This window comes from Bradyrhizobium sp. USDA 4486 (assembly GCF_054057995.1).
The window spans coordinates 507198-564868 of record NZ_JBSRZV010000001.1 but is presented as its reverse complement, the minus strand read 5'-3'; the positions used below and the strand labels follow the sequence as shown (position 1 = coordinate 564868).

The window sequence follows — 57671 nt, the reverse complement described above, 5'->3', positions numbered from 1 at the left end:
CCGGGAGGAGCTTCAGAAAGCAGTCGACAAGGTGGGCAACTCCGCAGCTACGGTTCGCAAGGAGTTAGGCAGAGAGGCAGATGCGCAATGAGGACCGCGAGTGGCTGCTTTTCTACATCGACATCGCTATAGTCGTTTGCATGTCCGGCCTTGTGATAAACCTGCGCTCACATGGTCGCGGGGCTGTTCTTTGATTGATCCTAACCCTCCCACAAGTTGCGCCTGTAACCGTACCGAAGGCCACAAAGCGTCGCACACGTCGCAGGTCATAGCCCAATCACCCACACGGAAAATCCAATAAGTAGGGTGAGGAAGACCACGCCGGCTATGACGACCTTTGCCATCACTCCACCCACCCACCGAACACCCTCGGGCTTCGCCGCCTCCTTGACGACCATAAACTGTCCGCCCGTCTTATTGCGCTTGCTAGCCGTTTTCGTCAGCGGATTACTGCCAGTCGGTATGTTAACAGCCATCTTGTTCTCCGTGCCGCACAATCCGCGGAGCCATCCGTAGTTCCTAACGGGAACGTCTGGCCCGGCTTCCGAGTTGTTGGATGTCAACTGAGGAGGACGAGATGGGATTTGGTAGAGGTGCTTTGCTTTGGCTTCTCGGCGTTCCGCTGCCGATCATTCTGCTTCTGGCGCTTTTCTGGCATCACTAGAGCGGAGGTATCCCTAGATATCGCTGAGGCCCTCGGTTCGCTGGGGGCCTTTGGTTTGGAACGAGCCAACTTCTTTGGATGTCTGCATGAACCCGATGGGCACGTTCAATCCCAACCAGCGGCGAACAACGATTTGGATCCCGACTGGGCCGCGCGCAGATTCCAGGTGGCCGAGGCGCGGACTTCGCCGCGCCCTTCGACTAGCTTGGGCAACGAAAAAAAGCCGGCGGTTAGCTCTTGTCTTATGCCCTATTTCTTTAAGGCGTCAGCTGCATTCCGCGCCGCATCTTTCACATCTCCCGCGGCGTTGTGGGCAGATCCCTTGGCCTTATCGATCTTGCCTTCGGCTTCCATTTCCTTATCGCCAGTAATCTTACCAGCACCTTCTTTGATGGCGCCCTTTTGCTTTGTCCGCAGCGCCCTTAACATGTTCGCGGTCCATGATGGTGCTCCCTTGCTGTTCGAATGATCATCCAACGAAAGGGTTGTGCGGCGGTTCCTTGAGAGCGAGCACCGATCACGCAGGCGCAGCGCGATGATAAGTAGGAGCACCCTTCGATAAGTCAGGCTTGCTCTGAGGAGAGTCTGTAAACCTCGCCCGGCTTAAGGTTGATCTCCTCGAACATCCCTCGCTGCTTTTCGGAAATCACCACTGGAAGTATCTGCGCTCTCCAGCCCTTCGGAACAGCCGCGAGAACCAGCGTTATCGCCTGACTTGGCTTAGCCAGGGCAAGCCAAACCTCAGTCGTTGCCCCCGTGTCAGAGGTAACCTCGACGATAGTAAAGGCGTGGCCGAATGACTCTGCCATGGGGGTCAACGCCCCTTACTGTTGCTCGGCTCAGTGGCATCACTCGGGCGGCTTCAATCCCGGCGATTGTAGCCACTCGCTCATGTGCGAGCCCGTGTCACATTGCCGGGCCTTCCGGATGATTTGCTCGCGTGCAGGTCCGTGCGGAAGCAGCTTCGCTTCTTCGCGCAAACGCTTGGCCTCTTCGGCAAGGCGCTCTTCCAACGATTGAGTCTGCTTGAAACGACGCCGTTTGAGCATGGCGCTGCTCCCTGTTCGAGTGGGGCGGGAGCGCTACCGGCGTTCTCATCACAGATAAAAGCCACGGTCCGAGCTGTGATGTCCGAAGTGTGCGCCCGCCCCCCGCAAGATAGCCAGCCTTATCTTTCGTTCCGGCACCGGAACTTTGGACGAATGGCTCAAAAGGCTCAAAAGATGTGAACGGCTAAGCCTTCTCCAATGTGCGCCAACTAGCCTTGGGGACGAATGTCCGGGGCGGGCCATTAGCGCCGTTTGGTAGGTTGGGCGGCTGTTTCCGGTCTAGCCCAACGAGCCGATAACAGAGGACGCCGTTCGAAGCTCGCCTTCGCGCCAGAAGACGACATCGAAACAGACCGCCAACTGAACCGCTTTACCCATCCGTCTTGTTCTCGTCGGGATGCAACGTGGTCCTCTCTGTTTCAAGATCTTTGACAACTTCAGCCATGGGGGCCAGCGCTAGCTCATCGTCTATCAGGAACTGAACTCGCCTAAGCGCAGCAAGTTCTTTGTCGATACTGATGCACCTATCGCACATCAGGGCGCCGATCTGCCTCCGGCAGTTGGCGCTCTAGCCAATCGGCAATGACCTTGTACTCTCTTTGCATCTTTTCGAGTTCTTCTCTCGTTTCTTTGTGCTGTGTAAGCGCAGCCTGCTCTCGGCAAGTCCGCTCTAGCGCGCGGTACATACGATGAGGCATTGTGACTTCCCCGTCACGCAGGATGCCGCAAGTAACACCTCATTCCGGGCCTGGGAAATTACCCATGTGAATTATCCGGAATTTTACGGGCGGCCGTTTGGGCCTCTCGTGGGAAAGGCTCTTGTGTTTTCCTCCCCAGGAACGTGTCGGGCACAGCAAGTCGAATGAGGATCTCTGTACCGCGGCAATCTGGGTAGGAAGTCGCCTTCCATCCTGATCGCCGCGTGGAGTTGCCCCCGTTAGACCGGACACTCGGCTGGTTCGAGAGATGCAATGTACTCCCGCGGTGAGCGGTAGCCAGCCGGGAATGCCGAAGTTCTGAGTTGTAATCCTCCATCCAGTGGTCGATCCGCAGCAGCGCGGTGCGCGCGTCGGGGGATCGGGTTGACGCGAACATAGTCGCGCTTGAAGGTCTTCACGAACGCCTCGGCCATGCCGTTGCTCTCGGGGCTTTCGACCGGCGTGAAGCAAGGCTCGAGGTTCAAGGCCGCGGCAATCTCAAGGGTGCGATAGGCGGCGAAGATCGAGCCATTGTCGCTCAGCCATTGCACCTTGCGTGGAGCGCGCATGTCACCGAACCGCCGTTCGACACAGTGGACCATCATGTCCCGGATAATCTCGCCGGAGATCCCGGCCGTTGTCGCCACCCAGCTGATGACCTCGCGGTCATGGCTGTCCCGGGCAAAGGCAACCCGTACGATCTCGCCATTCCAGCAGGTGAACTCCAGCGCGTCCGAACACCAACGCACGTTGGAGTGGCTTGTCATGATCGTTCCAGCATGGGCCCGCGGGATGCGGCGCCCTGTATGCCGGGCCAGCAACAAGCCGCCCTTCTTCATCAGCCGGTAGACGCGCTTGGCGTTGACGGGATCGTGGCCGGCGGATCGCCGCGCGCGCTTGAGGAGCGCGGCGATCCGCCGGTAGCCATAGCTCGGGCGGGCGTCCACCAGGCGCCGGATATCAGACGTGAGCTCCACATCCCCGGCGCGGATCTGGGGCCCGCGCTTCGGACGCTTGCCATCAACTCGCTCAACCAGGTTGGAGCGGGCCACCCCGAGGGTCTCTGCGATCCGTTTCACGGGGTATCCTCCGGCGCTTGCGATCGCGACAGCAAGGTCGGTTTTTTTACCCGTGCAAGATCAAGAGCCTCCTTGAGGATCTCGACCTCCATGGTCTTGCGGCCCAGCAGGCGTTCGAGGTCTCTAACCCGCTCCTCCAACCGCCGGACCTCGGATGCGGCGACCACATCCTCATCTGCCCGAACCGCTTCCTTGCCCCCTTCGCTCATCAGCCGTCTCCATCGGAAGACCAGGCTCGGGGAGAGCCCATGGCGACGGGCAACATAGCTGATCGACATGCCCGGTTGCAGCGTCTCATTGACGACCAAGAGCTTCTGCTCCGTCGTAAACCGTCGCCGGCGGGCAACGCCGGTGATGACTTCCACCTTCGAAAACGTCTCGGACATAGGCGTATGCCTAGGACTATGCCTAGCTCCTCCGGCTAACGCCGGTGTCCGGTCAAAACAGGGAGCAGTTCACCGCGCGACAGATCTCCTCGGGTTGCTCGCTTAGTGTGAAAAAGACAAGCACACTGCGCCCGCCCTCAGTTAGCGGGGGATAGACGCGCTGATGTGCTCAAGACTTCGAGCTAATGCAGATGGTGTGCACCAACCTGCCTGCCACGTCCTTCACTTCCAGCCGCCATTCTTGGCCCGGCCGGAACTTACCGTCGATGTCGTTTAAAAGCGCACCCGCGTAGCGGGTCGCCTCTCGCCAGGCCGCCTCGTCGTCTGGCAATTCCTCGCCCTCATAATCGGCGTGGGGTGCGACGTCCTGAACGTTAAAGTAGTATAGTGGCATGCCCAGCAAGAATGCGCGAGCTTCAGCATGGTTCCTGTAGCCTTGCCCACTCCCTCGGGCAGCCCGATGGGTAGAGTCCGCACACGACCTAAACTAGAGCGCTGCCCCGGCTCGGCAATTGCAAGTCAGGATCAGCTGTTTCATAAATGCAATCCTGGAGTGAGCACAATCAAGTTTGCAGCCAAATAAGGAAGAGGAGGCAACGGTGAGTGAAAGAGGGGCGAGGGCAAGCAGATTTGTTGTTCGAATGGGAGGCACTGGTTGGATGGTTTACGATCGAGAGCGCAGGGGGCCTGCGCTGATCGGGACCGATTGGGCGGCTAACCTGACGAAGGAGCAGGCAGAACGAGCATACCGAACTTTGTCCCGATCAGTTGGAGAGCCGGAAGGGCCGCTCACTTAGTCTGTTCAACGTCACCACCTTCGTGCCTTTGCTAATAGATCTTCCCCTGGCCTCACTGACGTAAGTTCCGCTCTCGCGCAGCTCGAAGCAGGGTGCTCGACAACAAAGGCCGCAGCGAAGTCGATCGCTGCGGCCCGCGCAAGGTCAAAGAACCGGGTGAAACGATCTACGTGAACTATGGAGCCAGCCCCGGTTTGCCGAATCTTCCCGGCGCCGTTAGTTCCCGCGACAACAAATGTGAATCCGAAATGGCAATAGTTAGGAAGCGGCGCGGTTCGCGTTCGTGGTAGCGTATGTCGTGTCGCGTCTTTGCCCCCCATTGGCGTGGCGCACGCCGCGGGCCTGTTCCAGAGCAGAGCCTGCGGCTTTTTTGTGGGCACTTTTGGCCCGCCTATGCATTTTGCGCCCATGGAAGGCATCACTGCCAGATACCTCCGCGAAGCGAAGGCTTGCTTTGATGAGGCAGAGAAAGCCACTCGCACTGCCGACAAGCAGGCATGGCTAAAGCTGGCTGAAGAGTGGATGGCGATGGTGGAGAAAGCACAAAGGCAGACCTCGTACGAGCAGTAAGCGCCGCCGGCCGTATTCGATTCCGAGTGTTGAATTGATTTGCCCGCGTCCTGATTGGCCCTAAGCTAGTTCCTGAGGGGGAACGCGCCATGAAGGACATGCTCGAACACCTCGCCACGTTGCGCGAGCAGATCGTAAAATGCGAGCAGTTGAGAGATACGGCCAAGTCGCAGATCAAGCGAGCGGCGTTCGAGCGGGTGGTCTTTCACTACAAGGTCCTCGCCGCAGAGCTCGAAAGAGCGATCGAGCAAGTAAAGGCCGAGAATGAGTAAGGCCGCTGGGTCTGGCGCACATCGTCGAATGTATAGTTTGTAACACAAGTGATGGACGCGAACCGCATCGAGGGCCACGGTGCTCCTGATGCATCCTCGATCCGAGTCATATCGGTCGCTTGAGGCCCTCTGCCGCCATCAGGCAGCCGTCACAACTACCCCGGCGGCCAAGCTGAAGCTGTTCGAAATGGCTCGCGAATGCAAGGTCTTGGCGGATTGGTTGGATCGCCAATGGCCTGAGCCATAAGTTCAGCAACCACACACACGCAGCTACGAGGTTACGCGTCACGGTGCACTCCAAGGTAAACCTGTGACTGGCTACTCGGGCATCATACTGCGCTCGTGGGTCTGGAAAAGCCTAGGTCGACCGGCTCGTGACGGAGAACGCCCCAACGGCGGGTTACGTCACGATCTCGGAATTAGGCCATTCAGCGGCTCACTGCGAAAGTTGTTTCCGGATGCGGTCGCGGTGCGCTAGGTGACAGACCTGAAGTTCGCAGTAGTTGTCCAACAAAGCGAATGCCAAGCCTGTGTGGTGACCGGCCCGCGCTAGGCCGTGTACCTATAAACCCGGCGGCCGTCATGTGACTGGTGACTACGCCCGCTTTTGCTCCTGCAGCGACCAAGTTTGGCGGCGGCGCGGTATGTCGCGATGGGCCAGGAGCCGTTCCATGCTGACCTGCATGACCACAGGTCCCTCATTTCACCAGTTCGTCGAGCATCGCCTTCGCCTGCTTCAAATCCAACGTGTCAAAGCCCTCACTGAAGCACCCGTAGACCGGAGCGAGAAGGTCTCTGGCTTCTTCGCGCTTTCCTTGATCGCGCCACAGCCGCGCCATGCTCATCGCGGAACGGAGTTCCCAGGACCTTGCGTGCTGATGGCGCGCCACTGCGAGCGCGCGGTCAAAAAAAACTTCCGCTTTTACCGGATCTGGTTTCGGCAACAATAGTGCGATTTCTCCGGCAGTGCGGTTGATCTCGGCCTCGCACCACGTTTCCTTGGTTTCTTCCACCGATGCCAGTGCCTCGTCGATGCAAGTCCAGCTGTCCTCGAATTTTCCGACCTCTGCGTAGCTCTTTGCCAGGAATGATAGAAAGAGCGGCATCCACACTGTTGCTCCCGTTGATCGCCATGCGGCCATACCGGACGTGATCATTTGAATTGCATCTAAGTGTTTGCCGATCAAGGCAAACAGCCAGCCCCGCCGGAGGACCCCGCCCGCTTTCCAGAACGACGCACGTTTTTCGTCGGCTACAGCAACTAGTTCTTCGATTAGCTTGTTCGCCGTAGCGTGATCTCCACAATACATGTGGATAAACGACACGTGGAAGAGCGCAAACATGAGCGTAGTGGCGTGACCGATTTCGCGCGCCTCCTTGAGCGCTTGGTCAGCGTCCGCGAGCGCCGCCTCCGGATGACCAAGCAACCACAATGCCCACGAACGCCACGGCAAAATGACCACTCGCACGTCCTGACCAAAGCGCGCGGCCAGCGCGCGATGGACGGCGGGGTCGTACAGTGCGATAGCCGAATCCAGATGCGCGCGCGCTTGCACGAAATTTCCTGCGCCAAGTAACGACATGCCCACCAAGCGGTGCCCAATCATCAGCGGCACTGTTTCGCTTCGTATTTCTGCGAGCGCCAAGAAATGGGACGCAAGCTCGCGCATCACGTCGCCCCTGAATGAGATAAAGCTCGCGACCCAGGAGCCGTAGAGTACGGAGAACAGCAGCAGTGGGTCTTCGGGAGACTCTCCGAGCGCTTCAGCTTGTTCGATTAGCGCACGTGCCCGCTCCACGGTCACCCTGGTTTCAGACGCTGCATACCCCTTGAGATGGAGAAGTGGGGTTATGAGAGCGACCTGAAACTCGATTTGTTCGCGGCGCAGGGCTGGCGTTCCAGGCAAGCTCGCAATCTGGTCAAGTGCCCGGGTGAGCTGCGCCACGGCCTCCTCCAGCGCCGAACGCTCCAGCGAGAGCTGTCCCGCCTTGCCCCACAGGCCCGCGGCCTTTTCGATCTGCCCGGCCTCGGTGCAGTGACGCGCAAGTAGTTCCGGCTGGCTCTCGGCCGTCTCCGCGAATTGATTTTCAAGGCTTTGGGCGATGCGGGCGTGAAGCGTGCGTCTCGGCTCGCGTAGCAACGTGCCGTAGGCCGCGTCTTGCACTAGGGCATGCTTGAACAGGTAGCTCGCATCCGGCGGCACGCCGCGCCGGAATAGTAGTCCGGCTTCAACGAGACGGTCGAGCGCCCGTCTTAACTCCGCCTCTGGCCTGCTCGCAATTGCGGCCAGCATGGGATAGGAGAACTCCCGCCCGATTGCCGCTCCAACCTGCGCCACCTCCTTGGCGGGGCCGAGCCGGTCGAGCCGAGCCATAAGCGATGCATACAGGCTTGCCGGGACAGCGGCGGCCGTGGACGGAACCTCAGCGGCGGTCCGCCGCGCTTCGCCTTCGCTCTCCGCCTCGAGAACCGCCCTTGTCATCTCCTCCACAAACAGAGGAATGCCGTCGGTGCGCTCAACGATGTTCTCCCGGATGCCGGGCGGCAGCGGCGCGCTACCAATGAGACCATGGATCATGGCCACAACGTCGCGCTCCGTTAGCCGATTGAGCATCAGAGCCGAGACGTGAGGCCGTCCGAGCCACGGCGCATCGAACTCCGGCCGGAACGTCACGATCAGCAGCACGGGAAGGGTCGCAATCACGTCCACAACCCGACCAAACGCTTCCAAGCTTGTGGGGTCGGTCCAATGCGCATCCTCGAAAATCATCAGCACTGGATTCCGGCGGGTCAGCGCCTCCAATTGTGAGATCAGCGCTTCCAGTGTTTTTTGCCTGCGCTGCTGCGGCGTCAACTCGAGTACGGTATACCGTCCATCATTCAAGAGCGACAGCATCCCGGCAAAAAGCGCTGCATCCTGGGCTGAGGTGGAGGTCTGCACAAGCAAGGCATCGAGCTTATCGAGTCTCGCTTGCAAATCGTCGTGATGCGCGAATCCAGCAGCACGCTCCATCTGGCCGATAATCGGGTAGAGGGCGCTATGCGTGTGCTGGGGCGAACAGAAGTACCGCAAACGGGTGTGCGGTTCGGCGGCGAGGCCGTCCAGGAGCGCGGCCGTGAGCCGCGATTTTCCGATGCCCGCCTCGCCCGAGAGCAGCACCACCTGGCCTTCGCCAGTCTTTGCAGTGCTCCACCTCCGAAGCAGCAATTCGAGCTCTTCTTGGCGGCCGATAAGTTCAGTGAGCCCGCCTGCGTGTAGAGCCTCGAAGCGGCCTTCGATCAAAGAAGGCCGCAGTGCTACCCAGGCTCTGATGCTGCTCGGGATGCCCTTGAGTTCTTGGGGTCCAAGGTCCTTTAGGTCAAACAGATTGCCCAGGAGCCTTCGCGTGCTCTCAGCGATGAGCACCGCGTTGGGCTCAGCCACGCCTTGCAGACGTGCGGCAATGTTGGGTGTTTCCCCGACGATGCCTCGCTCCTGTGCCTCCCCTGATCCGATCAGATCGCCAACCACGACAAGCCCCGTCGCAATACCAACGCGCGCTTGCAGCGTAACGGACAATTTGAGCGCTCCAACTGCCGCAATCGCCTCCAGTGCTGCGCGCACAGCTCGCTCAGCGTCATCTTCGTGCGCCTGCGGATAGCCAAAGTAAACGAGCACCCCGTCGCCCATGTATTTCGCGACGAAGCCACCAAAGCGCCTGACGGTGTCAGCGACGCATCTCTGATAGGCCGATATGATCTCGCGTAGGTCCTCCGGGTCCATACGTGCGGAGAGCGTCGTCGAACCGACGAGGTCCGAGAACACTACAGTGACGTGGCGGCGCTCGGCGGTGTCCTCGGCAGCTTTGTCGGTCGCCAGAGGCCCATCGGATAGTGGCGCTGGTGCATCCGCTTCGACCCGCAAGTTGGCGATGGCATTGAGCAGCTTACGACGATGGCCGACAATTGCGACGCCAAGATCCTTCAAGTCCTCCGCCGTCAAGCTCGGGAGAACAAACTCGTCGATCTCGTTCTCGCGGAATGCCGCCTCATACTGTTCGAGGCCGAGCCTCCGCAACCAATCTCCGACGTCCATGGTGGCGCCTCTAGTTCGGCGACGGCTGCATGATTCCCCAGGCGAGATTGTCTGTCTAGGCAACTGCTAAAGACCGGTTTGGGTCATTTTCGACGGTCTCAGGGCTGATGTCCGCTTCTACCCGTAAGGGTCCCACCGGGGCCTGCCCAAAAGCGTTGCGTCTGGCCAATCCCTGTGATTCAAGCTTCCAAACCGGGGGCTCGAACCATGCGCTACGAACTCGCCGATCATCAATGGATTGCCATCAAACCCATGCTGCCGAACAAGCCGCGTGGCGTTCCTCGGGTGAACGACCGTCGTGTCCTCAATGGCATCTTCTGGGTCTTGCGCTCTGGAGCACCTTGGCGTGATCTGCCGGACATCTTTGGTCCGTACACCACTTGCTACAACCGCTTCGTCCGTTGGCGGCGGGCTGGTGTCTGGGGGGCATCATGGACGCCCTTGCTGCTGCCCATGATGCCGCTGTTCAGATGATAGACACCTCCATCGTCCGCGTGCATCAGCATGGGGCCTGCATCACAAGCAACCAGGGCCAATCGATGGGACGGTCACGCGGTGGCCTAACGAGCAAAATTCATGCCGTAGTCGATAGCAATGGTCTGCCCGTGCGGCTGGCGCTGAGCCCCGGTGAGGCCCACGACGTCCGACTTGCCGGAAAACTGCTCTCTCGCCTGAAATCCGGGTCAATGGTGCTTGCCGACCGTGGCTATGACGCCGACTGGATCAGAGAGCTCGCCATGAAGAAGGGCGCATGGGCCAACATCCCGCCGAAAAGCAATCGCAGCGATCCGATCTGCTTCAGCCCCTATCTCTACCGCGCTCGTAACCAGGTTGAGCGGTTCTTCAACAAGATCAAACAATGTCGTCGGGTGGCGACGCGCTACGACAGGCTCGCCGCCAACTATCTTGCCTTCGTTCAACTCGCGTCGATCAGGCTATGGCTGCGCCTTAATGAGTCCGCGTCCTAGCTCGTCAATGATCTGGACCTGGCGGGCAATATGCCGCTCACCGAGTGCAACGTGCCGCTCGGCTTCCGCTAAGTGCTGTCGCACCATGGGAAGGTCCATAGCGGGAGCTTCGCACAAGGAAGGAGCCAGACCTAATTACAAAGTGGCGTCATCAGCTGCCTCGACGCGAGAGGGCCGGGCCAGATGGGACGGAACCAGCGCGAGATCGCGGATGGAGCTCATGCCCCGTGCTGGCTGGCGGCCGCCCACGTGGGAGCAGTTTGATCCGCCTACGCCGCGGCGTCGGCATATCAGTCTGGAAACCTGAATGTGCTCACTGCGAATGCGGCGATGCCGAGCACCAGGAGCACAAATGCGAATCGATTGATCTGCTTTAATGCCCGGTTCAGTAGGGTTGCCGGAGTGATTATCCGCGCTCAGGCGGAGCGCGGGAAACGCTAGCAGCGCGAGGCTCGGCGTCCGCATCAGCGGATATCCGCGGCGTGCGCCGTGCGAACGGCGGGCGACGGTCTTCCCACCACAACCCCCTCGCTGAACAAAAGTTCACGTAAGTTAATCGCAGGAATACCGGCTATGCCGGCGGTCACGTGGGACTGGACCTACCTCGAGTCGCTGATCCGCGAGGATTTCGAGCGATGCCATCCCGGCGAGACGCTGGAGCCTCAAGCACCGCGCCTCCTTTTCGAGAGAGACAGAGGCTTGCTGCGGGACTGGATGGCGGTTGCGGCAAGGGATAGCACTAGGCCACGCGCTCATATTCGGCCGCTTGTGCGCGGCGGCGTCCCGGGTCAATCTGCGGAGATTGCCGCTCGCAATGGAGCCACCGCACATGAACCCTTTCAGTCGCTCGCTCATACCCATTTTCTTGGTGGCATGTGGAGCGGTCTCAGCACACGCGGATGATAAGGCCGACGTGCTTGCCGCGAACGCGCAGGTCGAACAGGCGTTCTCCAAGCTGGACGTCCAGGCTATCGAGGCGACTTGGGCCCAGGACGGATCTGTTTCCGTCATCCACCCCGCAAGTAAAGCACCGCTGCAGGGCTGGGAGGCCGTCCAAAAAAGTTATGCGGACCATCCGGTCAGGTACAAGGACTTCTCCGTTGTGATGGACAATCCGCAAATAGCGATCAACGGCAACATCGCGTGGGTCGTAGGTGTTGAAAAGGTGTACGCCCATCGAGCGAACGGCGACGTGCTCGACATTTCGGCGCTTGCGACGAACATATTCGAAAAGCGTAACGACAAGTGGCTGCTGGTGCACCATCACGCCAGCCGCATGCCTTAAGCGCTGAACACGCGGTGGTAGCGCCGTTGCCGCGTCAGCCAGGCCGTGGCTGCGCTCCAACTGCATCCCGGCACTCGACGATCCACTGCCAGCTTTGCGGGCTCGTTCGAAGGATCGGAAACCAGCTCAAGCCGGTGAGGCTCACAGCGGCAGCCAATTGCGGCGGCGCAAACGGCTTCTGAAATCGGCCGGACGGCGGTGTGTCGAGCAGTCAGACGCCAGAGTTTCGTCCCGCCTCAGCCCACCGGCACGCCGTAGTAGGCGTTCACGGAGCGCGTGGTCGCCGGGTCGCTCCAGTTCCAACTGCTCTCGTCGGCGTATTTGGGGGCGCCGCGGAGCTGGTCCTGGGTGATACCGGTGACGTAGCCGCCGAGATTGGTGTCGTATTTCAACGCCTGCCAAGGCAGCGGATAGTGATCGTCGCCGATACCGAGCAGGCCGCCGAAGCTGAGCACCGCGTAGGCCACCTTGCCGCTGATCTTGTCGATCATGACGCGCTCGATGTAGCCGACCTTCTCCCCGCCGGCCCCGTACACGTTCGTGCCCTCCACCTTGTCGCTGCCGATCAGGCTGAACGTCTCGCGATCTTCCATGGTCATGTTGACCTCCCTGATATTGTCTTCCGGAATCAACGGGACGACGATGGCTCCGTTCCTGGCAGAAGCTGCGGGCAAACGTTGATCTCAGGGCACCGGATGAGGTGGTCGCGATACCGGTCCGGAGAAGATCGCAGAGGAGCGCGAACATGGAGCTGACCGATCTGGAGCGCGATTTTTCTGAGGAAGCTCCTCGGCGAATCCTGGGTCAGCCCGCCGACGTTCGACCACGAAATCGTGGCGCGGCTCGTGGAGCTGGGTCTCGTGGAAACCGAACCACTTCCATCCGGTGATATCGAATATCGCATCACCGAGGCTGGGCGGACCACGGCTACCGGGTAAACATCGGCCGGTCCGGAAAACTGCTAAGAGTGCTTATCCGGGCTGGAGCTTGATCAATCGGGAGAGGTGCAATGATTGATCACGCCGGCATTGGAGTGGCGGACGTCGCATGCAGGCAGTCTTCCGCGGCGCCCCGGCGACGAGGTGATCGAACCCGTTCCCAGCTCACCGGCGAAGTAGCGCGTCATCTGACGGGGTCAGTTCATTGAGGTATATCGCACTAGATTGGCTCACTACGAGTTCTTCGCAGTTTGAACCCATTGCAGACGACCCACCAAGCCGACATTGGATTACGTTGATGCCGTCGCATCCGGTCGCCTCGCAACGAGGCCGTTGCCGATGCACTGTAGGACCGTATCGCCTTTTTGATTGCGCAAGCGGAACTGGCCGCGAACGACTCCACAATCGGGCCTCGACTTCGACTCGCGTTTTTCCAATGTGATCGCTTCCAGATAGAGGTCGTCGCCAGGACGCACTGCATTGGGCAGCCGCAGCTCATCATAGCCCAACCCGGCGTTCGCACGAACCGGAGGCTGTAATTGGTTGGTTAGCGAGATGAAGATAGCAAACGTGTGGGCAGCAGATGCCGACAGTCCTCCAAAAACGGAACGAGCAGCGGCTGCCTCGTCGATATGGAAGGGCCTTGGGTCATATCGCTTGGCGAATTGAATGATTTCTTCCTTGGAGACAGAATAGGGCCCGGCCTTCTGGCTGTCTCCGACCTCGACGTCTTCAAAATATCCGCTGGTCATTGGTCAATCCTCAACGCACGGGCTGACGAAAGGACGGCATAAGCTGACCGTAGAGGCTATAGCCCAAGCGGCGGTCAATATCACCCCCGTCCCCTCTGGCCTTGAGCGGTCATGGACGGGCCGAAGAAGTGCAGATTAGCATGCAGGTCCGGTTGTGGCCCGAATGCAAAGTAGACGACCACCGCGAAGGTCGGCTTGTCAGGGGAGAACGGAAGCGCCGATCCTTCTCCGGACCGCCGCGAATGACCCCAACCGGTCGCGGATGGCGCGTCGTCGCGTGCGCCATCCGCTCTGCATTCGATCTCTTGCGAAAAACCAGCGTTAAGCCTTCAGATCCGTGATTCGCATAATCGCGACCACATTCCCATCGTTGTACGCCTGTTCTTTTGTCTCCTTGTTGCAGGTCCAGACAAAATTCTTCTTGCCCGTGAAGGTCTTTCCATCCTGCTCAAGCCGAAGCTCCCCTTCGGTGATATGGCAGACCATAGCATTCATCATGGGAGGACCCATGGTCTTCGATCCCGGCTGCTAATGACATCGCGCATGGAGACGGTCTTAAAACCTGGGATCAGGGATGGTGTCTCCCCTTCATATTCACGCACCACGACGCCAGGCCAAGGCGTCGTATCCTTGTAGCCTGTGGCTTGTGCGGCGGCTGGCTTGATCATGGCAGCCGAAGTCGCTGCCAATCCGATACCCAGTGCGGACCTTCGATCGACCCTGCTCATGGCTCTTCTCCCGACATTACTGAACGTGCGGTCGTAGATGCGGCACGCAAAGTTCGTTGAGACGGTGGCGCGAAACCGAAAAAGAACGGTCTCCAGAGAGCGTGCCTGCCGATAGCACCAATACTGCTCGTTTGCCCGGGCGGTGATTTTCGGCACGTCCCGCTTCAAGGGCAGTATCATTCTACGCCACCTGACGCAGCCGGGAAATAGATGGCGTCGTTCGAGGACTACGCGGCCGGTTAGGAAAGGCCGGAATTGGGCCCATCGCCGCCGCATCCCACTGCCGAGGATATGCCGGCTATGAGGGGCAGACTGGACCTAACTTAAACCGGGTCAACCGTCGCGATTGACCCTTCTCGGACATCAGCCTAGCCCGGTAAGATGCGGTTCAGGCTAACCCGGCCCTTCCTGAATGATGGTCCAGACCGATATAATACCCTTTTAGACCCACGGGGCGTATATGGCGCGGCGTTCAAGGACGGGCGGGAAGACGAGCCAGTCGAAGACCCGCAAAGGCCGCAAGACCACCAAGAGCAAGCGCCTCATTGCGCCAGCGGCCAGCCGAGCGAAGCGTCGTTCGGTCGCCGGTTCGAGCAACGACCTAAGAGAAGCCCGCGAGCAGCAGGCGGCGACGGCCCAAATATTGAAGATCATGGCAAGTTCGCCTGACGATGTGCAGCCGGTATTCGAGGCGATTGCGATCAGCGCCAACAGGTTGATTGGCGGTTTCTCTACGGCAGTATTTCGGTATATCGACGGCATGCAACACCTGGAGGCGTTCACACCGACCAATCCGGTCGCTGACGAAGCATTGCGAGCTTCGTTTCCGCGGCCTCTCACAACGTCTTCGACGCTCTTCGAGTTGCTGCGTGATGGCAAACCAATGCAGATTGTCGATACCGACTCCTCGCCAAACATACTGGCCATGGATTTGGCCCGATTGCGCGGCTTTCGCAGCATGTTGTTCACGCCGTTGATGAGAAATGGGGTGCCTATCGGCTTGATCACCGTGACACGAGGCGAGACCGGTTCATTCGCCGACCATCACGTGCAATTGCTACAGACCTTCGCCGATCAGGCCGTGATCGCCATAGAGAACGCGCGATTATTCAATGAGACCAACGAGGCGTTGGAGCGGCAGACGGCGACGTCGGAAGTACTGCGAGTCATATCCAGTTCGCCTGGTGGGCTTGGGCCGGTGTTCGAGGCAATGCTGGAAAATGCCGTGCGCATCTGCAGCGCCAGTTTTGGAACGCTGCTCCTATATGAAGGCGACAGGTTGCGGCGGGTGGCGCGAATGGCCGCGCAAAACGTGCCGCAATCGTATGCGCCCGACCAGGAAACGCCGCCACACTTCATCGCGCCATTTGACGGGGCGCCTTCGCTGGGGCGCCTCGTCGAGACCAAGGCGCTGGTTCACATTGCCGATATTGCCGCCGAGCATCCCGACGATCTGATCTACAAGGTCGCCGCAGCCCGCACCGTTCTGATTGTGCCGATGCTCAAGGAGGGCGAGCTTGTCGGCGCCTTTGCCGTCTACCGCAAGGAGGTGCAAGAGTTCAGCGACAAGCAGGTCGAGTTGCTGGAAAATTTTGCGGCACAAGCGGTTATTGCTATCGAGAACACGCGACTGCTGCGCGAGTTGCGCGAACGTACCAGCGACCTCAGCGAATCCTTGCAGCAGCAGACCGCGACCGCCGACGTGCTCAAGGTGATCAGCCGCTCCGCGTTCGACTTGCAAACCGTCCTCGACACGCTGGTCGAATCGGCAGCCCGCCTGTGCGAAGCCGATATGGCGGCGATCACCAGGAAGTCGGGTGACGTGTATTTCAGAGCCGGCTCGTTCGGCTTTCCGTCCGAATTCGCCGAATACGTGAAGGACCTTCCGGTTGTGCCGGACAAGCGTAACATCACCGGCCGGACCTTGCTTTTCGGTCAGGTGATCCACGTCACGGACGTGCTCGAAGATCCCGACTACGAGTTCGAGGGCCAGGAGCTGAGCGGCAACCCCCGAACTTTCCTCGGCGTACCGCTGCTGCGCGAAGGCAATCCGGTCGGCGCCATCGTGTTGGCACGCCGAACAATTCAGCCGTTCAGCGAAAAGCAGATCAAACTGGTCGCGACCTTCGCGGACCAGGCCGTGATCGCGATCGAAAACGCCCGCCTGTTCGACGAGGTGCAGGCCAAAACGCGCGATCTGGAGGAAGCCCTCACCTACCAGACCGCGAGCAGCAACATTCTGGGCGTCATCGCCTCTTCGCCCACCGCGGTCACGCCGGCGCTGCAAGCAATTGTCGAGAGCGCCTGCAAGCTGTGCGATGCCTACGACGCCGGCCTGCTGTTGAAGATCGGCGGCGACCTGCATTACAGCGCCCATCACGGACCTATCCCGATCGGCCTGGACAAGTGGCCGATCAGTCGAAATTGGGTCACCGGCCGCTGCGTGGTCGACAAGATGCCGCTGCAAATCGCCGATCTTCAGGGCCCCGAAGCCGCCGAGTTCCCTGAGGGGCAGGAACACTCCCGTCGACAAGGCCACCGAAGCATCCTGGCGGTTCCTCTGCTGCGCGAAGGCGAAGCCATTGGCGCGATTGTGCTCCGCCGCCTGGAGCCGGTCGCCTTCAATGATAAGCAGATCAGCCAGCTGCAGACCTTCGCCGACCAGGCGGTGATCGCCATCGGCAATGTCCGCCTGTTCGAGGAAGTGCAGGCCAGGACACGCGAGCTCACGGAGTCACTTCAGCAGCAAACCGCGACTTCCGAGGTGCTTCAGGTCATCTCCAGCTCGCCGGGCGAACTCGAGCCGGTATTTGAAGCGATGCTCGAGAATGCCACACGGATCTGCGGCGCCAATTTCGGTACCATGTACCGCTACGATGGCGCCTTTCACCTCATGGCCTCGCACAATGCGCCGCCGGCACTCGTGGAAGCGCGCACGAGAACGCCGGTCCGTCTGCCTCCGCCGGATACGGGCCTGGGCCGATTGGAGAGAACCAGGCAGGTGGTCCACATTCACGACATCACGACGGAACCCGGCTATGCGGCCGACCATGCCTATGTTGCGGGAAGCAAGCTGTCCGGCGCCCGAACGATACTCCTTGTCCCGATGCTCAGGGATGCGCAGCTGGTAGGAAGTATCAATATATTCCGCCAGGAAGTGCATCCGTTCACGGACAAGCAGGTCGAGCTGCTCGGCAATTTCGCCAAGCAGGCGGTGATCGCGATCGAGAATGCACGGCTCTTGAAGGAACTGCACCAGCGTACCGATGACTTGTCGGAGGCGCTCGAATATCAAACCGCGATGGGCGAGGTGCTGAACGTTATCAGCCGCTCGCCGAATAATCTGCAGCCGGTGATGGACACGATCGTCGAGACGGCGCAGCGACTTTGCAGCTCGGAATACGCCCTCATGCTGCAGCAGTGGGACGACGGGACCTACCGGGTGGTCGCCCACGCCAACGCCAGCGACGAACTGGTGCACTGGGTTCACGACAATCCCGTCACAGCCGGCGACGGCTCCGCCGTCGGCATCGTTGCAGTCGAGAAGGAGACCGTTCACATCCACGATGCGCTGGCGGACCCTCGATTTAGCGACCTGCGCCGCCAGAAGATCTCCAGGGCCCGGACCATGCTTGGTGTTCCCTTGATGCGAAAGGACCAGGTCATCGGCGTGATCTTCCTGGCGCGATCCGAGGTGAAGCCGTTCACCGAGAAGCAGGTCGAGCTGGTGACGAGCTTCGCCGACCAGGCCATCATCGCCATTTCCAACGTCAACCTGTTCGAAGAAGTGCAGGCCAAGACGAGGGATCTGGAGGAGTCGCTGCAGCAGCAAACTGCCACCGCCGATGTTCTCAGGGCAATCAGCGCCTCGCCCGGCGATCTGGCTCCGGTGTTTCAGGCCATGTTGGAAAACGCCGGGCGCCTCTGCGAGGCGAAGTTTGCCATGCTGCGCCTGTTCGACGGCGGAAAATTTCACGGCGTCGCCTCGTGGAATGTGCCTCCCGCCTTCAGCGAATTTCATTCGCAAACTCCCATCCCGCTCGAGCCCAAGCTTCCGCTGGGCCGCGCCGCGACCACCAAGCAGCCGGTTCACGTCCATGATGTGCTGCAGCATGAAGCCTATCTCGAGGGCTATCCAGGCATGATCGCTCTCGCGGAGATCGGAGGAGGTCGCACCCTGCTGCAGGTGCCGATGCTCAAAGAGGACCAACTCGTCGGAGGGATCGGCCTCTATCGCCAGGAGGTCCGGCCGTTCACCGAAAAGCAGATTGCCCTGGTGCAGAACTTTGCCGCTCAAGCCGTGATCGCGATCGAAAACGCGCGGCTGCTCAACGAACTTCGCCAGCGCACCGACGACCTGAGCGAATCCCTGCAGCAGCAAACAGCGACCTCCGACGTGCTCCAGATCATCAGCTCGTCGCCCGGCGATCTGGCGCCCGTGTTCGAAAAAATGCTGGTGAACGCAACGCGCGTCTGCGGTGCAAAATTTGGGTCGATGCTCCTGACCGAAAACGGCTCGATGCGGCCGGCCGCACAATACAATGTGCCCGCTGCGTTTGCCGCCGCTCGGGGCGACCGCCTCTTGACCCCGCATCCGAAGAGCGCCCTCGCCAAGGCGATCAGCACCAAGGAGGTCGTCCATGTTGCCGACATGCGAACCACCGAGGCCTATCTTGAGCGCTCCCCTGCATCGATTGAAATCGTCGAACTGGGCGGCGCCCGCACGGTCGCTATTGTGCCGATGCTTCGAGACGACGAGGTGATCGGCGCAATAACAGTCTATCGCGACGAAGTGCAGCTCTTCAGCGACAAGCAGATCGAGCTGTTGAGCAATTTTGCCAAGCAGGCCGTCATCGCCATCGAGAATGCGCGGCTGCTGAAGGAATTGCGCCAGCGCACCGAGGACCTCACGAAGTCCCTCGACGACCTCCGCACCGCGCAGGACCGCCTGGTGCAGACCGAAAAGCTGGCTTCGCTCGGCCAGCTCACCGCGGGTATCGCCCACGAGATCAAGAACCCGCTCAACTTCGTCAATAATTTCGCGGCGCTTTCCGCTGAACTGACCGAAGAGTTGAACGACGTCCTGAGGCCGGCGGCCATTGGCGACAAGATGCGCGCGGAAGTCGACGAACTGACCGGGCTTTTGAAGGACAATCTCGAAAAGGTCGTACAGCACGGCAAACGCGCCGACTCTATCGTCAAGAACATGCTGCTGCACTCACGCGAGGGACCGGGCGAGCGCCGCCTCGCCGATATCAATGCCCTGGTCCAAGAGAGTCTAAATCTAGCCTACCATGGCGCGCGCGCAGAGAAGTCCGGCTTCAACATCAAGGTTAAGCAGGACCTTGACCCCTACGCGGGCGAAATCGAGGTGTACCCGCAGGAGATCACACGCGCGCTGCTCAACGTGATCTCCAACGGCTTCTATGCTGCCACTAGGCGCAGGTCCGAAGCGGGAGACGAGACCTTTGAGCCAGTGCTGAGTGCGACCACGAAGAATCTTGGCAATAAGGTCGAAATCCGCATCCGCGACAACGGCACCGGCATTCCGGTCGAGGTGAAGGAGAAGATGTTCAATCCTTTCTTCACTACCAAGCCAGCCGGCGAAGGCACGGGGCTCGGTCTGTCGATGACCCATGACATCATTGTCAAACAGCACGGCGGAACCCTCGATGTCGAGAGCGAGCTGGGTGTGTTTACAGAGTTCATTGTTATGCTGCCACGCGACACGACGGCACCGCTGCACGCTGACGTCCCCAATGACCGCTAGTTGCCCGCCAGCGAAGTTGCGCCTCGGCTGTCGGAAGTCCGCTCGTGGAGCCAGAGCGGACCAGATTTGCTCAACCTGAGTCCTTCGCCTTTTGGAACCAAACCGGCTATTTCGCGCGACCGCCTGGTCAAAGATAGCCTTGGAAAAATGGTCGACCTCAACGAACTTGGCGACGCTGATCCTAGGAGTCTTCGAACTTGCAGCTTTGTTTTTCGCTGCAAACGTTCTCAAATGCCTGGCCACCGTCAAGCCTCATATGTGAAACAACGATACCAGCGCCTCGTCCGGGCGACCAACACAAAGGAGGAAACGCCATGAGCGCGATCTGGCCGGAAATCCACTTCGAGACATGGCGCGAAACCTGTTCCGCGCTTCATTTGTATTGCCAAGTTGCCGGCAAGTATCGGCTCGCGAGGACTCCGTGGGTCAACCATTCATGGCACGCCACTTTCTACGTGAATGCTCGCGGGCTCACGACTTCACTGGTTCCAGACGGCTCAGGTATCGAGATCACCTTCGATCTCTCCCGGCATGTCGTGATCGGGGAGGCCTGTGACGGGCGCCGGGTTGAAATGGCGCTCGGGCCGATGTGCGTTGCCGACTTTCACGCCCGGTTCTGTGAGTTGCTGCGACGTCTCGGCGGCACACCGGAATTCGACGGCCGGCCCAATGAAGTCCCCGATCCGATTCCCTTCCAGGACGACTGTGAGATTCGCCCCTATGATGCAGATGCCGCGACGCGGTTCTTCCGGGCCCTGATTGCAATCGACCGTGTGTTTCGTCGGTTTCGGACGGGCTTCACCGGGAAGGTCAGTCCAGTCCATCTCTTTTGGGGCAGCTTCGATCTCGCGGTGACGCGCTTCTCCGGACGTCCCGCTCCGCTTCATCCAGGGGCGTACCAGGTTTACCGGATGAAGTGACGCGCGAGGCCTACAGTGATGAAGTCTCATCCGCTGGCTTCTGGCCAGGCGGAGGCGGCACAGACTTTGCGGCTTTCTACTCCTATGCCTATCCCACTCCGAACGGCTTTGCTGACGAACAGATTTTGCCGACGGGCGCATATTTCGATCGGAAGCTCGGAGAATATCTCTTGGCCTACGACGTTGTGAGCAAGTCGAGCGATCCAGAGGCGACGCTCATGTCGTTTCTGGAAAGCACCTATCGGGCGGCAGCCGATCTCGGACGCTGGGATCGTGCCGCGCTCGAATGTCCGATTGGTCACCCCCTTCGGCCCCGCCCTCTGGACAGGACGAGATGAAGTTCGACGAGCCTTCCCTTGGTCAGCCAGAGCACCTTAAGCGCGACGTCGAGCCACTATGCTGTGCCGGCGGGGCTGCTCGTCCCATCGACGGTGGGCGCCGCCCGACTCGGATCTCCCTTGATGTCCGCTTTCAACGCGCCGCGTGCGATCCAATCGGTCGGATCCAGAACCGAAGTAGTATGCCGCCGAGCAAGGAGCAGAGCGCCGCCACTTGCAACACTATGCGTAGCGCGCGTTCGAACGCGGCCGTTGCGGCTTCGGTGATGCCGGCTTGTCCGGCCAGTATTGCATTCAGCGCTTCGTTGGCTTGTGCCCGCGGCGCACCGGCAAGATGATACGAAAAGCTGGCAAACAAGACGGCACCAAGCGCCGCGACTGCAAAGAGACCTGCCACCCGGGCGACCGCGTTGTTCACGCCCGAAGCGAGCCCGGCGTGGGCGTCGCCTACCGACGACATTACCATCGACGTCAGCGGCGGGACTGTGATGGTCATACCGATGCCAAATACGCAGATCGCCGGAAACGCTCCGACCCAGTAGGATTGTCGGAAATCAGCAAAAGCCAGCAGCGCCAGACCGCAGCCTGCGATGACGGGTCCGAAGGTGAGCGACTGCTGCGACCCGAAACGGTCGGAAAGCATGCCGGCGAATTGCGCGCCGAAACCCATGATGAGAGCAAATGGAAGTAGCGCTGCACCGGCTTGCGTCGCGGAGTAGCCGCCGAGCCGGATCAAGCCAAACGGCAGATAATACAGCGCACCGCTTAGCGCAAAATAAAGCAACAGCGTCAATGCGTTGGCTGCGGCAAAACTGCGCGAACCGTACAGCGATAGCGGCATCATTGCTCGTGCGCCGAGCCGGGCTTCCATTCCGAGAAATAACAAGAGCAATAGAAATCCCGCCCCGAGCGCGCCGACTACGGTTCTGTCAGAAAATCCCGAGGCCGGAATGGCGTTAAGCCCCCAGGTGATCGCGGCGAGACCGGCGGCGACCGTGGCCGCTCCGGCCCAGTCCAACGATTTGGCGTTGTCATCTCGGGTTTCGCCTGCGAAGCTCGCAAGTCCCGCCGCGACGGCTGCGAGCGGCACATTGAGCAGAAAGATCGCGCGCCACGACACCTGATCGACGAGCCAGCCGCCCAATACTGGGCCGACGGCGACGGTCAGCGCGCCGACACCAGCCCATACTCCGATCGCATGGTTGCGCTCGTGCTCGTCAAAAGTCGCCCCCAACATCGCGAGGCTCGCCGGGATGAGGAGCGCGGCGCCACCCCCTTGGATGGCGCGACTTGCGACTAGCGCCGTGATGCTCGGTGACAGGCCGCATGTAATGGAGGCGATGGTGAATATCGCAATACCGAAAACAAAGATGCGTCGACGGCCGTAAAGATCGGCAGCCGCCCCTCCAATCAGTACCGTAGCGCTTAGCAGCAGCAGGTAGGCACTAACGATCCATTGGGTCGCAGCAACGCTTGCATGCAGGAAGTGCTGAATCGTCGGCAGGGCGATATTCACGACCGAACCATCGACCAATGCCATGCTCGACCCGAGTATGGTCGCCGCCAGCGTCAGCCGCTTGCGTCTTTGCGACGGTGCCGCGTCAAAGGCTGGTGTCGCCCGGATAATGTTAACCTCGCAGGGAGGTTGTGTGAAACCAATCATTTTGGGGACTCAAGAAGCGTGGCTGTCAGCGTGCGCCTCGCGGGCACTGTTGGCAACCGACGGATACGCCCGTTCCTCCGACGTCGGTTTGTTGCTCGCACACCTCGATTCTCAGGACGGGGGCTCTCCAGTGCTACCACTATCCTCTCAATTGGCTACCGGCCTCTCGGCTCTTGCTCCCGCGCAGCGGGCTGGAGCGCAGCGACTTTGTGCTTTGACCCGAATGCGAAGTCTAAGCGGGCAGTCAAATAGTCTGCTTATCGGGGGTGACCGGAAAAGGCGATGCGCCCGCGAGCAATAACCTTTCCGCTCACGGCCGGTTGTTCAAGGGCGTCCGACGAGCAATGGCAGCACGTGCGCACCGCCCGCCATGAGCGGATTCGACGGCTCAAAATGTTCCCGCAATTCTCGCTTCCGGACGAGTGAGCGCGCAGCGAGAAACGCATCCTTCAGGCTGACGGCTTTCCGGAGCGCGACGTTGAAAAAAGCGTCCCCAAAATAGGTCCACTTGGCCTCGTCCTGGCAGCCGAACGACGGATGCTTGTCATCGGCAGCGGTGATGACCAGCACATCGGGAGTCGCCAGGCGCGCGATAAAAACCCCGGAATAACAAGCCGAGATGACCACCACCTTGTGTCGCACACCTGTCTTCGCGAGCATGTCGCGGAGACGAGATGGTGTAAGCGTTTCTGTCAGGCGCCCCGCCTTGATTGCAAGGCCATCAGGAGAGCCATGGGAGGTGAGAATCAAAAAGAGAACATCTTTCTCGGGATCCAAGCGGTTGGCTGCCGTCTGCAACGACTTGGTCAGAGCTTCGATCGTTGCACTTCCTCCTTTCTTGGAATTGTACTCCACGTTGATTGGTCCAGTCTCGAAACGGCCGGCCACGACCTGAGCCGCGCCGGTCGCCTCGGATCTAAACACGCCTTGATCCCCATACAGGCCAAAGGACACCACGCCAACCTTTGCAGCGTTCTCAATAGCACGTACCGGAGGAACCAATGGCCAGATGGTCAGAAAAAAAGCGACGAGTGGCGCGCCGAGCCGCCCGATCGAGGACCTGGAGGTCATCGCGAACCTCGTTTCGAGATCGCCGCTTCAGAACTGCGGCTCAACACAAAATAGCGGAAAGCCAGTGGATTTTCATCCTTCCAAATGGAAGTGCAAGGGTCCGGACACGGCCGACGGAGACGATCGATGCGCGTTGAAAAGGTCAGCTTGTCAGGGAGGACGGGAAGCCGCGATCCGGCAGATTGAGGGCCGAGTCTGACACCCAGCGGACGTGGTAGGCCGCTCGTGCTTTTCGCGGCCCGCCGACCGCCTATTGCTTGGACGGCCGCGCTCCCACGGGCGCCCGGCGATTATGTGTCTTGACTTCGTTGATCTATCGCAATGGTCGACTTGCGGCGGAACGGATGATCGGCCTCAGCGAGATTGCGATGACCACGGATAACATGGCGGAAGCCGCCCGGCATCCGCATGTAGCCGAGGAGTACCGAACGATAGCGTCATGCACATCGGGTGAGGGACTGCGTGGGGTTACCTTAGACTTGCAGACGATTACGACTTGCTCGCCGCAAACCAAGATAGGGTCGCCGGTAATCGCACAGCTGCGAACTAGAGGTCGCGGTGGCGAACTTAGTTTTCGTATGCAAGTAAGCCCGATCCGTAGCCTTTGGTTTAGTTGCCGAACGTCAACTTTTCCGCTCAGGGGGCTTTTAGATCTCGGTACCAACTCCCAAAATACGTGTCTCCTTTATTTGCACAATTCCATCGGCAGTGGTTACGCAGGCATCGGCACAAACCGGTGCGGCGCCGTTGTCATCGACCAAGAGCACGGCGCGATGGGTCCCGAAAACCTCCATGCGAAGATCGCGTCAACGGCAGGCACCAACTGTCGTCCGGTTGTCAGGGTCGGCAAGCGCGACGAAGCAATGGTGAAGCTGGTGCTCGACATGGGCGCTGCTGGTATTGTGTTTCCGCAGGTGAATACCGCCCAACTGGCTACCGAGTGTGTCGCGACGACGCGCTCCTCCTCGCGGAAAGGCGCGGCTTCGGTCCTTTCATCGGGCATTCCCGGTGGGGCGCATCCTTTCAAGATTATCTACCCAAGCTCGGGGACACTGTCGTCTGCAACATTCTAATCGAAACAAAAGCCGCGATTGACAATATAGAGGCTATCTGCGCCGTCGAAGCATCAGCGTCTTGGTTCTCGCGCAGCTCGACCTTTCGGTCGAGCTAGGCTGCCCTGGCCAGTTTGACAATCCGCTCTTTTTAGAAGCGGTGGAGCGGTTCGAGCGAGCCACAACCGCTGCCCAAGTGCCAAAGAGCACACTCACTGCGACGGAGCAGCAGGTCCAGTCCGCTATAGAGCGCGGTTACGCGACCGTGGGGCTGGCTTCGACGTTCTGTTACTCTACTCAAGAATGACGCCGCAACGGCGATCGGCTGGGCAAGGCAATCTGCAATTTGAAACGGCCGGGAGGGACAAACGACGACGCAAATGTCGCGCATGCCTAGGTCCGCATTGACCAGACGTGCTTGGGCCGGAGTGGCGGCTTCGCGCGGTGGATCTACACTCGATGCTCAAGGAGGCTCTCATCTCGAAAGGCAAGCGATGTTCCGGAGTCGATCGACGTCTCGAATCTCAATTCGCCGATAGTCACAGAACAACACCTTATCGGCCTGCAGCCGGCGGAGAACCGCGTTGATGGTCTTGCGTGTTAGCCCTGTCAGTTCACCGAGCGCTTGCTGGCTCAGTGGCAACGCGTCAAGTCCGGCGGTTACCTTCTCTGGGTAGGAGGCAACGTTAACATGTCCGCGCCGAACCTCAAGGCGTAGCGGAGCTGGCCGTAGAGTAATTTGGCGACGGCGCCAGATTTCGGGCTTTGATCTGCAACTCGGCTTAGGTCACCGCAATATCGATGTGAAGCGGCTTCTCGGAGGCAGGCATATCAGTGCTCCTTTCACTGGAAGAACGGGTGATGGCCATGATCCGGCAGACGTCAGACGCCCTCGTAAACCAGTCGGGTGAAAAACGCCGGCGTGATGAGGAATTGGCCCCACTTTGCATCGAACGCCGCGGTCGGCTTGGCGGCAATCGTGTCATCGAGCGAGCGGCCCTGCTGCTTGAGCTCGCCAATATTGTCTCGGATTGCGACAAGCATGTCGCGATAGGCCGAAAGTTCAGCTTTGTTGCTGACCGGCTTGCCGTGCCCCGGGATGACGATCGTCTTATCGGTTACGGCAACAACATTCGCCTCGGCCGCCTTGATCATTCCGTCGATGTTTCCGCCGGTTGAATAGTCGATGAACGGATAGATGCCATTCCAGTAGGTGTCGCCGCAGTGAAGAATGTCCGCTTCGGGGATCATCACCGATAGGTCGCTATCGGTGTGCGCAGGACCGTAATATTTGAGGAGAAGCGTAGACTGGTTGAGCTTCAGAGCTTTCTCAGACGAGACGATTTCGGTCGGAACGGCCGATAGCGGAGGAGACGGGAAGTTGAAATCCCAGTCCTCAACTCTCTGGGCGACCAGCAGATGCTTGTGGGTGTTCTCATGGGCGATGATAGCTGCCCCTTCCGCATTCAGCCATTGATTGCCGTCCGTGTGATCGAAGTGCCAGTGCGTGTTGATGAGGTGCGAAACCGGGTCGCGGCTCAGCCCATTCGCAGCCTCTAGGATGCGCGGACGGGATGCTGTGATGCCGGCATCAATGAACACCTTGCCGTCCGCGCCTGTCATGACAGCGATATTGCCGCCAGACCCCTCGAGGATGCTGATATTGTCGCGCAGCTTATGGACTTTGATGGTTGCTTTGGCGGCGTCGTCACGGATGAGGTCCACGATATTGCGCGCCTCTGCGAAAGCCTCTCGCGGCGAGAGCCAGCCTCTGGTTGCCGATACTGTGGTGGCCGCCATGCAGCACAGGCAGAACCCGCGTCGCGACATGATATGCTGGTTGAGGGTCGCCATGGATCTCTCCTATATGTCCGCAAAGGTCCTGGCGCCACGCGTGCTGTTTGCCATGTGAACGATGATCATGGCCTGCCCGTCGGTCGCGGCCGACGATTCGCGATCCGCTAACTTTTAATGAACGCCAAGAGGTCCGCGTTGATGGTCTCGGCCTCTGTCGTCGGCATACCATGCGGAAATCCCTTGCAGGTCCTTAGTGTACTGTTTGTCAGAAGCTTTGCGGACAGCGGCGCGGAATCAAAATACGGCACGATCTGGCCGTCGTCGCCGTGCATCACCAGCACCGGCACACTGATCTTCTTCAGGTCCTCAGTGAAGTCGGTTTGCGAGAACGCGACGATGCCGTCGTAATGCGCTTTTGCTCCACCCATCATATCCTGACGCCACCGGTTCAGGATCACGGGCTGGGACGGCTTCCTGTCGGGCCGGTTGAAGCCATAGAAGGGCCCCGAAGCGATGTCGAAGTAGAACTGCGACCGGTTGACAGCCAATTGTCGCTGCAAATCGTCGAACACAGCCTTCGGCAGCCCAGCCTGATTGCTCGGCGTCTGGACCATCAAGGGCGGCACGGCGGAAAGGATCGCCGCCTTGGCCACGCGGCTTTCGCCATGCCGAGCGATGTAGTGCACGACCTCGCCGCCGCCGGTGGAATGTCCGACATGGACGGCGTTCTTCAGATCGAGATACTCGGTGACCGCCGCGAGATCGTCGGCATAATGATCCATGTCGTGTCCGGCCCCACCCTGGCTCGAGCGCCCATGGCCGCGGCGGTCATGTGCGATGACGCGAAAGCCGCGGTTGAGGAAGAACAGCATCTGTGTGTCCCAGTCGTCCGCGGACAACGGCCAACCATGGCTGAAGACGATGGGCTGCCCCGAACCCCAGTCTTTGTAGAATATCTCTGTACCGTCTTTGGTGGTGATCGTGGGCATCGCGAACCTCCTGCGTCGCAGAACTGCGTGGACCGAGCCAGAACAGAATTAAGGGCTCGGCAGGTGCTTCGGTGCAGTGAAGTATGCGCGCAAAGCTCGCGCAGTTGCTAGTTAGCTGTTGTTAGAGATCGCTAGAGAGCAGCGGCCCTTCGATACGACAGTACGATTTCTCTAATTCTAAGTTCTTACGGAGCTTCTCGATAAAGTTCCTTAGGGCGTTCGCTCTACTCCTCGATAATCGGCGCACTTCCACCGCAGGCCTTTCGTCGGGGCAGTTTACGGTCCCCGCGTAAGCTGTCGGGCTCAATGCCTCGGGGCGCGATACTGCTTGAGCCGGGCGGTCAGCGTGACAAGGCACTTTCGGTCTTGGTCATTTGCTGCTCTCTCTGCCGCGTTCATGGTGACCGCACATCATTGCATCGACACGGTCTCGTTGCCGTTTGTTAAAGAGGCGCTCGACGTGCTGGTCGAGGATAAAATTGCGTGTGGCCTCGATACCAGGCGGTATCGACACCGTCTCGACCATTTGCCAGGGTCAGTGAGGGCCTCGCCCTCTGAAGGATCGGCTGTTACCGTCAGAATATCGAACGCCGGAGCCGCAGGTCCGGCCGCGACCGGCCGCAAGACGACCCACATGATGAGCACCCCCTGGCGTTACCCTTGTCCAACCTCGCGGGCAGCTTTGGCAGGGTGGATTCAGAATAGATCGAGAATCATCTGACGAGGCTTCTACTGCCGTGAAGGCTCCGACGGTCCTTGTCAGGAAACGACGTACGGCTGTCCTGATCCGCAGGATCGTGTTCGTTGTCGGGGGCACGACTGGTTGCGATATACGGGTAAGCGAGGCCTCGCCTTCGGATTGGCCGGCGAAGGCAACTTCGGCACAACGGACCAACGGTCGTCGGCAATGATGAGAGCTGAGCGCAAGGAGAATGTGATGACCCCCAGCAGCATCGTTTCTCAGGTTGGTGAAGAGCGAACTCATTCAACAATGATGGCCTGGCGCGTGCACGAGTTTGGGCCGCCACAGGTCATGAAGTTCGAGCCCGTGCCACGACCCAAGCCCGGTCCTGGCGAGGTCCTGGTCAAAGTTGAAGCCGCTGGGGTCGGGCCATGGGATAGCTGGATCAGGGCCGGGAAGAGCGCCTTGCCGCAACCGCTTCCTCTCACTCTGGGCTCGGATCTGTCCGGCGAAATCGTCGCCATCGGCCCTGATGTTGCCGAGTTAGCTGTGGGAGATCAGGTTTATGGTGTTACGAATCCGCAGTTTGTCGGGGCCTACGCCGAGTACGCTCTCGCTTCCGCGGGCATGGTCTCGAAGAAGCCAAGCTCGCTGACCTACGTTGAAGCCGCCTCCGTTCCTGTCGTTGCAGTCACCGCATGGCAGGCGTTGTTTGATCAAGCCGAGCTCAAAGCAGGTCAAACGGTGGTTATTCACGGGGCGGCCGGCAACGTTGGATCCTATGCGGTTCAACTGGCCCGACACGCGGGTGTGCAAACCGTCGCAACCGTATCGACGGGCGATATTTCCATCGTGCGCAACCTCGGCGCAAACACGGTGATCGACTACCGGACCCAGCGCTTTGAGAAAGAAGTACGGGACGCGGACGCTGTGATTGATCTGGTCGGCGGTGAAATCCAAGACCGCTCATTCCAGGTCATTCGTCGCGGCGGCAAGCTGATCTCGGCAGTGTCCCGCCCGGATCAGGATCTTGCAAAGCGCTACGGTGTTGAAGCCGTCTTCTTTTTGGTCAACGTTACGAGCCAATATCTGACGGAGATCGCTCGCTTGATCGATGCTGGAAAACTGCGAACAAATGTGGGGGCAGTCTTACCCCTCGCGGATGCGCGCGAGGCTCATTTGATGCTGGAACGCTTGCGGCCACAGCCGAAAGGAAAGATCGTGCTCGACGTCGGAGCGAGTTGATCAACTAAATTTCGTAGTTGCGCTCACGCGCAACGCGCAGCCCACCGTAATTCTTGAAAGGACGCAACAATGACAGCCCCAACTCTCGCCCATGCTCTCGTCATTCCCGATTCCTTACTCGCGAAAGAGGCGACAGACATCCTGCGCCAACATTCCACCGATCTGCTCTTTAATCACTCGATCCGCGTCTACCTGTTCGCGGCTGAGCAGGGTCGTCAGAGGAATCTGCGGTTCGATTCCGAACTCCTCTACGTAGCTGCCGCTTTTCACGATCTCGGTCTCATCAAGAAGTTCTCGAGCCCAGACGAGCGCTTCGAAGTCGATGGCGCAAATGCCGCACGGCAGTTTCTCAGCACCCACAACATCGCTGAAGACCAGGTGCAGACCGTCTGGGAAGCAATCGCGCTGCACACCACTCCCGGCATCCCGAAGTACATGGGTCCCGAAGTCGCGCTCCTCAATTCCGGTGTTCTTCTCGATGTCATCGGGGTGGGGTTCGATCAGTTCCCGGCGGAGCTGCGCGAGGAAATCGTCGCCAAGTACCCGCGCACAAATTTCAAAGAAGGGTTCATTCAGGAGTATTTCGCCGGTTTTGCGCACAAGCCAGCGACGACGTATGGCACCGTCAACGCCGCTGTCTGCGAACGTTTCATCCCGGGATTCAAGAGCCCCAACGCCTGCGACCTGATCGCTGCGTCTCCCTTCCCGGATTCCCAGCACAAGGCTCACCATCATGACCAGGACCTATCCTGTGCTCCAGGAGCTCGATCCCGGTCGCGCACAAGCTACCGGCGCCGACTCGCTGGCCTCTCTCATCTGGCTAACTCTCGGCGCTTTTGCCATCGGCACCGAGGGATTCATGATCGCCGGGCTGCTCCCGGCCCTGGCGCGAGACCTGAACGTGGGATTGCCAGCCGCCGGTCATCTGGTCACCGCCTTCTCCCTCGCTTATGCCATCGGCGCGCCGGTCATGGCCGTGTTGACGGCCGGGCTGGAGCGGCGTCGGCTGCTGGTCGTCGCCATGGGCGGCTTCGCCCTGGGCAACCTGCTTGCCGCGCTGGCGCCAGACTATGGGGGGCTGTTGGCTTCGCGGCTGCTGTTGGCCCTGTCGGCAGCAAGCTTCATGCCGGCGGCCAGCGGATATGCCGCCGCGCTGGGCGGTCCGGAGCGGCGTGGCCGTGCCCTGTCCACGATCACCACCGGGTTGACCTTGGCCATCATCGCTGGCTTGCCGCTGGGCGTACTGGTGGGGCAGGGTTTCGGTTGGCGCGCCACCTTCTTCGGCGTGGCGGGGCTGGCGGTGTTCTCGCTGTTAGGGATTCTCATCCGGCTGCCGCGCCAACGGCCTGGCGTCACGGCTGGCCTTGGTGAGCGTCTGGCGCTGGCCAAGCGCCGCGATATCCTCGGGGTGCTGATGACGAGCGTGCTGACCGTGGCCGGCACTTTTACCGTCTACACTTATCTCAGTGTGTTCATAGCCGGCGTCGGCGGCCTTGGTCCGCAGGCACTGGCGCCGGTCCTGTTGGGCTTTGGCCTGGCCAGTGCAGTCGGCACCCAGCTCAGCGGCAGCGCGGCGGATCGTTGGGGCGCGCGCAGTGTGGTGATCGTTGGTGGGGGGCTTGCCCTGCTGGCCTATCTTGCCTTCTCGCTTAGCGCGGCCCTCGAGCCGGCGCGGGCAATGCCTGTCCTGCTGCCGGCCATCCTGATTTGGGGGTTCGCCAGTTGGGGGCTGATAACGGCGCAACAAGCGCGGCTGGTGACGTTGGCTCCGGCACTGGCGCCGATCAGTCTCTCGATGAATTCCTCGGCCATCTACCTCGGCAGCGCGATGGGTGCCGCGGCGGGCGCTGTGGTCATTGCCAATGGCGCGGTGGAGCGGCTCGGCTGGGTAGCTGCGGGATTCGCTGTGGCAGCTCTGTTGTCGGTGCTGCTCAGCGGCAGCGGCACATCAGGCCGAAGTGATGGCGGCGGCGATGCCTTCTCATCGGAAGCTTCACCATGACCATCGGTTCGTCTCTGCGTTCTGGTTTCAAGCAGTTGCGTGAACTCGTTAGAAGAGGAGGTGCGATGATGTCGATCAGTGGATTTGCCTATCGGATTGGTGCCGTATCAAACCGTCGAGGTATGTTTGCAAAAGCAGCGAGAGGAGCATTGCGGACGGCCGCCGTCCCGCTGATAGCAGCAGCGATCGCCCTGGGAGCTTCGCCAGCGATCGCGCAGGACCGGGAGCAGGTGAAAGTCGCCTTCGCGCACGCACTGCCGAACGTCGAAGGAAAGAGGCTGGTTGCTGTGACGGTGACTTATCCTCCCGGAGCCAAATCGCTCGCTCATCACCACGCAGCGTCAGCCTTCATCTACGCCTATGTGGTATCCGGGGCCATCCGCAGCCAAGTCGGCAATGAGCCAGCCAAGGTCTATCACGCCGGCGAAGGATTTTACGAAATGCCCGGCTCACATCACACCATCAGCGAGAACGCCAGCGACAAGGAGCCCGCCAGCTTACTGGCAGTCTTCGTCATTGATTCCAAGGACGGGCCCTTGACGACGCCAGACAAGGGGCCGTGATCACGAAAATTGCGCGACGAGCTCGCCTGTGGCCGTGATGCTCAATTGAGGAGCTGCAGGGGCTACTGGTTGGCGGCCGCGCCAGCGAGCCAACCGGTAGACGTTGTTGCTTCACGGGTCGCGCCGAGCTTTTTGCAGTCTCCGGAACTAGTTGCATAATGGGGCGCTAGACTGGAGAGGCAGAGAGGTGCCGGTACAAGCTGTCGCAATCGTCGTCTGTGAGGGGGTCCAGGCGCTAGACGTGGCTGGGCCGATGGATGTGTTCAGTGAGGCGAACGCGTTTCTCGGCAGCGCGGATCGCTACGAAACCGTTTTGGTTGCTGCTCACCGCAATCCGCTGCGCGCGTCGAACGGCATACGCATGGTCGCCGACCTGACCTTCGAAGAGGCCGCGGGCGGCTTCGACATCGTTCTGGTGGCCGGCACTCCGACGCCACCGGAAGCGGAGCCCGAACCGTGCCTGCTTCAGTGGGTCAAGGAGCTGCCGTGGCGCTCCAGCGTCTATGGATCAATCTGCACAGGGGCTTTTGTGCTCGGCTATGCCGGCCTCCTCGACGATCGGCGAGTCACGACCCATTGGCAGGATGCACAGGCGCTGGCGGCCAGGTTTCCGAAGGCAAAAGTCGAACCGGATCTGATCTATGTCCGCGATGGACGGTTGATCACCGCGGCTGGTGTGACTGCGGGAATAGATTTGGGCTTGGCGCTCGTCGGGCAGCGGCACGGCGCGGAAACGGCGCTCAAGGTCGCCAAGCGGCTGGTTGTCGTTGCCCAGCGCCAAGGCGGGCAGTCGCAGTTCAGTCCCTATCTCACCGCACCTGCCGATCCGGAATCGCCCATCGCACGCATCCAGGACCATGTTATGGCGAACATTGGGGATCGCCACACGCTGGAGTCGCTGGCCGCGGTCGTCGGCATGAGCCCCCGGAATCTGGCGCGGCATTTCGGGCAGGTGACCGGAACCACACCGCACGAATTCATCGAGCGCGCCCGTATTGATGCCGCGCGCATGCTGCTGGAAGCAAGCGACCGACCGCTGAAGGCCATTGCCTTCGACTGCGGCTTCGGATCTGCGGATCGGATGAGAATTGTCTTTAGCACCCGTCTCGGCGTGACCCCCGTCCAATATCGAGCCAGCTTCCGGCGAGCAGAACCGGAATAGTTCGCGAGCTATACGAGGACGAAACTGCGGGCTCCTACTGCCCTGAAGCTCCGAGCGGCCCTTTGTCAGGAAACGACGTGCGGTTGTCCTGATCCGTAGCATCCCGCTTGTTGCCCGGAGCAGAGCTCTGTTGCCTAATCCCGACACGCAACCAGCCCGTTTATCCAACCGAGGGGATTGCTCCATGTCCGAAATCATCGCCGGCATTCGCGTGCCTGACAGCGCCATCGCGCGCGCAGCCACGCAGCTCGTGCGCGATACCGAAGACGACCTGCTCTACAACCATAGTCGCCGTGTCTTCCTGTGGGGCGCGCTCACGGGCGAGCGCCGCGGTCTGAAATACGACCCGGAGCTGCTCTACCTCGGCGCCATGTTCCACGACATGGGCCTCACCGAGAAATATTCGAGCCCCGATCTGCGATTCGAGGTCGACGGCGCCAATGCGGCCCGCAAATTTATGAAAAGCTACGGCGTGCCCGAGCGTGACATCGAGGACGTCTGGACTGCCATCGCGCTCCACACCACGCCGGGGATCCCGGAGCATATGCGCCCGACCATCGCGCTGGTGACCGCCGGTGTGGAGATGGACGTGCTCGGCATCGCCTATCACGACTTCACGCATGAACAGCGCGACCATGTCTGCGTCCATCATCCGCGCGAGAAGAACTTCAAGGAGAACATCATCGAGCACTTCGCTAACGGCATTATCAAGAAGCCGCTGACGACGTTCGGAAATGTGAAGGCCGACGTTCTTTCGCTGAAGGACATGAACTATGTCCGTCAGAACTTCTGCTCGATCATCCTTGGCTCAGCTTGGCCGAACTGATCCCTCGTTGCCGCGCACCAGAGAGGCCGTCGAGGATGCAGGGTCCTGGCGAGGCCTTGGGGTCTGCTTTGCTTGGAGTGCTGGAGAACATGCAGGTTCCCAACACCACCATTGTCACGAAGCAGCCGGTTTCGTCTTTAGCCTATGTATTCCCGCAAATGAAAGCGGCAGGACGAAGCGGAGTTTTTACGTCGCTGGCCAACCAGGCAAGCGGCTCGAGCTTGTGGAGCCCTCACATCGGCTCCGAGCCTTGCATCCGGCTACTTAGGTGCTTGCGGTCTCGCCTCTAGTTCTGAGACGATGTCGTGGAGGAGACCGAGCGCGAGGCGATCGGTGACGTCGCGCTCCATCAAGCGGTAGCGCACGATCGATCTTCGAGCTGTTGGCTTTTTCGCCCTGCCCATGGAACATTATCATGGGCAGCTGGTGGGGGCCGCGGGAATTTGGGTCCGCCCTGACGTTGTTAGCGCCCCTAAAGCGTCGCCGGGAGGCTGGAGAGGAGGCAGGACGCCGGGGCTGCAGCGCGCCGCTTGCCCAGCGCACTGAAGCTGGCATGACACTGGAGCCGCCTTGTTCCGGATCACGGAGCCGCACTGCATATGCATTACGGATTTGCGAAAACCGCATTTGTGGATGCTCTTCCCGGGCTGTATAAATTGGTAGCTTCTTCCCCCTATTTGAAGAGGCTATCATGAACACATTGCATACGTGGCTTTCGCAACAGCACCACGGGTTGCACACCTTCCGCGAATTTCAGCAAAGGCTCTACGAAGCCTGCAAGGACGAGCCTGACCAACAGGGTCTGTGTCGGCTGCTTAGTACCGTCGTCGACAACTATGTTGATACGTTCGACGAAGAGCCATTACCGGTCGCGGTCGCCGACCATGCCTATCAGCGTCTACTCGATCTGGTGGCTGACATAGATTTCAGTGCAAGCGCCGAGCAGCGCCTCGCCACTATCAACCGTGTGGCAACCAGCGATTTGCTGCACTAGAGGGCGATGCGCGCCGGGATGCCCCATCTGGGGCGTCTGCTGCTGGCTGAATATCTGACGGCAGGTCACATTTTCGGATGTTCATGCAATCGCCGAAATGAAGAGCTCACATGGCGGACTGTCGAGTTGGGGAAGGATGACCCGATTGCGCTGTCCGCCCGCGGGAATGCATTCGGGTTTTTAGTTGGGAATCTCGGCTAGTGCCGGCTTGGTTGACCGCGCGCTTGCGCTTAATTCGAACCTGGCCGAGGGATAGAATTTCGGCGATTGGGTAAGACCCTGGCTTGGCGCGCCGTATGCGGCGATCGGGCGCTTCGCACGCGGCATTCGTCCGAGCCACTAGCCCGATGGGCATGCAGGCCGGAACCGCGCATGCATGGCCGTTCGAAGACTGAACTTCCAGGCATTCGTCCCTTCAAGGTTCAGGTCCCGCAGGATCAACTCGACGATCTTCGCCGGCGCCTGGCAGCGACCCGCTGGCCCGACAAGGAGACGGTCGTCGATCAGACGCAAGGCGCGCAACTCGCAATGCTCCAGACCAAAGCGACGCGCCCAACGGTCGAGCCAGTCCTCGCTTTCCAGGAAGAACTTTCAGTCGCCAATGACCCGGGCCTCATCAGCAGAAACGGTACGGGTGGTGTGAACGGCCTGAAGCTAGAGCTGTGTATCGGTGTAGCCTATGTCACGCCCTTGGCGGCCACCAGCGAGGCGCAATATGACAGCCTCTTGGATACGAATGTCAGGTCCGCGTTCTTCTCAATTCAGGCGGTCGAACCGTTCATGCGCGAGGGCGGTTCGATCATCCTGAACACAGCCTGGTTGAATCAGGTCGGTGTTCCCGGGCGCGCCATCCTTTCGGCTTCGTTCGCTCGTTGGCACGCACATTGTCGGCCGAACTCCTTGGCCGGCGCATTCGCGTTAACGCAGTCAGCCCGGGCCTGATAGAGACGCCCATCCTTCGGAGCGTCGGCCGACCCGCACGCTCGCGAGCGGGCCTTCGACTTGGCACGTCAGGATTCGCCGAGCGGCTTCTCTCCGGAAGAGGCTGTCGCCGAGGTCCGCGATGTTTTGGATTCGATCAGGGACTCCTGTCCGGAGTGCCTCTCCGAGACTGGCTAGGCCGTCTCCTCTCTCGACTTGCAGCGGAACGGCGGCCGCAGACGAGTGAGTTCGATCCACGCCAACGCGGCGTTGATCCATTTCTGCCGTTCGGCTCCATCGGCTTCCGCGGCGAGCTTCATCGCCCCAAACGCCTCGCGCTCGGGGTCGTACTCGACGTTCATGGGTTGAAATATAATCGGGGATGTAAACGATCAGGCCGCGGTGTGACCGTAGGAATTCGGGGCCGGCCACTACGGCCAATTCACGCAGACTTCCGCTGCGGCTTGGACGGCCTTTTCGCCGTGCCTTCCCTCGCCGCCTTCGCCTTGATCGACTTCAGCATTTCCTTCTCGCCGGCCGCCGCCTTTCGCGGCTTCTTGGCGGGCTTTGCGGCCTTCGCCGGCGCGGCCTCCTTGCCGACGGATCGGCGCAGCGCCTCCATCAGATCGACGACGTTGGTCGATGCTGGGCGCTTCTTCGGCGTGATCGGCTTGCCAGCCCGCTTTTGATTGATCAAGTCGATCAGCGCCGTCTCATACTGGTCCTCGAACTTATCGGGTTCGAAAGAGCCGGACTTCTGGTCGACGATGTGACGGGCGAGATCGAGCATGTCCTTGGTGACTTTGACGTCTTGAATCTCGTCGAAATACTCCTTCGGGTCCCGTACTTCGTAGGGGTACCGCAGCAACGTCCCCATCAAGCCCTTGCCCAGTGGCTTCATCGCGATGATGTGCTCGCGGTTGGTCAGCACCACGCGACCGATCTCGACCTTGTCCATCTCGCGGATGGGTGTCGCGGATCACCGCGAACGCGTCGTGCCCGACTTTCCCGTCCGGGCGCAGATAATAGGGACGGATCAGGTAGCGCGGATCGATGTCGCTGCGGTCGACGAATTCGTCGATCTCGATACTGCGCGTCGACCTCGAGCGCGATCTCTTCGAGCTCCTCCTTGGTGATCTCAATGAACTGATCCTTCTCGAGCTGGTAGCCCTTGACGATATCCTCGTTCGGCACCTCGTCGCCCGTGTCCGCGTCGACCTTCACGTACTTGATGCGGTGGCCGGTCGCGCGGTTCAGCTGGTTGAACGAGATCTTCTCGGACCCGGACGTCGCCGGATAGAGGGCGACTGGGCAGGTCACCAGTGACAGACGCAGGAAGCCTTTCCAGTTGGCGCGGGGGGCATGAACGCGGTACTCCGGAGGGACGGTGCTGGATTCAAGACGAACGGAGCCTGCCGGTTCCGACATGCTCCGGGCCCGCCAACAGGAAAATTGGCCATCTGCCCGCAGCGCCCCCGGGCACGTCCGAAAACGTCGTGAATCGCTTGTTTTCCAGGTACCTCGTGGAGCTTTTGGCCGGTATTGTGGACCCATGGACGCGCTGACCCAGCCCCTCAAAGTCGGGCAAACTCTGGACCCGGCGGACCTGGCCGCAATGGCCGGCGCGTTGGCTCAGTCGACCGATTACAGGGTCCTTCGACGCCTGATCCCCCGGTCTCCCTACACGCCGGCCGCCGGGCAGGCGGTCCGGACGGGCATTCTGCTCGACACCGAGACGACCGGCCTCGACGCCACGAAAGACGAGATTATCGAGATCGGGATGGTCAAGTTCGACTACACGCCGGACGGGCGGATCGTCGGCGTCAGAGACACGTTCTCGGCCTTCAACGAACCGAGTGCGCCGATCTCCGCGGAAGTGACGGCGCTCACCGGCATCACCAACGAAATCGTCGCCGGGCACAAATTCGACGATGCCGCCGTCACGGCCTTCGTCGAAAGCGCAGTCATCACGATCGCGCACAACAGCGGCTTCGACAGAAAAGTCGCCGAACGCTACTGCCCCGTGTTCGAACACAAGGCCTGGGGCTGCAGCATGAGCGAGATCGACTGGCGCAAACTCGGCTTCGCGGGCTCGCAGCTCGGCTATCTATTGAATGGGGCTGGCTTCTTCCACCAGGCGCATCGGGCGGTCGACGACTGCCACGCTCTGCTGGAGGTTCTCGCTCTCGAATTGCCGACGATGGGCTCCTCCGCACTGGCGCTTCTGCTGGAGACCGCCCGCAAGCCGACAATGCGAGTGTGGGCGGAGCAGACCGCGTTCGAGCTCAAGGACTCGCTGAAACGCAGGGGCTATCGCTCGAATGACGGTAGCGACGGCAGGCCGAAGTCCTGGTTCAAGGACGTCGACGAGACCGCGCTCGACGACGAGATCGCGTTCCTGCGGACCGAGATCTACATGCGGGACGTCGAGCCAACCGTGCAGCGGCTGACCGCCTTTACACGGTTCTCCAGCCGCGTTTAGGTCGTGCGAGTCTACGGTGCCGGGGTCGGCAAGGTCGCGGGTCCAACCAGCGTCTGGCGCAATCGTGATGGCTCGGCACTTTGCACTCCTTGCCGCGGCGTGAGAAAAGGACGGCATGGGTCCGAGGAAGGTCTTCAACTGGCTGATTGCGCTGACCGTGGCGGCGGGGCTGCTCGCTGCGCCCCTGTCGGTGCCTGCTATGGCTGCGCTGCAAACCGCGGCAGCGGCTGACGGGATGCAGGCGACGGCGGACGACATGCCGTGCTGTCCCGACCAGCAGGACCAGAAGGCCAAGGACTGCGGAACCTGTCCGTTCATCGCACTCTGCATGCTGACGATCACCATGCCGGTCCCCGACAGCGCCGGCGCGCTTGTGGACCGCAGCTTTTCGCGCAGCGCATTCGCCCTGCCTGACGATCTACTGATCGACGGGCTCGGCGAGCATCCTCCGGATCATCCACCTCGAACCATCGTCTGACCGGCGCCGCGGCGCCGGAACCTCGACGCGCGACCTTGAAGCCGCGCGTCGAGACATGCCGCTTCGGCGGTCCATCAGACGTTTCGAGGAAATGACATCATGAAGACTACCACTGCTGCGCGCGCGGTCGCCGCCGCACTTTTCGGCCTAACCATCGTGGGGGCGCCGAAGCTCGCGCTTGCCGACATCAAGGACTACGAATTCCAGCTCGTCGAGCCGACCGTCCAGGCCGGCCCGGACAAAATCGTGACCGTCCGACTGCTGAACAAGAAGACGGGCAAGGCGGTGCCGGACGCCGTCATCTTCGCGAGCCGGCTCGACATGGCGCCGGACGGCATGCAGGAGATGGTCACCAGGGTAACGCCGATGCCGGGCACCGAGCCCGGGACCTACCGTTTCAAGGCCACCTTCAGCATGGCCGGACGTTGGCAGTTGTCGCTCGGCGCCAAGGTTCAGGGCGAGACGGGCACGGTCGAAAACAAGCTCGTCGTCACGGCGCAGAAATGAGCCGGACCATCGCCTTAGGCGCGGCCACTGCGATTTGCGCAGCGGCCGGCGCCGCCTTGCTCGCGGGCGCTATCCCGCGGGCAAAACCGTTCGCCGCATCCGTCGTGACGGTCGCCGCCGCCGCCGCCGAAAGCGGCGCGCCGATCTACTATCAGGATCCGGACGGGAAGCCATTCTACTCGCTCGCGCCGAAGAAGACGTCGGACGGACGCGCCTGGCGCGCGGTCCCGTCGAGCGCGGACATCAGCTTCGACGCCCCCGAGGACGAGCCGGCCGACACTAAAGCCGCCGACGCGAAGGCCGAGCGCAAGATCAAATACTATCGCAATCCGATGGGGCTGCCGGACACCTCGCCGATGCCGAAGAAGGACTCGATGGGGATGGACTACATCCCCGTCTACGAAGGCGAGGAATCCGACGCCGGCTCCGTCAAGCTCTCGCCGGGGAAGATCCAGCGCACGGGCGCCAAATCCGAGCCCGTTACGCGGCGGCCCGTCACGTCTGTGATCCGGGCGCCGGGGACCGTCAAAGAGGACGAGCGCCGCGTTTCCGTGGTCGCGCTGCGCTTCGAGGGATTCGTCGAGAGTGTCGCCAACGTCACGACCGGCGATCATGTCCACAAGGGGCAGCCGCTCCTCAACGTGTACAGTTCGGCACTTTCGAGCGCGGCCGCGGAATATCTCTCCGCCGTCAACGCCGGCGCGACCGGCCAGGCGCTCAAGGGCGCGCGACGCAGGCTGGAGAATCTGGCGACTCCGGAGCCGTCCATCAAGGAGCTTGAGCGCACCAAGGAAATTTCGCTCTCGATTCCCTGGCTCGCCCCCCAGGAGGGCGAGATCCTCGAACGCAACGTCGTGCCCGGCATGCGCGCGGGGCCAGGCGACGTGCTCTTCAGGATCGCCGATCACCGCCTGGTATGGGTTCTCATCGATGTCGCCGAGCGCGATTTGGTGCAAGTCGCCGTTGGCACCAAGGTGACCATCAGGCCGCGCGCGCTCACGGGGCAGAGTTTCGGCGGCGAGGTCGCGTTGGTCTATCCGCATCTCAACGCCGCCACGCGCACCGCGCGCATCCGCGTCGAGGTGCCGAATCCCGACGAACTGCTGCGGCCCGAGATGTACGTCGACGCGGAGATCGAGACCGGCACGCCAGGACCGGTGCTGGCAGTGCCGGAGAGCGCCGTGCTCGACAGCGGGACCCGGCAGGCGGTTCTGGTCGACAAGGGCGAAGGCCGCTTCGAGCCGCGGGAAGTAAAGCTCGGCCGTCACGGCGGCGGCTTCGTCGAAATTACCCAAGGCGTCTCTGAGGGCGATTCCGTCGTCACCTCGGCCAATTTCCTGATCGACGCTGAGAGCAACCTGAAGGCCGCGCTGAACGGGTTCGCCGAGGCAGGCGGCGAGAACCCGGCCAAGCCGGCGGCGGGCAGCGCGGGGACACGCCCGTGATCGCCCGCCTCATCGCCTGGTCGGCCCGCAACCTGCTGCTGGTGTTGTTCGGCACCGGCTTCGCCGTGGCTGCGGGAATCTACGCGCTGGTCCATCTGCCGCTCGACGCTATTCCGGACCTCTCGGACACGCAGGTCATCGTCTACACGGAGTATCCCGGACAGGCGCCGCAGGTGATCGAGGATCAGGTCACCTATCCGCTCGCGACTGCGATGCTCACCGTGCCGAAATCCAAGGTGGTGCGCGGCTTCTCGTTTTTCGGGGTCTCGTTCGTCTACGTGATTTTCGAGGACGGCACGGATATCTACTGGGCGCGGTCGAGGGTGCTTGAATTCCTCAACGGAGCCACGTCGCGATTGCCGGTGGGAGTGACACCGACCATCGGTCCGGACGCGACCGGGGTGGGCTGGGTCTACCAGTACGCGGTGGTCTCGAAGGAGCTGAACCTCGCCGACACGCGGACGATCCAGGACTGGAACCTCAAATTCGCGCTGGCGAAGGCGGAGGGCATCGCGGAAGTCGCGAGCGTGGGCGGCTTCGTCAAGCAGTACAATGTGATCCTCGATCCGCAGCGGATGCGTGATCTCGGCCTCACCATGGCGAGGATCCGAGACGCGATCCGCGCCAGCAATGCCGACGTCGGAGGGCGGACGGTCGAACTATCCGAGTTCGAGTACGTCGTCCGCGGGAAGGGCTACCTGAAAAGCATCAACGATCTCGGCAACATCGTACTCAAGAACGACGGCGGAACGCCGGTTCTGCTGCGCGACGTCGCTCGGGTCGAGCTCGGTCCGGACGAACGCCGCGGCATCACCGAACTGAACGGCGAAGGCGAAGTCGCCAGCGGCATCGCCCTGCAGCGGTTCGGCATGAATGCACTGGACGTCATCGAGAACGTCAAAAAGCGGTTCAAGGAGATCGCGACCAGCCTCCCGAAGTCGGTGGAGATCGTACCGGTCTACGATCGCTCGAATCTGATCTATGCCGCCATCGACACGCTCAAGCACACGCTGGTCGAGGAAAGCCTGGTCGTGGCGCTGGTTTGCGTCGTCTTCCTGCTGCACGTCCGAAGCGCGCTCGTCGCCATCCTGATGCTGCCGGTCGGCGTCCTGATGGCATTCGGCGCCATGAAGCTGCTGGGGATCGGCTCCAACATCATGAGCCTCGGCGGCATCGCCATCGCGATCGGTGCTATGGTGGATGCCGCCATCGTCATGATCGAGAACGCTCACAAGCATCTCGAACGGGCCGATTCTGGCAAATCGCGGATCGCCATTCTGATCGAGGCGGCTTCGGAAGTCGGCCCGGCGCTGTTCTTCAGCCTGCTGATCATCACGGTTTCGTTCATGCCGATCTTCACGCTGGAATCGCAGGAGGGGCGCCTTTTCAGCCCGCTCGCCTTCACCAAGACGTTCTCGATGGCGGCCGCTGCGCTGCTTTCGGTCACGCTGGTGCCGGCGCTGATGGTGATCTTCGTCCGTGGACGGATCGTCCCGGAGCACCGGAATCCGATCAACCGCTTCCTGATCTGGATCTACCGGCCCGTCATCAAGAGCGTGTTGCGTGCGAAGACACTTGTTTTCCTGCTCGCGCTCGCCGTGCTCGCGGTGACGATCTGGCCGGCGCGCCAGCTCGGCACCGAATTCATGCCGAACCTGAACGAGGGCACGCTGCTCTACATGCCGACGACGCTGCCCGGCATCTCGATCACCAAGGCCGGCGAATTGATGCAGATGCAGGACCGGATCATCAAGTCGTTCCCGGAGGTCGCCTCCGTCTACGGCAAGGCCGGACGCGCCTCCACGTCGACCGACCCGGCGCCGACCGAGATGTTCGAGACGGTCGTCAATCTCAAGCCTAAGGAGCAGTGGCGGTCAGGCCTCACCATCGACGGGCTGATCGCCGAGATGGACAAGGCACTGCAATTCCCGGGCGTCTCCAATGCCTGGACGATGCCGATCAAGGCGCGCATCGACATGCTCTCGACCGGCATCCGGACGCCCGTCGGCGTCAAGGTGATCGGCACCGACCTCGTCGAGATCGACAGGCTGGCCAAGCAGGTCGAGCAGGTGCTGAAGGCGGTCCCGGGTACATCGTCGGCCTACGCGGAGCGCGGCCTGGGCGGCTACTACCTCGAAATCACACCGGACCGATCGGCGCTCGCGCGCTACGGCATCATGGTGCAGGACGTTCAGGACACGATCGCGACGGCGCTCGGAGGCCAGACCGTCACGACGACGGTCGAGGGCCGGCAACGGTTCACGGTCAACGTGCGCTACCCACGCGATCTCAGAGACAATCCAAAGAAGATCGCAAACGACATCCTCGTTCCGATGCCGGCGGGCGGAGCCGTACCGCTCGCGGAGGTGGCGTCAGTCCAAGCGGCGCGCGGGCCGAACACGATCCGCACCGAAAACGGACAACTTGCCACCTACGTCTACGTCGACATCCGCGACCGCGACCTCGGCGGATACGTGGCCGACGCGCACCGAGCCGTGCAGGCGAGCATCCAGTTTCCGCCCGGCTACTACGTAGTCTGGAGCGGTCAGTACGAATATTTGGAGCGGGCCATGGCGCGATTGAAGATCGTCGTGCCGGCGACGCTGCTGATCATCTTCCTCTTGCTGTACCTCAATTTCAGGTCGATCACCGAGACGCTTATCGTCATGCTGTCGCTGCCGTTCGCGCTGGTCGGCGGACTCTGGCTGATGTGGTGGCTCAGCTTCAATCTGTCCGTCGCCGTGGCCGTCGGCTTCATCGCACTGGCCGGCGTCGCCGCCGAGACCGGCGTCGTAATGCTGATCTACCTCAACCAGGCACTTGCCGAGATCGGGACGCGCCGCGCCGCCGAAGGACGGGCGCTGACCCGGGCCGACCTCCGCGAGGCGATCATGGAGGGCGCGGTGGAGCGCGTCCGTCCGAAGATGATGACGGTGGTCGCCATTATGGCGGGACTGCTGCCTATCATGTGGAGCACGGGGACAGGGTCAGAGATCATGCAGCGCATCGCGGTGCCCATGATCGGCGGCATGATCTCGTCGACCTTGCTGACGCTGATCGTCATCCCGGCGATCTTCGGACTGGTCAAGGGCCTCGGACTCCGGGCCGGCGACCAGGCCGAGCCTCGTCCACCCGCAAGGGCGAACGTGGGAGTGATGAAGGCGAAGACACCGTCACCAGTAGAGTGACAATTCGTATCTTTTCCTACTTTGGTTTTTCCATCTTTGAATCCTTTAGCGACTGTACGACGGCCTCGTTGTCGAGCACATCCAGCAGCTGGTTTATGGTTTGTCGCAATCTCTGGGCCAGGCTCGACGTACCGGGCCAGGATGTCCTGAGCGTCTTCCAAGGCCTTCGCAACTCGCTGTTCCGGGATCCATGGCCGGTACTCCACGTACTCGCAGGAAGACGCGGCAATCAACGGCGCGTTCCTTTACTCAGTCCCTTGAACGAGCTCGCCCGGAGAAGACCTTCGGAGGTGACGTCACGGTACTCGATGTCGGCATAAAACTTGGGTTCGACCCACGTGGCCTTCGGCTTTCCGATGGTCTTGGTCAGCTTCTGCTTCGGGCTGATGACGGTATCGAGTGCCTTGCGGATCTGAGCGGAGGTGGTTCGGCTCCATCCTGTGCCGACCTTCCCCATGTAGACGAGATCCTTGCCTTCCTTCTTGCCCAGATAGAGCGCGGCACGGATCCTTGATGAAGCCGACCACGGGAAACTTGCCCTTTTGAACGACTTGATCTTCTGCCAAGCTTCGACCCGCTCCGATCGGTACGGCGCATCCATGCGCTTGGAGATAATTCCCTCATAGTTCAACTTGCCGGCGGCGACGAATAGCGCCTGCCCGTCACCCTTGTGATGTTCACTGAAGAAGACGGGCTCCTCGAGCCTGTGATCCTAAATCAGCTCCTTGAGCAGCCTCTTCCGCTCGAGCTGCGGCTCCTTGCGCAAATCCTTGCCGTCGAGCCACAGCAGAAGTAGATCAGGCGGTCCTGGTCGCCTCTGCCGAGGCCTGCCTGCAGTTCGGAGAAATTGGTGCGGCCCTTATGCATGACGACGACTTCGCCGTCGAAGATGGCCTGGCCCTCGAGATCGAAGGCGGCAGCGATCCTCGAAAACTTGCTGACCCAATTGTAGCCGTTGCGCGTGTAGTGAATCCACCGAGAGCCCGAAGGCGCCTTCAACTTCAGGGTCGCCAATTGGGGTCCGATGAACCCCGGCATTGTAGGGACCTCTGGCTCTGAGGTCCGGGGCGCCTTTGTACGCTTTGCCCGCTACGCAACTCACAAAAAACCCGCCGCCGGGTTGGGTCCGGGCGGCGGGCGGTCTACCTACCTTGGTCAACGAGTCTCGCAACTTCGTAGGCGGCGAGGAGTTCCAACGGCCCGCTGGTTCACAATCTTTCGCGCTTGCGCCCAGGCTGCAACGGGGGCCGAAGGGCAATACCGTCTTTCTTGGAGCCCATCGAACTCCCGACGAGAGCCGGCGTTTACTGACATCATGTCAGACGCATTCGATTACTTCCGAGCCTACGCGGTGCGAGCTCTCTGCAAAGCGAGATCCATGCCGCGGGGCAGCATGAAGCATCTGCAGCTGGTGGTGGGCCGGATTTACAATCTCCTCAAGAGGGAGGCTGCCTACGCTCCCAATATCCATCACCTTGAGGACTTTCGCGCAGCCCAGAAGCTCGAGAGCTCCCTCGATCGTCGGCCAGGTGACCGCCCCGGCGGTGGCCTTGCTCCAATGGCGACGCAAAGCGCGGACCGGGAGGTTCGCTGAATGCCAGCGCTCGACGCTCGCGGTGTGGCAAGTCTCCTGCGAGAGTACGCGCAGCGCACAGCGTTGCGAGGCGGTAATCCTTACCGGGCAAAAGCCTACTCGCGGGCTGCCGACGGCCTGGCGGCTCTTGCCCTCCCTCTGGACGTGCTTATCGCCGAAGACCGTCTTACGGAGATCTCGGGCGTCGGCGACGCGATAGCCGACATCATCACCAAGCTGCACAAGACGGGCACTCATCCGAGCCTGGAAAAGCTTCGGAAGGAAATACCCCCTGGCGTGCTTGAGCTGCTGGCAGTACCGGGTTTGCGGCCCGAGAAAGTGCTGCGCCTCTACAAGGATCTCGGCATCGCCTCGCTCGCGGAATTGGAAGCCGCGGCGAAGGACGACCGCATCAAGAAGGCGAAAGGACTCGGTGCTGCGCTCCAGACCAACATCCTGCAGAACCTGGCGATCGCCAAAAGCGGAGAAAGCCGCCTTCACCTTCACCGGGCCGCCGCCCTGCTCGCGCACGCGAAGGACTCGATCCGCAAGGCTCGCCCCGAACTCAAGCGCGTCACGATCGCCGGCGATTTCCGTCGAGGCTGCGAACTGGTCGGCAACCTCGCAATCGTTGCGGAGGCTGCCAAATCAGACAAGACGGCAATGCCATCGTCCGAAGGACTGCAAGTCCGGGTGTCCGACCGCAAACATTTCGGCGCCGCCCTTCTCTTCGCCACCGGCTCCGCCGCTCACATCGAGCAGCTCCGGACGCTGGCCGCCGAGAAGGACATGCGGTTGGACGCTCACGGCCTGCACAAGGGCCGCACACTGATCGCCGGCGAGGAGGCTGACATCTACCAGGCTCTCGGGCTGCCCTTCATCGATCCCGAGCTCAGGGAGGGCCGCGGCGAGGTCGAGCTGGCCTTGAAGGGCAAGTTGCCGAAGCTTGTGACCGACAAGGACCTGCGCGGAATCCTGCACTGCCACACCGATGCTTCCGATGGGACAGAGACCCTGGAGACCATGGCGAAGGCGACCCGTCAGCGCGGCTTCGAGTATTTCGGAGTGGCGGACCATTCCAAGTCCGTCCACTACGCCGGCGGCCTCTCCCTCGAGGAGATCGTGCAGCAGCACCGGGAAGCCGAGCGCCTGAACAAGCGTTTCGGCAAGGACTTCCGGATCCTGAAAGGCATCGAGTCCGACATTCTGGCGGACGGGTCGCTCGACTATGACGACGAGGTGCTTGAACGCTTCGACTTCGTGGTCGCCAGCGTCCACAGCCGTTTCAAGCTGGATCGCAAGGCGCAGACGCAGCGCCTGCTGCGGGCCATTTCCGATCCTCACACGACCATCATCGGCCACATGACTGGGCGGCAGCTCCAGCGGCGGCCGGGCTATGAGATCGACGTCGAGAAGGTGCTTCGGGCCTGTGTGAAGCACAACGTCGTCGTTGAGATCAACGCACATCCATGGCGGCTCGACCTGGAGTGGCGTTGGCACCAGGCGGCCCTCGAATTCGGCTGCATGATGAGCATCAATCCGGACGCGCACTCGATTCCAGAGCTCGACCACATGCACTGGGGCGTCGAGATGGCCCGCAAGGGCGGCGTCCCCGCCGACCGTATCCTGAATGCGATGACGCTTCCCGAGATCACGCGCTACCTCCGCCAGAAGCGGCGCTCGCTCGCCCGCGCTGCCTGATGTCGCACGCGCTCGACCTTTCGCTTGAGGGAAGGGTGATTTCGGTGGCTGCCGATCGCGGGCACCACTTCAGCAAGCCGCCACGGGATCAGATCGTTCTGGTGGAAGGCCATGGTGTCGAAGGTGACGCCCACGCCGGTCCGTTTGTCAGGCACCGATACCTCGCCCGTCGCCGGCCCCGGCTTCCCAATCTGCGGCAGGTTCACCTGATCGCATCGGAGCGATTTGCGGACCTCCGAGAAGCCGGCTTCGCGGTCGCAGCGGGAGACCTCGGCGAGAACATCACCACGGCTGGACTGGAGCTCGAACTGATGCCGCTCGGGACGCTGATCGAGCTCGGGCCCACGGCGATCATCGAGTTGACCGGCCTTCGGACGCCCTGTGTCCTGATCGACCGCTTCCGAGCTGGCCTGAAACGGCACGTGCTCTCGTCGGCAGAAACGGGCCCTCCGTTCAAAAGCGGGGTGCTGGGCGTGGTTCGGGCCGGTGGAGCGGTAGCGGTCGGCCATACCGCGCGGGTGCGCCTCCCGTGCACCTCGTTTCAGGCCTTGCCGGCGCTGTAAGAGCACGTGCACAACTCGGCCGATCGATGGCCGAATCGAACAGCGCTCGCTAGACCGGGCTGGCATGGCCGCAAACAAGGTAACGGCGGTACGCTTGGGGCTGGGGAGGCAATCGAAGGTCCGGGACTATCAAGCCGCCAACTCCGCTGGCGGCTTTTTCTTTGGCTCGACCGTCCCTCAGGAGGCATTCGCCCTCGCCCGTTCACGGGCCTCGCGGCGGCGTTCGCGCCGGCGCTTGGCGCAATCGGGGAGCTGCCGCAGCGGATGAACCTGCACTTGTTCGATAATCGGTGTGTCGCGGCTCCGAATATTGACCCCTTTCGGCTTCCAACATTGACCCTGGCTCACTGCTCCAATTCGGGGTCAATGTTGGGCGCCGGTCGGGGGGTCAAAAGCCGCGCCGATCGACACGTTCGGCTCGATCGTCACCACGGAAGCTCTCATCCACCGCTCCATGCGCCGGCTGGCCCCGCGTCAGGCCGGCTCACCGCGCGGGCTGCATTTTACTGCATCGCGCCAGAGCCGATTGACGAAGATCAATTTGGGCAGGCATGGCGGCCTTGCTCTGACGTGGAGCTCACAGGCCGCTAGACTGCCTGCACCGTCCAGCCGATCAGCTCCTTGACGATGCGGGCAAAGGCTGCGTCAAACGCTGCGACGGCTGCGGCCGGCTCGACCTTGTCGAGCTTCTCGCTGGCCTCAATGAGCCGCGATGCGACCACCTTGCCGTTCTTGTCGACGATCCGCGCCGACAGTCCGATCTCGACCCGCGTCTCGCGTTCGGTGGCGATCCGGAAGCGCCTGATGTCGATCAGGAGCTGGTACTCCGCCTGCCCGAGATCGGTCGTGCGCAGCGGCGCATGCGCGATGTCGTAGTTCTCAAAACTGTCGATGAGCCGCGCCTGCACCAGCTTTGGAATGCTGTCGGCCCAGAGGAATTCCGCAAAGCCCGGATTGTCCCCGCTGGGTGCGAACAGCATGCGCTGGGTCTGGAGCATCGCGACTGCGGTCGGCTCGGGAATGGCCAGTGACGCCGAGAGCGTCTTGCCAGACGACCCGAGATTCTGCGGCGCGCGCAAATCATAGGTGATCTTTTGCGCAGGCGTTCCGCCCCCCGTCATTTTCTCGAGCCCCGCCAGGATGCGATCGATCTTGCCGGTGTTGCGCGCGAGCCCGTCCGAGAACGTCCTGAGGTTGGCGATGGTGTCCTTCAGCGGACCGGAATTGTCCTCGAGCACGGTGTCCACCCGCCGCAGTGCATCGCGCGCGGCCTGCGTCATGCTCTGACCCGCGCCGGACTCCGCAATCAAGGTCACGGGTTCGCCGGATTTGGCGACGAGCACGCCACCCTCCAACGTCACCACCGGCACGCCGGTCAGCCCCTGGAAATCGAGCCCGAGCTTGGTGTCGGTGCGCACCGGCGTCGGCGCGGCCACGGAGATCGTCGCATTGACGAAGCGCGGATTGTCCGGCGCGAGCCCAAGCTCGGTCACCTCACCCACGCGGATGCCGTTGAACAGCACGCCGGCGCCCACCAGCAGGCCTGGTACAGGTCCCCGGAATTGCACGCGGTAATTCGTGCGCGGGCCGATGCCGCCGGTGTTGTTGAGCCAGTAGACGAAGCCGAACACCGCAAGGATCGCGGCCAGCACGAAGCTGCCGATCAGCACGAAGGGAGCGCGGGTTTCCATGTCTCATCTCATCTCGTGTTGCAGCATCTGCGAGCGCTTGCCGTGGAAATAGGCGCGCACCCAGGGATGCTCGGATTGCAGCAGCTCGCGCATCGGGCCGATCGCGACGATCCTGCCGTCGGCAAGCGCGGCGACGCGGTCGCAGACGGTGGTGAGGCTCGCGAGATCATGGGTGACCATGAACACGCTGAGCCCCAGGGTCTTTTGCAAGGTCCCGATCAGCGCGTCGAAATCGCCCGCGGCGATGGGATCGAGACCGGAGGTCGGCTCGTCCAGGAACAGGATCGGCGGATCGAGCGCGAGCGCGCGCGCCAGCGCCACGCGCTTGGTCATGCCGCCGGAAAGCTCCGACGGATATTTGTCGGCGTCCTGCGGCCGCAGGCCGACCATCTCGAGCTTGGCGATCGTGATCTCGTCCATCAGCTCCTGCGACAGCACCAGATTTTCGCGCAGTGGAAACTGGACGTTCTGCCGGACCGTCAGCGAGGAGAACAGCGCTCCCTGCTGAAACAGAATGCCCCACGTCGTGGCCGCGCCTTCCGTGCGGCCGCCGATCGGCTGCCCCATGACTTCGATGGTGCCGGCCTGGCGAGGAATCAGGCCGATGATGGTCCGCATCAGCACCGACTTGCCGCCGCCGGACGCGCCGACCAGCCCGAGGATCTCGCCGCGGCGGACGTCGAGCGAGAGATGATCGAGCACGGTCTGGCGGCCGAATCCGACTACGAGGTCGCGGACGCGGATCGCGAACTGCTCTTGCGCCGCCGCCATGGTCACATCCCGATCGAGGCGAAGAAGATCGCGAACAGGCCGTCGAGCACGATCACGAGGAAGATCGACTTCACCACCGACGTCGTGGTCTGCCGTCCGAGCGATTCGGCGCTGCCCTTCACGCGCAGGCCCTCGCTGCACGCCACGATCCCGATCACCAGCGCCATGAACGGCGCCTTGAGGATCCCCACCTCGAAATGACTGACGGAGATCGCCTCATGCAGCCGCGCGATGTAGATCGCCGGCCCCATGTCGCCATAGAACTGCGCGACCAGCCCGCCGCCATAGAGTGCCGCGATCGATCCGATGAACGCGAGGATCGGCAGCGCAATGACGAGGGCGGCAACGCGCGGCAGGATCAGGACGTGGACCGGGTCAAGGGCCATGGTCGACAACGCATCGATCTCCTCGCGCATCTTCATCGAGCCAAGCTCGGCGGTGTAGGCGCTTCCGGAGCGGCCGGCGACCATGATGGCAACGATCAGGACGCCGAGCTCGCGCAGCACTAGGATGCCGACCATGTCGACGGTGTAGGACTCCGCACCGAACCTGCGAAAATGAAAGAAGCCCTGCTGGGCGATAATGGCCCCGATCAGGAAAGTGATCAGCGCGATGATGGGGATGGCCTGCCAGCCGATCCGGTAGAGCTGATAGACCAGCGAGGTCAGCCGCAGCGATTGCGGCCGTCGCGGCACGCCGACGACGGCCATGAACAAGGCGCCGAGCATTTGCAGGAAGACCGCAATGTCTTCGCGCGCACCGACCGTGGATTTACCGAGATCGCCCAGCCTGAGCAGAACCGGGTTTGGCGCGGGCGCAGGCGGCGGCGTATGACGGTTGACCTGGCGTACCTCGTCCATCAGGCCGCTGAAATGATCGGCGACGCCGACGAATTCCGCCGACCCGCCGGATGACACCGCCCGGCGTGACAGCTTCTCCAGGACCCAGGCGCCGAGCGTGTCGAGCGCGCTGACGCCCGACATGTCGAGCGTCACGGCCGGCGATCGATCGACATCCACGCCGACCGACCCGGACAACGTTTCGAGCGTTGCCACATTGGCCGCGGTCCACGGCCCTTCCGGGCGCAGGTTCAGCACATCGCCGGAGGGCGTTGCCAGCAACAGCGGTTCGGTGCTCACGCTTCACCTCATCGGGACAACCGGTCCCCATTCCACCGGCATGTCTAGGCCAGGATGTGACGGCCGGTTTGACCTGTCTCAAGACCATCCGCTCGCCCTGCGGCTTGACGCAAATCAAGCACGGCCTGCTGGCGGCCCTTAGGGTCCCTTCATTCGATGGAGACCGAGATCCATGTTCGACAGCGACAGGATGAGCGACGAACTTCGCGCGCTGAAGGTGGACGTCACGCGGCTCCTAAGCACCGCCGGCGAGGAGATGTTCGACAGCTCAAAAGAGCGGGCGCAAGCTCTCGCCGATCAGATCAAGGCCGCGCTTGCCGAGCTCGGCGAGACCGTCAGCGAGGAGCAGGAGCAGCTTGAGGGCCTGATTGCCGATCGCCCGATCACATCGCTTGCCTCGGCTTTCGCGCTCGGCGTGGTCGTCGGCTTCATTCTGAGGAGACACTCGTGAATACGGAAAATGTGGTGAAGCATCTGCGCGTGCTGTGGCGTACCGACAGGATCATCGCGGATTTCAGGCTGCGCCAGCTGCTGACGGGCCTTGGCCTCCGCGCCTTTGCGGCCCTGATCGCGGCCTTCGGGCTGCTGGTGCTGGAGCTGTCGGCCTATTTCGCACTGGTCCAGATCTGGAGCGCCATCGTGGCGGCGGCCATTCTGGGCGCCGTCAATTTCCTCATCGCGGGGGTTCTCCTCGTCATCGCCGGTCGTCCTCCGTCCGGCCGCGACATCGAGCTCGCCAATGAAATTCACGGCGCATCCATCGAAGCCCTTCAGCTCGAGGCGCGCGCGCTTCAGGCCCAGCTCTCAGGCGCGGTTCACCATCCGCTCAGCACAATTGTTCCAGTGCTGGTGCCGCTGATCACGATCATCGTCAAGAGCCTGCGGAAAAGTGCCAACGAGTCCACCACCGCAACGTCGGCCGAGGCACGCTCCTAGCGAAGCTTCAGCCGAACGTCGCAAATCTCCGGCTCGGCCGGATCCGGCTTCACTTCGAAGCCGAGCTGCCGGCACATATCGAGCATCACGGTGTTCTCCTGGAGCACGTCGCCCGAGATGGTCTTCAGCCCTTCCGACTTCGCGTAGTCGATGATCAGCTGCATCAAGGTCCATCCGAGCCCCCTGCCCTTGAGGTCGGAGCGCAGCAGGATCGCATATTCGCCGCTCTCATAGACCGAGTCCGAATGGAGCCTGACCACGCCGACCATCTCGTTGGTGGCCCCGTCGAACGCGATGAAGGCCATGGCGCGCGCATAGTCGAGCTGGGTCAGGCGCGCGATGAATTCGTGGGTGAACTCCTTCATCGGCGCGAAGAAGCGCAGGCGGAGGTCGTGCTGCGTGACGTGGCGCAGGAATTCGTGGATGGTCGGCTCGTCCTCGGGACGCAGCGGCCGCACGAAGATGCGCCAGTCGTCCTTGAGCGCGAGGCGGCGCTCCCATTGCGACGGATAGGCGCGAACGGCGAAATTGGCCGGGCCGGAGCCGGCGAACTTCCGCAGCGGCGGCCCCACCGCGACACGGGCATCGACCGCGGTCACGCCGGTCTCATCCGCAATCAACGGGTTGATGTCGAACTCTCGAATCTCGGGAATATCGGCCGCCATCTGGGCCAGCTTGACCAGCACCATGGCGACGGCATCCTGCTTCACCGCGGGCACGTCCCGGTAGGCCTTCAGCAGGCGCGACACGCGCGTACGCTCAATCAGGTGACGGGCCAGTTGCAGGTCGAGCGGCGGCAGCGCCAGCGCCTTGTCGTTGATGATCTCCACCGCCGTCCCGCCTCGGCCGAAAACGACGACGGAGCCGAAGGTGGGATCGTCGGCAAGGCCGAGGATCAGCTCACGCGCCTTCGCCTTGACCACCATGGCCTGCACGATGACGCCCTCGATGCGGGCTTCGGGGCGCAGCTTCCGCGCCCGAGCGAGAATGTCGGTAGCAGCCGCGCGCACCGCCTCCGGCGTGGTGAGATTGAGCACGACGCCGCCGACATCCGACTTGTGGGTGATGTCGCGCGACATGATCTTCAGCACGACGGTCGCGCCTTTCGCGAACATGACCTTCGCATGTGCCACCGCCTGCTCGACGTCATCGGCGGCATAGGTCGGCACCATCGCGATATCATAGGCTTCGAGCAGGTGCTTGATCTCCACGGGCTCGAGCCATTTGCGGCCGTCGGCGATCGCGGCGGTGACGATCTGCCTGGCGGCGCGGGCGTCAGGCACGAAGGTGTCGGGCATCGCCGGCGGAACCTCGCTCAGCTCCTCCACCACTTCACGATGCCTCACCAGATGCATGAAGCCGCGCACGGCATCATCCTCGGTCGGGTAGTTCGGAACACCGGCGCCGGAGAGCGCTTGGATGATGCTCTGGTCGGCGCCGACCCAGGCGGCCAGCACGGGCTTGGCCCATCGGCCCTGCTGCTTACGGTATTTGCCGACCAGCTCCGTCACCGTCGCAGCGATGTCGGCGGCCGAGGCGATCGCCGTCTGCACATTGAGGACGAGGACGGCATCATTGTCGCAATCGGCAAGCAGCACCTCCAGCGCCGCCGCATAGCGCGCTGCATCCGCATCGCCGACGATGTCGACGGGATTTGCGCCGGACCAGGTCGCCGGCAGCACCGCATCGAGCTTCGCGCGTGCCTCAGCCGAGATGCTTGCGGGAATGCCACCGAGCTCGACCAGGCGGTCGACGGCGAGGACGCCGATGCCGCCGCCATTAGTCAGGATGGCAAGGCGTTTTCCGGCCGGCGATTCGACGCGGCCGAGCGTCTCGGCGCAATCGAACAGCTCGCGCAGATCGGAGACCCGCAGCACGCCCGCGCGGCGGAACGCCGCGTCATAGACGGCGTCGGCGCCGGCGAGCGCGCCCGTATGCGTCGCGGCCGCTTTCGCCCCCTGCGCCATGCGGCCGGACTTTACCACGACCACCGGCTTCACGCGCGCGGCGGCGCGCGCCGCGGACATGAATTTGCGCGCGTCCTTGATGGCCTCGATATAGAGCAGGATCGCGCGGGTCTTGTGATCCATCGCGAAATGATCGAGCAGGTCGGCAATGTCGACGTCGATCTGATCGCCGATCGTGACGATGCCGGAAAAGCCGACGCCGCGCTGCGCGGCCCAATCGACCATGCCCGCCGCGATGGCGCCCGATTGCGAGATCAGCGCGAGATTTCCAGCGCCGGGCATGTGCGCGGCGAAGCTGGCATTGAGGCTCACGGCGGGCATCATGATGCCGAGGCAGTTCGGCCCGACCAGCCGCATGCCGTATTTATGAGCCGCGGCGATGGCTTCCTCTTGCAGCGATCCCGGCCCATGACCGAGCCCGGCCGAAACGATCAGCGCGCCGGCCGAGCCGCGACGTCCTGCCTGGTCGATAATGCCAGGAATCTCGCGCGCCGGCGCGGTGATGACGACGAGCTCGGGGACGAAAGGGAGCTTGTCCAGATTCTTCACCGCTGCAATGCCAGCGATTTCGGCATGGCGCAGATTGACGAGGCCGAACTGCCCCTTGAATTCGGCCTTCCGGATGTTCTCGAGAACGGCGCGCCCCACCGACACCGGGCGGGCGCTCGCCCCGACGAGCGCGACCGAACGTGGCGACAGCAGATTCTTCAGGCGATAGGTGGACATGACAGCAAATGCGCCCGGCCGCTAGTGGTTCCGATGGTCGAAGGTCAGGACGAAAGACTGGTCGCGCGGCAAAAGCGCGATGACTCATCATCGTGCTTTAGGTTATTGTTTGAGCATGATCTTTTCGGAAATCCGCTGCGCAGTTTTCCGCATCATGCTCTAGTGCGAGATCATAACCCAGCAAGGTGGCTGGCCAATGACGGTCTTTGTCGCACCGCCCCAGACGATCTCGTTCAGGCGCGAATGATGATAGGCGCCCATCACGATGGCATCGATGGCATGGGAATTCGCCCAGCTTCCGAGCACCTTGCCGGTCGAGCTGCCGCCGCCCTCTGTCGTTTCGAAGGAGGCGTAGATCCCGTGTTCCCTGAGATGATGGACGAGATCCATGCCTGATTGGCTGATCGCCTCGGTCTTGTCGTCCGTCACCGTGAGCACCCGTACGGACGCGGCGGCCTGAAGAATGGGCAACGCGTCGCCGACGGCCCGTGCGGCACGGGCGGAGTGATCCCAGGCAATCATGACACTCTCGAATTCCGGTCGCAGCTCGTCCACATGCTGTTCCGGGCAGAGCAGCAGCGGCCGGCCCGATTCGAACAGCAGCGCCTCAATGATGTGTTCCGTTCCGCTGTCATGCGGCCTTACGGGGACCAGCGTGAGATCGGCAAAGCGCGCATGCTCGGCCAGGATCAAGGCGATCTGGTCTGCCGGCACCTTGGCCGATCGGCTCTGGGCGCGAATGTTGGCACGGGAGGCTGCCTGCGTGAAAACGTTCAGGAGTTGCTGCGTGTCGCCTAGCTCGTTCGAACCGCCGGCCCGCGCGGGCTCCGGCTCGCCGGGGCATATGACCTTCGGCCGCACGAAAACTTCCTCCTCAAGCGCAAGGGCGGTGATCCTAGCGCCGAGGTCGGCGGTCACGGCCACGCATTTCTCGATCGCTGCGAGCGTCGGCCCGCGCGGCTGGCCGACAAGCGGCAGAAAGACATCTTTGATGGGCATCGGAATTCTCCTTGCCGGTCAGGATACGCTTGCCTTTCGTCGGGTCTCTTGATCCTTCTCAAGGCAGGAACCAGCCGCTGGCGGCGCGCCTTGATGGATGTCAAGGACTGGCCGCGGTCCGGCTCTAAAGGCTAGCTTGGGGCCTCAGCGCTCGGCGACCTATCGGGACATGCCCGCAGAGATGACGGATGATTCTGCTAACCAGGAACGGGTCTTCCAGGCGCTCGGCGCGCGTCCCGGCGTGGAACGGATCGACACGCACGCAGCCTCGGTGTTCCTCGACGGCACGCGCGCGCTAAAGATCAAGCGGGCTGTCAAATTTCCGTTCCTCGACTATTCGACGCTCGAAAAGCGCAAGATCGCCTGCGAGGAGGAGATCAACATCAACCGGCCGCTCGCCCCGCAGATCTATCATCGCGTCGTAGCGATCGCCGAAGAGCCGGACGGATTGGTGCAGGTCGAGGGAAGCGGCCGGACGATCGAGTATGCCGTCGACATGTCCCGTTTCGACGAAAGCCGCACGCTGGATCATTTGGCGAAGGCCGGCCCGCTGGATGCGGAGCTGGGTTCATCCATCGCAGATGCGATCGGAGCGTCGCATGCGCAAGCAACGGTCGCTGACGGTGCTGCGTGGGTCAATTCCGTTCCCGCCCTGATCGACGGCAACAGCAACGGCTTGCGCGCCGGCGACCATCTCGAGCGGGCGGCGATCGAGCAGCTTGGCAAGGCCTCACATGCGATGTTCCTGCGCCTCCGCGCCATGCTCGAGCAGCGCGCCCGCCGTGGCTTCGTGCGCCGCTGTCACGGCGACTTGCACCTTGCCAATATCGTGCTGATCGAGGATCGGCCCGTCCTGTTCGACGCGATCGAGTTCGATACGCAAATGGCAACCGTGGATGTGCTCTACGATCTCGCGTTCACGCTGATGGACCTGCTGCGCTACAGCCAGGCGAACGCCGCCAACGCGGTGCTGAACCAATATCTGACGCAGGCGCCCGTCGAAACTCTCGACGCCCTGGCCGCGCTGCCGCTGTTCATGTCCATCCGCGCGGCGATCCGTGCGCAGGTAGCGCTGGCGCGGCTCGAGCGGCTGGATGCCGACCGGACCGGAATTCTCGACGATGCGCGTCGCTATTTCGAGCTCGCCCGGAGTTTGATTGATCCGCCCGCCCCTCGCCTGATCGCTGTTGGCGGACTGTCGGGCACCGGCAAGTCCGTCCTCGCCCGTGCACTGGCTCCCGCCGTGGC

The 57671-nt window shown here is 61.7% G+C and carries 44 protein-coding genes and 6 pseudogenes (2 of these 50 cut by a window edge); 27 read left to right on the top strand and 23 right to left on the bottom strand.

The window, feature by feature from the left end; all coding sequences use genetic code 11:
* A protein-coding gene (locus ACVWY3_RS02735; protein WP_456837078.1) for a DUF3606 domain-containing protein crosses the window boundary here: on the top strand, positions 1–91 show its 3' end. It extends 101 nt beyond the left edge of the window; the window shows 91 of its 192 coding nt (coding positions 102–192); its start codon lies beyond the left edge, outside the window; the stop codon is at positions 89–91.
* 175 nt (positions 92–266) lie between these two features.
* Here the strand turns inward: ACVWY3_RS02735 and ACVWY3_RS02730 are convergent, their stop codons facing one another.
* The 6 genes and pseudogenes from ACVWY3_RS02730 to ACVWY3_RS02705 all read right to left on the bottom strand — a co-directional run bounded on the left by ACVWY3_RS02730 (position 267) and on the right by ACVWY3_RS02705 (position 4270).
* Positions 267–476 carry a hypothetical protein gene (locus ACVWY3_RS02730; protein WP_456837077.1) on the bottom strand — a complete coding sequence of 70 codons (210 nt, stop codon included), beginning with the start codon at positions 474–476 and terminating at the stop codon, positions 267–269.
* A gap of 437 nt (positions 477–913) precedes the next feature.
* The gene (locus ACVWY3_RS02725) at positions 914–1093 is read right to left on the bottom strand and encodes a CsbD family protein (RefSeq protein WP_456837076.1); all 180 of its coding nucleotides are present in this window, start codon (positions 1091–1093) and stop codon (positions 914–916) included.
* A gap of 134 nt (positions 1094–1227) precedes the next feature.
* Positions 1228–1473 (bottom strand): hypothetical protein, encoded by a 246-nt coding sequence (locus ACVWY3_RS02720; RefSeq protein ID WP_456837075.1) that lies wholly within the window; start codon positions 1471–1473, stop codon positions 1228–1230.
* A 39-nt stretch (positions 1474–1512) separates the two neighbouring features.
* Positions 1513–1713, bottom strand: a complete 201-nt coding sequence (locus tag ACVWY3_RS02715) for a hypothetical protein (RefSeq protein ID WP_456837074.1) — start codon at positions 1711–1713, stop codon at positions 1513–1515.
* Positions 1714–2650: 937 nt separating this feature from the next.
* A pseudogene (locus ACVWY3_RS02710) lies at positions 2651–3876 on the bottom strand (IS3 family transposase).
* 169 nt (positions 3877–4045) lie between these two features.
* A complete protein-coding gene (locus ACVWY3_RS02705; protein WP_456843271.1) occupies positions 4046–4270 on the bottom strand; it encodes a DUF6894 family protein in 225 nt (74 codons plus the stop codon).
* An 811-nt stretch (positions 4271–5081) separates the two neighbouring features.
* Between ACVWY3_RS02705 and ACVWY3_RS02700 the strand changes: the two genes are divergently transcribed.
* Entirely contained in the window at positions 5082–5243 is a 162-nt protein-coding gene (locus ACVWY3_RS02700; RefSeq protein WP_456837073.1) for a hypothetical protein, read from the top strand.
* A gap of 89 nt (positions 5244–5332) precedes the next feature.
* Positions 5333–5515 carry a hypothetical protein gene (locus tag ACVWY3_RS02695; protein ID WP_456837072.1) on the top strand — a complete coding sequence of 61 codons (183 nt, stop codon included), beginning with the start codon at positions 5333–5335 and terminating at the stop codon, positions 5513–5515.
* Positions 5516–6213: 698 nt separating this feature from the next.
* Here the strand turns inward: ACVWY3_RS02695 and ACVWY3_RS02690 are convergent.
* Positions 6214–9591: an ATP-binding protein gene (locus ACVWY3_RS02690; RefSeq protein ID WP_456837071.1), complete on the bottom strand. Its 3378-nt coding sequence runs from the start codon at positions 9589–9591 to the stop codon at positions 6214–6216.
* Between the two features lie 207 nt (positions 9592–9798).
* Here ACVWY3_RS02690 and ACVWY3_RS02685 point away from each other — a divergent pair.
* Both ACVWY3_RS02685 and ACVWY3_RS02680 read left to right on the top strand, forming a co-directional pair.
* A protein-coding gene (locus ACVWY3_RS02685; protein ID WP_456837070.1) for an IS5 family transposase occupies positions 9799–10559 on the top strand; the annotation gives its coding sequence in 2 pieces (ribosomal slippage) (positions 9799–10018 and positions 10018–10559; 762 coding nt in all).
* A gap of 829 nt (positions 10560–11388) precedes the next feature.
* Positions 11389–11844 (top strand): YybH family protein, encoded by a 456-nt coding sequence (locus tag ACVWY3_RS02680; RefSeq protein ID WP_456837069.1) that lies wholly within the window; start codon positions 11389–11391, stop codon positions 11842–11844.
* Between the two features lie 236 nt (positions 11845–12080).
* Here the strand turns inward: ACVWY3_RS02680 and ACVWY3_RS02675 are convergent, their stop codons facing one another.
* From ACVWY3_RS02675 to ACVWY3_RS02665, 3 genes are all read right to left on the bottom strand, one after another.
* On the bottom strand, positions 12081–12443 hold the full coding sequence (locus ACVWY3_RS02675; RefSeq protein WP_456837068.1) for a PRC-barrel domain-containing protein: 363 nt from the start codon (positions 12441–12443) through the stop codon (positions 12081–12083).
* Positions 12444–13072: 629 nt separating this feature from the next.
* Positions 13073–13534 (bottom strand): MaoC/PaaZ C-terminal domain-containing protein, encoded by a 462-nt coding sequence (locus tag ACVWY3_RS02670; protein ID WP_456837067.1) that lies wholly within the window; start codon positions 13532–13534, stop codon positions 13073–13075.
* Between the two features lie 321 nt (positions 13535–13855).
* On the bottom strand, positions 13856–14044 hold the full coding sequence (locus ACVWY3_RS02665; RefSeq protein ID WP_456837066.1) for a hypothetical protein: 189 nt from the start codon (positions 14042–14044) through the stop codon (positions 13856–13858).
* A 678-nt stretch (positions 14045–14722) separates the two neighbouring features.
* Between ACVWY3_RS02665 and ACVWY3_RS02660 the strand changes: the two genes are divergently transcribed.
* Together ACVWY3_RS02660 and ACVWY3_RS02655 are read left to right on the top strand one after the other, a co-directional pair.
* The gene (locus tag ACVWY3_RS02660) at positions 14723–20032 is read left to right on the top strand and encodes a GAF domain-containing protein (protein ID WP_456837065.1); all 5310 of its coding nucleotides are present in this window, start codon (positions 14723–14725) and stop codon (positions 20030–20032) included.
* A gap of 314 nt (positions 20033–20346) precedes the next feature.
* Positions 20347–21290 (top strand): annotated as a pseudogene (locus ACVWY3_RS02655) (DUF5996 family protein).
* A 133-nt stretch (positions 21291–21423) separates the two neighbouring features.
* Here the strand turns inward: ACVWY3_RS02655 and ACVWY3_RS02650 are convergent.
* Both ACVWY3_RS02650 and ACVWY3_RS02645 read right to left on the bottom strand, forming a co-directional pair.
* The gene (locus ACVWY3_RS02650; protein WP_456837064.1) at positions 21424–22953 is read right to left on the bottom strand and encodes an MFS transporter; all 1530 of its coding nucleotides are present in this window, start codon (positions 22951–22953) and stop codon (positions 21424–21426) included.
* A gap of 324 nt (positions 22954–23277) precedes the next feature.
* Positions 23278–24024, bottom strand: a complete 747-nt coding sequence (locus ACVWY3_RS02645; RefSeq protein ID WP_456837063.1) for a C13 family peptidase — start codon at positions 24022–24024, stop codon at positions 23278–23280.
* Between the two features lie 689 nt (positions 24025–24713).
* Here ACVWY3_RS02645 and ACVWY3_RS02640 point away from each other — a divergent pair.
* Entirely contained in the window at positions 24714–25097 is a 384-nt protein-coding gene (locus ACVWY3_RS02640; protein ID WP_456837062.1) for an aldolase/citrate lyase family protein, read from the top strand.
* A 454-nt stretch (positions 25098–25551) separates the two neighbouring features.
* Here the strand turns inward: ACVWY3_RS02640 and ACVWY3_RS02635 are convergent, their stop codons facing one another.
* The 3 genes from ACVWY3_RS02635 to ACVWY3_RS02625 form a co-directional block, all read right to left on the bottom strand.
* Positions 25552–25719 carry a helix-turn-helix domain-containing protein gene (locus tag ACVWY3_RS02635; RefSeq protein WP_456837061.1) on the bottom strand — a complete coding sequence of 56 codons (168 nt, stop codon included), beginning with the start codon at positions 25717–25719 and terminating at the stop codon, positions 25552–25554.
* Positions 25720–25958: 239 nt separating this feature from the next.
* Positions 25959–26930 carry an MBL fold metallo-hydrolase gene (locus ACVWY3_RS02630; RefSeq protein ID WP_456837060.1) on the bottom strand — a complete coding sequence of 324 codons (972 nt, stop codon included), beginning with the start codon at positions 26928–26930 and terminating at the stop codon, positions 25959–25961.
* Between the two features lie 107 nt (positions 26931–27037).
* Positions 27038–27862 (bottom strand): alpha/beta fold hydrolase, encoded by an 825-nt coding sequence (locus ACVWY3_RS02625; protein ID WP_456837059.1) that lies wholly within the window; start codon positions 27860–27862, stop codon positions 27038–27040.
* Positions 27863–28799: 937 nt separating this feature from the next.
* On the opposite strand from ACVWY3_RS02625, the gene ACVWY3_RS02620 reads away from it, so the two are divergent.
* The 9 genes and pseudogenes from ACVWY3_RS02620 to ACVWY3_RS02580 form a co-directional block, all read left to right on the top strand.
* Positions 28800–29789, top strand: a complete 990-nt coding sequence (locus ACVWY3_RS02620; RefSeq protein WP_456837058.1) for an NADP-dependent oxidoreductase — start codon at positions 28800–28802, stop codon at positions 29787–29789.
* Between the two features lie 69 nt (positions 29790–29858).
* Positions 29859–30527: pseudogene (locus ACVWY3_RS02615) on the top strand (HD domain-containing protein); the annotation flags it as partial.
* Positions 30523–31791, top strand: a complete 1269-nt coding sequence (locus tag ACVWY3_RS02610; RefSeq protein ID WP_456837057.1) for an MFS transporter — start codon at positions 30523–30525, stop codon at positions 31789–31791. The pseudogene ACVWY3_RS02615 and the gene ACVWY3_RS02610, both read left to right, overlap by 5 nt.
* A 149-nt stretch (positions 31792–31940) precedes the next feature.
* Entirely contained in the window at positions 31941–32354 is a 414-nt protein-coding gene (locus ACVWY3_RS02605; protein ID WP_456843270.1) for a cupin domain-containing protein, read from the top strand.
* Positions 32355–32541: 187 nt separating this feature from the next.
* Entirely contained in the window at positions 32542–33516 is a 975-nt protein-coding gene (locus tag ACVWY3_RS02600; protein WP_456837056.1) for a GlxA family transcriptional regulator, read from the top strand.
* A gap of 184 nt (positions 33517–33700) precedes the next feature.
* Positions 33701–34342, top strand: coding sequence for an HD domain-containing protein (locus ACVWY3_RS02595; RefSeq protein WP_456837055.1), 642 nt, complete (start codon positions 33701–33703; stop codon positions 34340–34342).
* 691 nt (positions 34343–35033) lie between these two features.
* The gene (locus ACVWY3_RS02590; RefSeq protein ID WP_456837054.1) at positions 35034–35336 is read left to right on the top strand and encodes a hypothetical protein; all 303 of its coding nucleotides are present in this window, start codon (positions 35034–35036) and stop codon (positions 35334–35336) included.
* A gap of 402 nt (positions 35337–35738) precedes the next feature.
* A pseudogene (locus ACVWY3_RS02585) lies at positions 35739–35882 on the top strand (epoxide hydrolase N-terminal domain-containing protein); the annotation flags it as partial.
* Positions 35865–36250: pseudogene (locus ACVWY3_RS02580) on the top strand (SDR family oxidoreductase); the annotation flags it as partial. The pseudogenes ACVWY3_RS02585 and ACVWY3_RS02580, both read left to right, overlap by 18 nt.
* Before the next feature lie 201 nt (positions 36251–36451).
* On the opposite strand, the gene ACVWY3_RS02575 reads toward ACVWY3_RS02580, so the two are convergent.
* Positions 36452–36619, bottom strand: a complete 168-nt coding sequence (locus ACVWY3_RS02575; RefSeq protein ID WP_456837053.1) for a hypothetical protein — start codon at positions 36617–36619, stop codon at positions 36452–36454.
* Between the two features lie 80 nt (positions 36620–36699).
* Positions 36700–37592, bottom strand: a pseudogene (gene ku, locus ACVWY3_RS02570) (non-homologous end joining protein Ku).
* A 217-nt stretch (positions 37593–37809) separates the two neighbouring features.
* Between ku and ACVWY3_RS02565 the strand changes: the two are divergent.
* The 5 genes from ACVWY3_RS02565 (at position 37810) to ACVWY3_RS02545 (ending at position 44357) form a co-directional block, all read left to right on the top strand.
* Positions 37810–38739 carry a 3'-5' exonuclease gene (locus ACVWY3_RS02565; protein WP_456837052.1) on the top strand — a complete coding sequence of 310 codons (930 nt, stop codon included), beginning with the start codon at positions 37810–37812 and terminating at the stop codon, positions 38737–38739.
* 115 nt (positions 38740–38854) lie between these two features.
* Positions 38855–39217, top strand: coding sequence for a hypothetical protein (locus ACVWY3_RS02560; protein WP_456837051.1), 363 nt, complete (start codon positions 38855–38857; stop codon positions 39215–39217).
* Between the two features lie 99 nt (positions 39218–39316).
* Positions 39317–39724 (top strand): FixH family protein, encoded by a 408-nt coding sequence (locus tag ACVWY3_RS02555; RefSeq protein WP_456837050.1) that lies wholly within the window; start codon positions 39317–39319, stop codon positions 39722–39724.
* On the top strand, positions 39721–41169 hold the full coding sequence (locus ACVWY3_RS02550) for an efflux RND transporter periplasmic adaptor subunit (RefSeq protein ID WP_456837049.1): 1449 nt from the start codon (positions 39721–39723) through the stop codon (positions 41167–41169). Before ACVWY3_RS02555 ends, ACVWY3_RS02550 begins: the two co-directional genes overlap by 4 nt.
* On the top strand, positions 41166–44357 hold the full coding sequence (locus ACVWY3_RS02545) for an efflux RND transporter permease subunit (protein ID WP_456837048.1): 3192 nt from the start codon (positions 41166–41168) through the stop codon (positions 44355–44357). The genes ACVWY3_RS02550 and ACVWY3_RS02545 overlap by 4 nt, the downstream gene beginning before the upstream one ends.
* 229 nt (positions 44358–44586) lie before the next feature.
* Here the strand turns inward: ACVWY3_RS02545 and ACVWY3_RS02540 are convergent, their stop codons facing one another.
* Positions 44587–44958 (bottom strand): ATP dependent DNA ligase, encoded by a 372-nt coding sequence (locus ACVWY3_RS02540; RefSeq protein WP_456837047.1) that lies wholly within the window; start codon positions 44956–44958, stop codon positions 44587–44589.
* A 993-nt stretch (positions 44959–45951) separates the two neighbouring features.
* On the opposite strand from ACVWY3_RS02540, the gene ACVWY3_RS02535 reads away from it, so the two are divergent.
* Entirely contained in the window at positions 45952–47631 is a 1680-nt protein-coding gene (locus ACVWY3_RS02535; RefSeq protein WP_456837046.1) for a PHP domain-containing protein, read from the top strand.
* Positions 47631–48194 (top strand): MOSC domain-containing protein, encoded by a 564-nt coding sequence (locus ACVWY3_RS02530; RefSeq protein WP_456837045.1) that lies wholly within the window; start codon positions 47631–47633, stop codon positions 48192–48194. The genes ACVWY3_RS02535 and ACVWY3_RS02530 overlap by 1 nt, the downstream gene beginning before the upstream one ends.
* 587 nt (positions 48195–48781) lie before the next feature.
* On the opposite strand, the gene ACVWY3_RS02525 is transcribed toward ACVWY3_RS02530, so the two are convergent.
* Genes ACVWY3_RS02525 through ACVWY3_RS02515 form a run of 3 tightly spaced genes read right to left on the bottom strand, consistent with a single transcriptional unit; the run spans position 48782 to position 51795 of the window.
* Positions 48782–49885, bottom strand: coding sequence for an ABC-type transport auxiliary lipoprotein family protein (locus ACVWY3_RS02525; RefSeq protein WP_456837044.1), 1104 nt, complete (start codon positions 49883–49885; stop codon positions 48782–48784).
* A 3-nt stretch (positions 49886–49888) separates the two neighbouring features.
* Positions 49889–50656 carry an ABC transporter ATP-binding protein gene (locus ACVWY3_RS02520; protein ID WP_456837043.1) on the bottom strand — a complete coding sequence of 256 codons (768 nt, stop codon included), beginning with the start codon at positions 50654–50656 and terminating at the stop codon, positions 49889–49891.
* A 2-nt stretch (positions 50657–50658) separates the two neighbouring features.
* Entirely contained in the window at positions 50659–51795 is a 1137-nt protein-coding gene (locus tag ACVWY3_RS02515) for an ABC transporter permease (RefSeq protein ID WP_456837042.1), read from the bottom strand.
* Positions 51796–51967: 172 nt separating this feature from the next.
* Here ACVWY3_RS02515 and ACVWY3_RS02510 point away from each other — a divergent pair, with 172 nt between their 5' ends.
* Both ACVWY3_RS02510 and ACVWY3_RS02505 read left to right on the top strand, forming a co-directional pair.
* A complete protein-coding gene (locus tag ACVWY3_RS02510) occupies positions 51968–52246 on the top strand; it encodes a hypothetical protein (protein ID WP_456837041.1) in 279 nt (92 codons plus the stop codon).
* A complete protein-coding gene (locus tag ACVWY3_RS02505) occupies positions 52243–52731 on the top strand; it encodes a phage holin family protein (protein ID WP_456837040.1) in 489 nt (162 codons plus the stop codon). Before ACVWY3_RS02510 ends, ACVWY3_RS02505 begins: the two co-directional genes overlap by 4 nt.
* Here ACVWY3_RS02505 and ACVWY3_RS02500 read toward each other — a convergent pair.
* Both ACVWY3_RS02500 and ACVWY3_RS02495 read right to left on the bottom strand, forming a co-directional pair.
* Positions 52728–55424, bottom strand: coding sequence for a bifunctional acetate--CoA ligase family protein/GNAT family N-acetyltransferase (locus ACVWY3_RS02500; protein ID WP_456837039.1), 2697 nt, complete (start codon positions 55422–55424; stop codon positions 52728–52730). The genes ACVWY3_RS02505 and ACVWY3_RS02500 overlap by 4 nt on opposite strands.
* A 159-nt stretch (positions 55425–55583) precedes the next feature.
* The gene (locus ACVWY3_RS02495; RefSeq protein ID WP_456837038.1) at positions 55584–56423 is read right to left on the bottom strand and encodes a universal stress protein; all 840 of its coding nucleotides are present in this window, start codon (positions 56421–56423) and stop codon (positions 55584–55586) included.
* Positions 56424–56604: 181 nt separating this feature from the next.
* Here ACVWY3_RS02495 and ACVWY3_RS02490 point away from each other — a divergent pair, with 181 nt between their 5' ends.
* A protein-coding gene (locus ACVWY3_RS02490; protein WP_456843269.1) for a bifunctional aminoglycoside phosphotransferase/ATP-binding protein crosses the window boundary here: on the top strand, positions 56605–57671 show its 5' portion. Its footprint extends 457 nt past the window's final position; 1067 of the gene's 1524 nt are visible here — the first part of the coding sequence; the start codon lies at positions 56605–56607; its stop codon lies off the right edge, out of view.

Excerpts from the sequence above, each read along its gene's own strand:
- ACVWY3_RS02650 (WP_456837064.1), bottom strand. The coding sequence starts at position 22,953 with ATGATTGGTTTCACACAACCTCCCTGCGAGGTTAACATTATCCGGGCG.
- ACVWY3_RS02525 (WP_456837044.1), bottom strand. The coding sequence starts at position 49,885 with ATGGAAACCCGCGCTCCCTTCGTGCTGATCGGCAGCTTCGTGCTGGCC.
- ACVWY3_RS02565 (WP_456837052.1), top strand. The coding sequence starts at position 37,810 with ATGGACGCGCTGACCCAGCCCCTCAAAGTCGGGCAAACTCTGGACCCG.
- ACVWY3_RS02560 (WP_456837051.1), top strand. The coding sequence starts at position 38,855 with ATGGGTCCGAGGAAGGTCTTCAACTGGCTGATTGCGCTGACCGTGGCG.
- ACVWY3_RS02695 (WP_456837072.1), top strand. The coding sequence starts at position 5,333 with ATGAAGGACATGCTCGAACACCTCGCCACGTTGCGCGAGCAGATCGTA.
- ACVWY3_RS02610 (WP_456837057.1), top strand. The coding sequence starts at position 30,523 with ATGACCAGGACCTATCCTGTGCTCCAGGAGCTCGATCCCGGTCGCGCA.
- ACVWY3_RS02680 (WP_456837069.1), top strand. The coding sequence starts at position 11,389 with ATGAACCCTTTCAGTCGCTCGCTCATACCCATTTTCTTGGTGGCATGT.
- ACVWY3_RS02555 (WP_456837050.1), top strand. The coding sequence starts at position 39,317 with ATGAAGACTACCACTGCTGCGCGCGCGGTCGCCGCCGCACTTTTCGGC.
- ACVWY3_RS02665 (WP_456837066.1), bottom strand. The coding sequence starts at position 14,044 with ATGGGTCCTCCCATGATGAATGCTATGGTCTGCCATATCACCGAAGGG.
- ACVWY3_RS02625 (WP_456837059.1), bottom strand. The coding sequence starts at position 27,862 with ATGCCCACGATCACCACCAAAGACGGTACAGAGATATTCTACAAAGAC.
- ACVWY3_RS02620 (WP_456837058.1), top strand. The coding sequence starts at position 28,800 with ATGACCCCCAGCAGCATCGTTTCTCAGGTTGGTGAAGAGCGAACTCAT.
- ACVWY3_RS02670 (WP_456837067.1), bottom strand. The coding sequence starts at position 13,534 with ATGACCAGCGGATATTTTGAAGACGTCGAGGTCGGAGACAGCCAGAAG.
- ACVWY3_RS02645 (WP_456837063.1), bottom strand. The coding sequence starts at position 24,024 with ATGACCTCCAGGTCCTCGATCGGGCGGCTCGGCGCGCCACTCGTCGCT.
- ACVWY3_RS02530 (WP_456837045.1), top strand. The coding sequence starts at position 47,631 with ATGTCGCACGCGCTCGACCTTTCGCTTGAGGGAAGGGTGATTTCGGTG.
- ACVWY3_RS02535 (WP_456837046.1), top strand. The coding sequence starts at position 45,952 with ATGCCAGCGCTCGACGCTCGCGGTGTGGCAAGTCTCCTGCGAGAGTAC.
- ACVWY3_RS02520 (WP_456837043.1), bottom strand. The coding sequence starts at position 50,656 with ATGGCGGCGGCGCAAGAGCAGTTCGCGATCCGCGTCCGCGACCTCGTA.
- ACVWY3_RS02575 (WP_456837053.1), bottom strand. The coding sequence starts at position 36,619 with ATGAACGTCGAGTACGACCCCGAGCGCGAGGCGTTTGGGGCGATGAAG.
- ACVWY3_RS02495 (WP_456837038.1), bottom strand. The coding sequence starts at position 56,423 with ATGCCCATCAAAGATGTCTTTCTGCCGCTTGTCGGCCAGCCGCGCGGG.
- ACVWY3_RS02720 (WP_456837075.1), bottom strand. The coding sequence starts at position 1,473 with ATGGCAGAGTCATTCGGCCACGCCTTTACTATCGTCGAGGTTACCTCT.
- ACVWY3_RS02730 (WP_456837077.1), bottom strand. The coding sequence starts at position 476 with ATGGCTGTTAACATACCGACTGGCAGTAATCCGCTGACGAAAACGGCT.
- ACVWY3_RS02550 (WP_456837049.1), top strand. The coding sequence starts at position 39,721 with ATGAGCCGGACCATCGCCTTAGGCGCGGCCACTGCGATTTGCGCAGCG.
- ACVWY3_RS02690 (WP_456837071.1), bottom strand. The coding sequence starts at position 9,591 with ATGGACGTCGGAGATTGGTTGCGGAGGCTCGGCCTCGAACAGTATGAG.
- ACVWY3_RS02630 (WP_456837060.1), bottom strand. The coding sequence starts at position 26,930 with ATGGCGACCCTCAACCAGCATATCATGTCGCGACGCGGGTTCTGCCTG.
- ACVWY3_RS02540 (WP_456837047.1), bottom strand. The coding sequence starts at position 44,958 with ATGGATGCGCCGTACCGATCGGAGCGGGTCGAAGCTTGGCAGAAGATC.
- ACVWY3_RS02725 (WP_456837076.1), bottom strand. The coding sequence starts at position 1,093 with ATGTTAAGGGCGCTGCGGACAAAGCAAAAGGGCGCCATCAAAGAAGGT.
- ACVWY3_RS02715 (WP_456837074.1), bottom strand. The coding sequence starts at position 1,713 with ATGCTCAAACGGCGTCGTTTCAAGCAGACTCAATCGTTGGAAGAGCGC.
- ACVWY3_RS02700 (WP_456837073.1), top strand. The coding sequence starts at position 5,082 with ATGGAAGGCATCACTGCCAGATACCTCCGCGAAGCGAAGGCTTGCTTT.
- ACVWY3_RS02595 (WP_456837055.1), top strand. The coding sequence starts at position 33,701 with ATGTCCGAAATCATCGCCGGCATTCGCGTGCCTGACAGCGCCATCGCG.
- ACVWY3_RS02705 (WP_456843271.1), bottom strand. The coding sequence starts at position 4,270 with ATGCCACTATACTACTTTAACGTTCAGGACGTCGCACCCCACGCCGAT.
- ACVWY3_RS02500 (WP_456837039.1), bottom strand. The coding sequence starts at position 55,424 with ATGTCCACCTATCGCCTGAAGAATCTGCTGTCGCCACGTTCGGTCGCG.
- ACVWY3_RS02660 (WP_456837065.1), top strand. The coding sequence starts at position 14,723 with ATGGCGCGGCGTTCAAGGACGGGCGGGAAGACGAGCCAGTCGAAGACC.
- ACVWY3_RS02675 (WP_456837068.1), bottom strand. The coding sequence starts at position 12,443 with ATGACCATGGAAGATCGCGAGACGTTCAGCCTGATCGGCAGCGACAAG.
- ACVWY3_RS02590 (WP_456837054.1), top strand. The coding sequence starts at position 35,034 with ATGAACACATTGCATACGTGGCTTTCGCAACAGCACCACGGGTTGCAC.
- ACVWY3_RS02510 (WP_456837041.1), top strand. The coding sequence starts at position 51,968 with ATGTTCGACAGCGACAGGATGAGCGACGAACTTCGCGCGCTGAAGGTG.